Raw genomic sequence first — 42,122 nt, 5'->3', positions numbered from 1 at the left:
GCCGGACGCATCGCCGCGATCGGCAAGGCGGGCAATCCCGATATCCAGCCCGGCATCACCATCGTCATCGGCCCCGGCACCGAGATCATCGCCGGCGAAGGCAAAATTTTAACGGCCGGCGGCTTCGACACCCACATCCATTTCATCTGCCCGCAGCAGGTCGACGAGGCGCTCTATTCCGGCGTCACCTCCATGTTAGGGGGCGGCACCGGGCCGGCGGCCGGCACCAATGCCACCACCTGCACGCCTGGCCCCTGGCATCTCGGCCGCATGATCCAGGCGGCGGACGCATTCCCGGTCAATCTCGGCTTTGCCGGCAAGGGTAATGCCTCGCGCCCGGCCGCGCTGGAAGAAATGGTCAAGGCCGGCGCCTGTGCGCTCAAGCTGCACGAAGACTGGGGCACCACGCCGGCGGCGATCGACTGCTGCCTTAACGTCGCCGAGAAATACGACATCCAGGTGATGATCCATTCCGACACGCTGAACGAAAGCGGCTTCGTCGAGGACACCATCAAGGCCTTCAAGGGCCGTACCATCCACGCCTTCCACACCGAAGGGGCGGGCGGCGGTCACGCGCCCGACATCATCAAGATCGCCGGCCTGAAGAACGTGCTGCCGTCCTCGACCAATCCGACGAGGCCGTTCACCCGCAACACCATCGACGAGCATCTCGATATGCTGATGGTGTGTCACCACCTCGATCCATCGATCGCGGAGGACCTCGCCTTTGCCGAAAGCCGGATCCGCAAGGAAACGATCGCGGCCGAAGATATCCTGCATGATCTCGGGGCGCTGTCGATGATGTCATCGGACTCGCAGGCCATGGGCCGTCTGGGTGAAGTCATCATCCGCACCTGGCAGACCGCGGACAAGATGAAGAAGCAGCGCGGCCGTCTCTCGCAGGAGAAGGGCGACAACGACAATTTCCGCGTCAAGCGCTACATCGCCAAATACACCATCAACCCGGCGATCGCGCACGGCATGTCGAAGCTGGTCGGCTCGGTGGAAAAGGGCAAGCTCGCCGATCTCGTGCTGTGGTCGCCCGCCTTCTTCGGCGTCAAGCCCGATTGCGTCATCAAGGGCGGCTCGATCGTCGCGGCGCCTATGGGCGATCCCAACGCCTCGATCCCGACGCCGCAGCCGGTGCATTATCAGCCGATGTTTGGCGCCTTCGGCAAGGCGCGCACCGCCTCATCCGTGGTGTTCACCTCGAAGGCCGCGGTCGCCGCCGGCCTGCAGCGCAAGCTCGGCATCGACAAGAAGCTCTACGGGGTACAGAACACCCGCGGCCGCATTTCGAAGAAGAGCATGATCCACAACGATGCGACGCCCAGGATCGAGGTCGATCCGGAGACCTACGAGGTGCGCGCCGACGGCGAGCTTCTGACCTGCGCACCCGCGGAGGTGTTGCCATTGGCACAGAGGTATTTCCTGTTCTAGCGCAAGTTCCGGACCGAAGGGCCGCGTTAGCCCAAAGTGGCTACCGATGTTTCGAAAGGACGATGCTCTGGGGCTGGCGATCAGGGCGCGCGGATTTACGGTTTTGCGTCCGGTCGCGCTTCTGGGCTAAAGTCCTGCCGGCATTGAGCCAAGCAGAAAGTCGGGAGGATTTTTCGTGATCTACGTCGTTGCCACGCTGACCATCAAGCCTGAAACGCGCGCTGAATTCATTGCTGCTGCCAAGGCATGCATCAAGGAAACGCGCAAGGAGCCCGGCAATATTGCCTATGATTTGCACGAAAGCGTCACCGATCAGAGCAGAATGGTGTTCGTCGAGCAGTGGGAAAATGCCGAGGCATTGGTGCCGCACCGAACCGCCGAACACATGAAGGCGTTCGGTCGCGTGGCGGTGAAGTGCTTCTCGGCGCCGCCCAAGATCGAGATCATCACGCCCGAGAAGGTCGACGTTCGCTGACAGGAAAACCGAATGATCCGGGCGACGAAAGTCAAGGGACAGCACCGCTTCACCGAGGCGCCGGCCGACACCGTCGTCCTCGACTTCGACGATCGTCACCGGCGGCGTATGGTCATGCACGGCACGCGCGGGCTCGAATTCCTGCTCGATCTCGAGCATGCCGTCGCGCTCCGTGGCGGCGATGCGCTGGTGCTCCAGGACGGCAGGCTTGTCGAGGTGGTTGCGGCGCCGGAGCCGCTCACCGAGATCCGAGGCCGCGATCCGCAGCACCTGGTGCGGATCGCCTGGCACCTGGGCAACCGGCATCTGCCGACACAGATCATGCCCAAGGGGCTGCGTATCCGGCGCGATCACGTCATCGAGGCCATGGTGAAGGGCCTCGGCGCGAAGGTCATCGAGATCGAGGCGCCGTTCGATCCGGAGGGCGGCGCCTATGCCGAGAGCGAGCAAGGGCACGGGCATGAAGAACACACGCATGATCATGCACGCCATGATCATGCCGGACATGGTCACGATCATGGACACCACGATCATGATCACCGCCATCGCGACCATTCGGCGCATGATCATGGTCACGACCACCATCATGATGGCGAGCAATGCGACCACGATCACCAGCACAGCCATCCCCATGCTCATGATCACAAGTGAGCCGGCCGACATGCGGGGCGCGATGACGGAGGCCGAAACCGCGGCGCTGTACCGGTTGATGACCTGGCTGTCGCCTGCCTTTCCGGTCGGCAGCTTTTCCTACTCCAGCGGCATCGAATGGGCGGTCGAAGCGGGTGACATTGCGGACGCCGCATCTCTGAAGGATTGGCTCGACGCGATGCTGAGCGAGGGCCCGGGCTTCTGCGATGCGGTGTTTCTGTCGCAAGCGCATCGCGCGACTGAGGCGGGCGATGAGGCGACCTTGCGCGAGGTTGCCGGGCTTGCCGCCGCTTTCGTCACCTCGCGCGAGCGGCAGCTCGAGACCACCGCACAGGGACGCGCTTTCATCGAGATCGCGCGCGCTGCGTGGGATTGCGACGGCCTGGAGGAAATGATCGCGAACTGCCTCGTGCCGGTCGTCTACCCCGTCGCGGTTGGTCTCGTCAGCGCCGTCCACAGCGTGCCGCTCGGGCCAACGCTGCACGCTTTCCTGCACGGGGTGGTCTCGAACTGGATATCCGCCGGAAGTCGTCTCATTCCGCTTGGACAAACCGAAAGCCAGCGCGTGCTCGCCGCGCTCGAGCCGGTGGTTGCCAATACCGCAAGCCGAGCCCTGCGGGCGAAGCTGGACGATGTCGGCGGCGCGACTTTCCGCGCCGATCTCGCCAGCATGCGCCATGAGATGCAGTACACGCGGTTGTTCCGGTCATGACGCTGAGGTGGGCTGTGGTGGCAGTTCGTGGTCTTGCTCCAATCGCCAGCCTGGGCGGAGGGCAGCCTTGGCCTCGACGAGGTCCTGGTCGCGGTCCGCAGTGCGCCCAAGCTGGTCAGCGACATTCAGGCCGAACTCGACAAGAATGGTTTGAAGGCGGCCGATGTCATCTGCATCGCCGCCCGCCACGGCAATCAATGGAAATACCTCGGCGGCGGCCGCGCCGCCCCTTACGCGTGCGAGATCGGCAAACGCAACGTGCAGATCGACGCCGATCGGGTCTATTTCGACTCGCGTGGCAAGCTGATTGGCGATCTCGACAAGGCCGATCCAATGCGCGCGAAAACGTTCAGAGAGGATAATTTCCGCTGGACCTGGGCTCCGTGACCAGGGCCTGAGCGATCGATGAGCGCAGTATGAGAGTTGATAAGCACAGTCCGAGAGTTGGCATGAGCAAGCATTCGAACGGTCCCTTGCGAGTTGGCGTCGGCGGTCCTGTCGGATCGGGAAAAACCGCGCTGATGGATCTGCTCTGCAAGTCAATGCGGGAGCGCTACGACATCGCCGCGATCACGAACGACATCTATACCAAATGGGACGCGGAATTTCTGGTGCGCTCCGGATCGCTGACGCCCGACCGCATCGCGGGCGTGGAGACAGGCGGGTGTCCGCATACCGCAATCCGCGAGGATGCGTCGATGAATCTCGCGGCGGTGGCCGACATGCGCGCCAAATTTCCTGGCCTCGACCTGGTGCTGATCGAATCCGGCGGCGACAATCTCGCTGCGACATTTTCGCCGGAGCTTGCCGATCTGACGATCTACGTCATCGACGTTGCAGCCGGAGACAAGATCCCGTCCAAGGGAGGACCGGGCATCACCCGGTCGGACCTGCTCGTCATCAACAAGATCGATCTGGCGCCCCATGTCGGTGCATCCCTGGACAAAATGCAGATGGATGCCAAGCGGATGCGGGGGGATCGACCGTTCGTAATGACCAACCTGAAGAAGAGCGAAGGGCTCGACCGCATCATCGCCTTCATCGAGACAAAGGGGGGCCTGCGTGCAACCTCCTGACGGTAGATGGCAGGTGCGTTAACTCCTGTGGCGACTGGCCGCAGCCGGAACAAATACGCCGGATATCCATTAGCATGGATTCCGGAGGCTTGCCCCCTCGGGGCGCCCGAGCCTTCGCCGCCGACCGAAGTTGCGTACTTATGCCACCTCATCCATTATGCTCGATCGTAGGGTCTCATTCTTTCCTCGACACGCTGTCATTCGGGCCCCGTCACCATGTTTCCTATTCTTCCCAAACCTCAGACCTTCTGAGTAGCGAGTGGTTCGGCTCGGGTTCATCATTGGCTTCATCGCGCTGATCGGAGTCCTGCTCTCCGGGCTTGCAGCCTATCGCGTTCACGATCAGGAGCTGACGATTGACGGCATCGCAGTTGCCCGTGCAATCGACATTCATGCAAGCCTTGTCCAGGATCGCCTAACCGAGCGCGAACTGCTCGCCCGCGTTGCATCCGGCCTGTTTCGCGCGCCCTCAGTGATCAAGCCGAGCATGCTGGAGCCGCTGCGTTCGGCCATTTACGCCTTCAAGACGGACTTCGTCGTCGTAGGCTGGATCGCGCGGCTCAAGCCGGACGAACTGGAATCAGCGCGGGCGGCGCTGGCGAGCGGCGGATTCCCCAATCCGACCATCCGCGATTTCGAGGACAGGCCGCTCGATGCGGCCGCGCTCAACCATTCGATCGACGTGCTGATCGATCTGGAGCCGCGCAACGAGGAGACCAAGGGGCTGCCGGGGCGAAGCTATGACCAGGATCCGGTGCGCGGGCCGATGCTGGCTCGCGCCATGGCAGAGAAAAGATCGGTCGTGTCCGATCCGGTACCCCTGCTGCGCCCGAATGGGCCGACCGGTGTCATTATTGCCGCGCCCGTCATTCCGGAGGGAGCGGATTCGCCGGCGGGCTTTGTGACCTTCTCGTACCAGCTTGCGTCGCTGATGCTGACCAACGACAACATGTCGTTGTTCTCGGTGGCACTCAGGGATCCTCGTCAAGCGGGAAGTGAACTGATTGCAAACGACGAAGGCGTAGTTAGTTCGCGCATTGCAGATCCCGAAGGGCCGGCGGCTTCGGCCGCCCGGACCGTCAGCTTTGGCGGTCGGGACTGGCAACTCAGCTACTACGCCAAGACCAACGCGGTGCGGCGCGCGCGGCAGACGGCGGCGATCGTGGCTGCTATCGGACTTGCCATCACGGCGATGGTTTGCGGGCTGTTCGGCTACGTGGCTTACAACAATCTGCGGCTCAGCCGCGAGATTCAAGTCAGGATCGGCTTCGAGCGCCGTCTGACAGCCGTGATCGACGAGCTCAACCATCGGGTCAAGAATATCCTCGCCGTCATTCAGTCGATCGTGACGCGCACGCTGCGCCATGGCTCCGACATCGACGTCGCGCGCGAGCTTTTGATCGGGCGCATTCACGCCATGTCCAACGTGGTGTCGCTTCTCAGCGAGAGCCAGTGGCAAGGGGTCAAGCTGAAGGGCTTGTTCGAGGCGCGGGCGATCCCGCATGCCGAGCGAATTGCTGTGAGCGGACCGGACATCGCGGTCAGCGCGCGCGCCGCACAAAGCCTCTCGCTGTTGTTCTTCGAGCTTGCATCGCATTCCGACGAAGGGCTTTCGCTGGTCGGAAAGCATCCTCATATCGTCGTGACCTGGACGGTGAACGGCGAGGAGCCGGAGACGATCTTTCATTTCCGCTGGGAAGAGTTCAACACCAGCGAGGCGACGCGCCGCCCGGACTCCGACTTCGGCGTGATCCTGCTGGATCGCGTCGCGCCCGAGGCGCTCGGCGGCTCGTCCAAGCGCTACTTCACGGACGTGAGCTACGTCTATGAATTGACCGCCCCGATGGAGACGGTCATCGACATGACCGAGCGGGACCGGACCGAGAAGTTCTCCAAGCCAGTTCGTCCGGCCTGAGCCGGGCGACTCCGACTGACGCGGCAAGCGTCACAGCTGGCGAGGCGGCCAACTAACTGGTCGCCTCGCCGGCGTGCATGTCCGCCATCAGTGCATCAGCCGCTGCTGCCGCCGATCACCGCGCGTACCGTCTTATCGGGACCAAAATCCTCGGCACCCTCCACATAGAGCAGGGCGGCAAGCTTTGATCGCGCTCGGTTGACGCGGCTCTTGATGGTGCCGACGGCGCAGCCGCAGATCGACGCCGCGTCCTCGTACGAAAAGCCGGACGCGCCAACGAGGATCAGCGCCTCGCGCTGGTCCTGCGGCAGTTTGTCCAGCGCGGCGCGGAATTCCTCGAACTCCAGATGCGCGTTCTGTGCCGGCTGGGTCTTGAGCGTCTTGGCATAGTTGCCCTCGGCATCCTCCACCTCGCGCCGCCGTTTGCGATAGTCCGAGCGGAACAGGTTACGCAGGATCGTGAACAGCCATGCTGGCAGGTTCGAGCCCGGCTGGAAGGAGTCGATATTGGCGAGCGCCCGCAGCAGGGTTTCCTGGACCAGATCGTCGGCCCGATCGCCGTTGCCGCTGAGCGAGATGGCGAATGCACGCAAGCTGGGCACCGCCGCCAGGATGTCGTCGCGCAGGGAGTCGGTGAGAGGCATATTATTCCCTCCCGTCGTCTTCGTTGGATCCCCCCGATCCTTCCAATTGGGAAGCGGCCTGCGGCGCATCAAGTTTGCGGACAAGCTCCGCAAACCGTTCGGGCACCCCTTGGCGGACGACATCGTCGTACATCGCCCGCAACTGGTGGCCGATTCTGGATTGAATTTCAGCGCTCAGGCCGCCCTTGCCGGGGGTCGTGCTTTTGCTCGCTTGAGACTTTACATCTTTCATGACCTGTTCCACGTTTCCCCGAGAGTTAAGTCCCTGTAGCTTCAACGGTTTATCTCCAACCGGAGTCGTTCCCCTAAGAGGGGCTAATGCGAAATCCGGCTAAAAGTTCCGACCCGTCGGAACTTTTATCGCTTTCGGACGTAATCAGCCTAGCAGGGGAACCGGGCCGCCCCTTAATGACACCTCAACGAGCTTGGCCCTAAGAAAATGGAGTGGGGATGTCCCGTTCACAGCTTGTTGCTGAGCACCTGCCGCTATTGCGGCGGTACGCCCGCGCCTTGACCGGTAGCCAATCGTCCGGGGACGCCTATGTCGGAGCGATGCTGGAAGCCATGCTCCAGGACCCCTCGCTGCTAGACGAGAGCCATGGCCCTCGCGCCGGCCTATTCCGGCTGTTCACCCAAATCTGGAATTCGGTTTCGCTCAACGATGATTCCGAGGTGACGACACTGCCGATGCCGCCCGAGCGCCGGCTGTCCAACATCACCCCCTTGCCCCGGCAGGCATTCCTGCTGCTGTCGCTGGAAGGCTTCCCTGAGGAAGAGGTCGCCTACATCCTCGGCACGGACGTCGCCGAGACGCGCCGGCTTGCGGACATGGCGGGCCGGGAAATGGCGGCGGAAATTGCCACCGACGTCCTGATCATCGAAGACGAGACTTTCATCGCCATGGATCTGGAAAGTCTGGTGAGGAATCTCGGGCACAATGTGGTCGGAGTGGCGCGGACTCATGCGGATGCGGTTGCGCTCGCCAAGAACAAGCGACCGGGCCTCATCCTCGCGGACATCCAGCTCGCCGACGGTTCGTCGGGCCTGGACGCCGTCAACGAGCTTCTAAGGAGCTTCGAGGTACCGGTCGTGTTCATCACGGCCTATCCCGAGCGCTTCCTCACCGGCGAGCGGCCGGAGCCGGCCTTCCTGATCTCCAAGCCGTTCCAGCCGGCGATGGTGTCGGCCGTCGCGAGCCAGGCGCTGTTCTTCCAGCGCAATTCGCGTAACCGCCGCGCGCCGGCGGCCTGACGCCGAACTTTCACAGGTGCGTATAAGAGCGGCGCGTCGCACAGAGCGCGCCGCTTTCTTTTTTTGCGTGGCCATATCCGGCTCGTCCGCCGCTCGCTACGGATACGGGGGAGCCCCCGATCTTGTGAGGTCGATTCCCCGCGGGACAGGCTTGCACCTTTCGGCTAGTAAGCGTTGACGCTCAAGGTCGGAGCGGCGCCAGGATCGTTGGCGGGTGTGACACCTGGCCGCCTCTTCGGCTGCGGGCTGCCTCGCGGCGCAGCCCTCGAACCATCAGGAGTTTCTACATGACGGTCCCGGCCACCCTCGATAAACTGGCCATCCGTGAACTGATCGAGAACTGGGCGGTCTGGCGCGACGCCGGCGACTGGGATCGCTTCGCGACGGTCTGGCACGAAGATGGTTGGATGTCAGCCACCTGGTTTCAGGGGCCGGCGGCTGAATTCATCCGAGTCAGCCGCGAAGGCTTCACCAAGGGTGTGCGTATCCTGCATTTCCTGGGCGGCAGCAGCATCGATGTGGCCGGAGCTCGCGCCATCGCGCAGACCAAGATGACCATTTCGCAACGGGCCCTGGTGCACGACGTCGTGTGCGACGTCGTCTGCACAGGGCGCTTCTTCGATTTCCTTGAGAAGCGAGAGGGTAGATGGGGGATCGTCCGTCGGCAGCCGATCTACGAAAAGGACCGGCTCGATCCAGTGGATCCCGCGGCCGTCGTTCGGCTGGACGGAGAGCGGCTCGCGCGACTTCCGGAAGGCTATCGTCACCTGGCCTATCTGCAGGAGATGATCGGCTACAAGGTCAAGCGCGACATGCCGGGGCTGATCGGCGTCGAGGTCGAGGCGCTCTATGCTCAGGGTCGCGAGTGGCTGGGCCGCTAGTGCGCGGTCCCCCGTCGCCGGGAGGAGTCTCGCTCCAGAAAACACGAGAGGTAAGGCTCGGCTTTCGGTAAAAGAGCCCCGATTTTCTCGGGGCTCCTGCTTCAACGCTCTCACCATGTCTGGCGATTGTACCAATCGTTGATTTCCTTTTCGGCCTGATCCTTCTGATAACCATAACGCTGCTGGATCTTGCCTTCGAGCTGGTCCTGCTTGCCGTCTATGACATCAAGATCGTCGTCCGTCAGCTTGCCCCATTGCTCTTTCACCTTGCCTTTGATCTGCTTCCAGTTTCCTTCGACGCGATTCCAGTCCATCTTCATTCTCCTTGATCCTGGGGCGATGTCGATTGCGTATGCTGCTTGTCAAATAGAACGCAGACGAAAGCGTCCCTCTCCTCGTCAGAGGATGGAAAGCCTGCTTGCTCGGCAAAGTTCCAGGTTCGTGTTGGCCTCACTGCTGGGGCTATTTGCCTCCCCAGTTCGGGCCTCGGTCGAGCTTCAGGCCATGTGTTCGCTGGAACGATGTCGAGGGTCACCCATTGATTCCGACTCAGCGTTGAAGGTTGAAGGGAGGATCCTCGCCACTCACGGTTTGGAGCAGGCGGAACTGAGATGCCCCCTCGAGCGACTATGCTGGCGCGACCGTTCATGTGATTTCGATCGCGCCATTTGAGGATGACAAATGAAGCACTCCGAACATGGAATCGTGAAGGACGAAAAGGCGCAGGAACAGCCGGCGGACAGGGAGCGGGCGCAGACTGCGCATCGCAGCGATCCGAAGAATTCCGTCTCGCGCGAAGCGACCCGCGATCCCAAGCTCACCGACTCCGAAAAGACGCCAGGCTCCGGCATGGCTCCGGATGATCGTGGCGACCCGCCAACGGGGTGATCGCTACCTCTTGGTCCGGCGCCGGTCGAGCGATCCTAACCGAAGCGGCTCGTCGTCGCCGAATGTCGTCCGCCCGGACGCGAGATCTGGTGCAGTGCCGCCGCGGTCCCGTCACCGGCGTTCGCGCGCGCGATGTCGCCGAGTGCGATAATGCCTACGAGGCGCTTGTTGCGGTTGAGTACCGGCAGGCGCCTCACCTGGATGTCGCCCATGTTCCGGGTAACGTCCTCGAGGTCCTGATCCTCAAAACAGTATTTGACGTCCTCCGTCATCACGTCGCGCACGCACGTGTCGGGTCCGCGACCGAGGGCAACACCGCGCGTCGTGATGTCGCGATCGGAGATCATGCCGACGAGGCGATCATTCTCGGTCACCGGCAGAAGCCCCACGTTGAGGGTGGCCATCGCTTCGGCCGCATCCTTCAGGGTGTCTTGAGGGGTGCAAAGCTGGACTTCGGGGGTCATCGCGTCGCGCACTTTCATGATGTGCCTCATCAATCTGGTTGGACGAGAGCCCACAGAACGAGCCGGCACGCCCCGCGTTCCCGGCCAGATCAGGAAATCTGCGCGACAAGTCGAACAACGCAGGCTGCCCCCAATCAACAATCAATGCGTATTGGTCTCGTGCCACTTCTCAAGGTCGATCTTCGACTGGTCAGAGCGTTGTTCCTTTTCCGGGTTCCCTTTCCAAGGTTTGTCGGTCTGTGAATGAGAGCCCCAATCGCTTTGCGTCCTTGGATCATCCGTAGGTCGTTCCTTGCTCATCAGGCATCTCCGTAGCTGGGACGACGCAACCGGCCTGTGACAACGAGCGCCACAAGCGTCGCGCATCAGAGGTAACGAGATCGGTCCGCCAATGGTTCGAACGGCTCCAACACTATGGCGGTCCAGCAGGAGCAGGGCGCCCTTGCCGCGGAACCATTTGCTGCAACGCACACCAACAAAAATGCCGGCGGACCTGCCGGCATTCTTGCGTCGGCAGACCAGGATTCCCTCACTTGGACTGGCCGACACTTGGGGCCTTGCCTAGTTCCTGTGCCATTTCGAGGTGGTGCCTGAGCGTGGGAAGAGTCTTGCCGGCCCAGTCCTTGAGCTCTGGATCGTCGCCGCCCTTTGCATAGCGCTCGAAAAGCGATACCGCGTCTTCGTGCGCGCTGACCTGGTACGAGTTGAAATTCGAACTGAAATCTCCGCCCGTCGCGCCTTTGAGCTTGTCGAGCTTGCTCTGGTGTGAGCTGTCGAGTGCGGTGGGCAGTGCAGCCTTGACCTTGCCGCTGCTAATCATGCTCTTCAGGTCGTTGGTGGTCTTGCTGTGATCGGTCACCATCTGCTGGGCGAACGACTTTTCCTGTGCGTTGCCCTTTTGCTGTGCGAGCTTGCTCGACTCGAGCTCGAACATGTCGCTGATCGCGACTTGTTTGACAAAGTCGGCCGTGGGAGGCGCAACTCCCAGTGCCGAATTGATGCCGGTCTTCTCGCCGACGGATTGGGCGAGTGCTGAGCTTGCAAGCAGCACGCAACTCGCGGCGATGACTAAGAACTTCATGACTGGATTCCTAGCTTTTCGCCCGGCGATCGCCAGGCAACGGTTGGTGCCGATCAACGGATGGCTTTGGGTGTTCGTTCCAAACGCGTTTCGGGAGATGCCGACTACGACGTTTCGCTCAATCCGTCGGATTCCGGCCGGTTCGCTTGTTGAGCGGTCTGGCAGGCGGCCTTCGCAATCCTTCGGGCAGGAATGACTCGGATGGCGACGGCGTGGGAATTGCCCGCACATCGGCAGCGGTCTGGGCCCGCTCGTGCGGCGTCTGGTTGTCGCTGAACTGGTACTTCACGTCGACGCAGTCGACAGGGTCGTTGACGCCATTCTGGATATCGCGGAAATCGCTCATGTCGACCTACTCCGTGGCTGCTCAAACTCCCGGTCTGTTGTGGCAGAGAGATTCGAGAACGGCCGCTGTTGGGCGTTGTTCCAACAAAGGAGCCAATTGCCAATGGTCACGCCTTAGCCAACTTGCCGTTCCAGGGTGGGTTGATCTCTCGCCGGTCTCTCGGAACTCACGATCGTCTCCATGGTTTCGTGTTCGCTGAAGCCCGTGACGATCGAACCTGCTGGAGGTGATTGCTTGGACCCGCGATCGATTACCGACGCCTTGGTTCGCCGAATGCGCGCAATCTCGGGGAAGACAGAGGAAGAACTCCAGGTTCTCCGGGGTCTCCCGATCACTGTAAAGGCGTTTCGGCCTGACCAAGCCGTCGTGCGTGAAGGGGACCGTCCTACTGAATGCTGCCTGATTGCCGCCGGCTTCTGCCTGCGATCCAAAACGACTTCCAGTGGGCAGCAGCAGATCCTATCCATCCACATTCCAGGTGAGATCCCAGACCTGCAGAGCCTGTATCTGCAGGTCATGGATCACGATCTGGTCGCGCTCACGAACTGTACGCTCGGTCTGATCAGCCATGCCGTCGTGCGCCAGCTCTTTCGCCGGCAGCCGGAGATCGCCGAGATGTTCTGGCGTGACACGTTGATTGATGCGGCGATGTTTCGCGAGTGGCTCGTAAACATCGGCCAGCGCCCGGCGCCGAGTCGCCTAGCACACATTCTTGCCGAACTTCGAGATCGTCTGCGGGTCGTTGGATTGGCCGACGGCGACAGTTTCGAGATGCCGCTGACGCAGGAACGGATCGGCGAGGCCATGGGGGTCACCGCGATTCACGCCAATCGGGTGATTAAACAACTGCGTGCCGACAAAATCGTCGACGTTCACCGCGGGCAGGTGACGATTCTTGACGAAGCGAAGTTCCAGGAACTTGCCGACTTCGATGCTCGTTACCTGCATCAGTCGCCAACCCTTTGATCCGGCTGCGCCATCCGATGCCACGCTTTCACTTCCACATCCAGGAAAACGGCCGGTTCATCGAGGACGAGGAGGGGCAGGAATTTCACGATTGGGACCAGGTTCGCAGGGAGGCCGTCGCAACGGGCACCTCCATCGCCAGGGATGCCTTTGTCAATGGAACCGCACGGCAGGTCACGGTCCATGTGAACCGGGACGGGTCACCGTTCATGAAGGTTTCGATATCGCTGGACGTGGAGGATCAACCGGTGCCCTCGGCAGAGGCCTGATCATCATGTGCCGCGAGGAGCGCAAGATCGGCCGCCCAGCGAATTCCTGTTGAGCGCGAGCCACTGGAGCGCGACGATGGTTGGGCCGCTATGCAGGGCTCTTGCTTCCATCAGGCTGATGCAGTCTTCCAGTGCATGGCACTCGACCGCGATCTCTTCCCCCTCATGGCTCGCCCCCGCCCTATCAGGTACTCGGCGCGTATCAACCTGAGCCAGGAACAGCGTCATGAACTCGTCCGACAGGGCCGGCGCTGGAGCGAATCCGAACAGAGGCACAAGCCGCTGCGGATCCAATCCTATCTCTTCCCGGCATTCGCGCCGGGCCGCCTGTTCGGCAGTTTCTCCGGGGTCGATACGGCCGGCAACGATCTCGAGAGTCTCGCCATAGTCGAGGGCGAGGTGAGCGCCGAGCCTGAACTGTCGCGTGAGGACCACCTCGTTGCAAACGGGGTCGACCGCCAGAACGCCGACGACCTGTCCCGATCTCAGAACTTCGCGGTCAAACGTGATCAAGTTGCCCGAGGCATCACGTCGTGAAATCAGGAACCGTTCGAGAGTACGAAAAGCGCTTCCGATCGGTTCGGGAGCAGACAGCTTGACCGCGGGGCACTGACGATCGCCGTGGGCGATCTCTCTCGTCGGCAGGGCGGTCCCCCCGGCATCTTTGATCCGCATTTAACGGCCCCCTGAGTCCTATTATTGGCTTGTCACCGCGAGCCAGGCACGCTCGCTCTGGCCGGGGCGTCCGCGCGTTGGGCGCTTTGTTTCGGGCTCTCTTGTCGCGAGGCGAAGCGCGAAATAGGCGACCGTCGCCTCAATTCCTTTCTCGATCGGGACCTCTGGACGCCATCCCAGGATCTTTTTTGCCGCGTCGATCGTGGGCTTGCGGCGTTTTGGGTCGTCGACCGGCAGAGGTTCGAATCGCAACCTCGACTTGGATTTGGTGCGTGCAAGTACCTCGCGAGCAATTGCTTCGATCGTCATCTCCTGCGGATTGCCGAGGTTGACGGGGCCGGTGATCGAAGCAGGACTCTCCATCAGCAGGTCCAGGCCGCGGATCAGGTCATCGATGAAGCAGAAGCTACGGGTCTGCTTTCCGGAACCATAGACGGTGATCGGTTCACCCCGCAGCGCCTGCACGATGAAATTGGAAACCACGCGCCCATCATTCTCGAGCATGCGCGGGCCGTAGGTGTTGAAGATGCGGGCGACCTTGATCTCAAGGCCGTGGAGGCGGTGGTAGTCGAATATCACGGCCTCGGCCGCACGTTTTCCTTCGTCGTAACAGGCGCGGGGCCCGATAGGATTGACGTGGCCGACATACGACTCGGGCTGCGGATGGATTTCCGGGTCTCCGTAGACTTCGCTCGTCGATGCCTGCAGGAAGCGGGCGGACTTCTGCAGCGCCAGTTCCAGCGTGCTGATGGTCCCGACCACACAGGTCTTCATCGTCCCGATCGGATCCCTCTGATAGTGGCAGGGCGAAGCCGGACAGGCGAGATTGTAGATCCGGTCGATCTCGCCCTCGATGCGGAGGGGGATGCGGACATCATGCTCGATGAACTGGAAGTGCGGGTGATTGAGCAATGGACGGATGTTGCGGATCGACCCGGTATAGAGATTGTCGATACAGATTACCTCATCTCCGCGCTGCAGCAGCGAATCGCATAGATGCGAGCCGATGAAGCCGGCGCCACCCGTGACAATGGTGCGGCGTAAAGAGTGACCGAATGAGGAAGTGGACTGTCGCATGTTCATTGGAGACCCGGCCTAGAGTTCGGCAGCATGCAGAGGACGGCTCGCCGCGCGGCGTTCGGGCAACCGGCGTCTCGCCTTCGCTTCGAGGTGGTATGTTTCAAGTTGGCGTGCCCGATGGTCGGGGGTGTGGTCGCGCAAGATGCGCCTTCGGGCACGTGCGGCGATGCCTAGTCGCATTTCTTCGGGCATGTCGCGCACGATCTGGATTACCTCTTCCGGCGTTGAGACCAGCAGCATCTCGCTTCCCGGTATGAGGATGGTCTCGATGCCCGGCCATCGATCCGAGAGTATCGGCGCTCCGCGGGCGGCGGCTTCAAACAGCCGAACGCTGGGCGAAAACCCGAGCGCGCGCATATCGGCCCGGGTGATATTCAGCGTGAAGCGCTGCCTTGCGTAGAATGAGGCATGCTCCTGTGGTGGAATGTGCTCGATGCGTTCGACATTGACCGGCCAGTCGATGCCTTCGGGATACTGCGCCCCGGCCACGACGAAGTTCTCGCCCGTGAGCGCCCGCGCCGCGGCGATGAACAGGTTCTCCAGTTGCGGCTGGCGATCGCTGCTGTAGGTGCCGAGATAGCCGAGCGACCATCGCATCTCGAGCTGCTGTGGCTGATAGAGGCGGATGTCGGCACTGCAGTAAAGGGCGCGGGCGAGCGGACTGCCGTAGATGTCCTCGATCATGCCGGGCACCGGTCCTCCCGAAAAGGAGAGGTAAAGATCAAAGCGCGGAATTATTCTGGCGGAGAGATAGTCGAGCCCCTTGTCGAGCCTGGAGAGCGTGACAGGCGTATCGATATCATAGAAGGCGCAAATGCCCTGGGCGTGCGAGGTAACCCATTCGGCGATCGCAAGGCCGTCCGGCACGTAGGAGCCGATGATGACAAGATCGGCTTCGCGAATGGCGGTGCCGAACTGTTGCGGAATGTCTTGCAACGAATGGTAGAGCTTGACGGTCCAGCTCGATGGGGGCTTGAGGTCGCGATGGGCGCGATACCAGGGCGCGTCGCGCTCAAGAAAGGTCACACGATGTCCGCGTTGCGCGAGCGCCTCCAACAGCGCCCGGTAGGTCGTCGCGTGGCCGTTGCCCCAGGACGAGGTAACTGAAAGTCCGATAACGACGATGTCCAGGTTCATTCGGCAGCCTCGCTCTTGGTGCTGATGCCTTCAAGCAAATGGTCAAACTGGCGGGCTCGATGCTCATAGGTGTGGTGCGCCAGGATCCGTTTCCGCGCGCGCTCGGCGATCGCGCGGGACCGATCGGGGCGAAGCGCGTCGAGATGTTCCTCCACCTCGCGGCCATCAGCTGCCACCAGGACTTCACGATCCGGTTCGAGGAAACAATCGATACCCTGCCAGGCGTCGGTGATCAGGCAGGCGCCGGCACCGATGGCCTCAAAGACGCGGGTTGGCGGCGAGAAGCCATATTTCGCCATGCTGTCCCGGTTCACGTTCAGGGTCGCCAGGCCGGAGCAGAAGAAGGCGTTGTGTTCGCCAGTGCCGACGTGGCCGACATTGCGGACGTTGGGTGGGGTGGCCCTGGAATCCCACCCCGATCCGCCCAGCAGGAATTGCCTGTTCGGCATCCGTTCGGCAGGCGAAAGGAAAAAGTCTTCAATGCGTGCTTCGCGATCGGGCAGCCGGTTTGCGAGCAGGCTGAGATCGCAGACGAACCTGGCGTCCGGCGGCACGGGAAAATGGGTCGCCGGGTCGAGCGCGTTGTAGATGGGCACACAGTCGCGGGCACCGGCGGCGCGATAGGCGGACACAACGGGATCGCCGCCGCCGTAGGTCAGCACCAGGTCATAGTGGGGAACAGCGCGGCGCAGATGATGATCCGGCTGCCCGGCGATTGCATCCAGCGTCGCCGGCGCATCGACGTCCCAATAGATGCGAAGCGTCCTGGAAGGAAGCTCGGCGATGGCCGTTTCCAGTTCCGAATCGAAAACGCCGACACCGCTTGCCTTGATCAAAAGATCGGCCGAGCGCGCGGCCTCGGAGAGCGATCGCTGCCAGCCATCCGTCGTGGCCGGGTAGATCTGGACGCGCGCCCAGGTCGGATCGTCGATATCGCGATGTGCCTGGCGATCGAATGCGTCGGGTTCGAAGAAAGTGACCTCGTGCCCGAGCGCCGCTATCTCTTTCAGTAGCCCGCGGTAGTAGGTCGCCGCACCATTCCAGTAGGACGATACCAGGCTCGACCCGAAGAAACAGATCTTCATGGCACGGCCTCTTCCTGCAATGCCGGCGAGTGGGCCGGGCGGATACTGCGGATCATATCGACAATGTCGAGCAGCTCGATCACACGATGACGGCAGGTGTGGCGTTCCCTGACGAGGCGCAGCCCTTCCGCGGCGGTTTCAGTCGCGAGATCGCGATCGACCAGCAGCCGGTGCAGACGCGCCTTCATTTCCTTGCCGTTGTTGGCACGGAGATAGGACGTTGGCGTGAACAGACCTTCGGCATCGTCCCAAGGCGCGGACACGACCGGGATGCCGCAAGCCATTGCCTCGAACATGCGAATGGTGGGAATGCCTCGTAGCGATCGTGCATACGGACCGCGTGGGACATGTACTGTGGCGCGGGCCTCGGCGAAGGCGATGGGGGCCAAGTGCGCGGGCAACCAGCCTCCGAATTCGATGCCGGCCGCTTGGATCGAGTTCAGCGCAGCCCGCGGGTAGCGCACGCCATGGATCCTGGCCCGCAGCCGCAGTTCGGCCACCGGATCGATCAGATATTCCCGCAGTTCGGCGCTGCGCTCGTCATCCCCCCAATTGCCGATCCAGACCAGGTCGTACTGCGGGACGATGTGCTGCAGCGGCCGATAAAGCGCAACATCTGCGCCCTCGTGCCAGGTGAAGACACGGTTCGCCCAGCCGAGCCGCAGATAGATCTGGCGGAGCACCTCGCCGAAGGCGAGTACCCCGTCAAAGGCCTCAAGGTCGAACTGGGCAAGCTCATCGGGCTTAGTAACTGCCCGGTGGTGCGTGTCATGGAACAGCAAGGTGAAGGGCGCGACGTGAGCGCGACGTGCGCCGATCTGCTTGATGAGGTCGGGCGGATTCCATTCGTGCACAACGACCAGATCCGCGCCGTCGAGCGCTTCCTCCAGATCCAAAGACCCGTCATACGGCCGGATGTGCACCGACGGGAAAAGACCAGGGATGGCCCTAACGGTAAGCTCGCCGCCTTCGACACGCGCATTCTGACGGCTCCAGCCGTCGACGGGTTCGTAGACGACGACCTCGTGCCCGAGTTTGGCAAGCTCGCGCGTGACGCCGCGCAGGAAATGCGCATTGCCGTTATTCCAGCAGGATGAGAACGCGTGATAGAAGAAGACGCACTTCATGCACACGCCCCCGTTTCAAGATGGCGCCGGGTAGCAGTGCGAGTGAGTTCTCCGTACAGCCGGACATAGCCATCGACCATGCCGGTGAGCGAGTAATGCCGCGACCGCGCAAGTGCCGCGTCCTGTAGCCGGGAGCGATGCGCCTCGTTCCGGATCAGACAATTGAGCGCCGCGCTCAGGCCGGCCGCGTCCTCGGGAGAAACAAACAGCGCGGCACCGTCCCAGAGCTCGCGGAAGCTCGGGATATCCGATAGCACCAGCGCGCAGCCGGCCGCAGCTGCTTCAAGCACCGACAGCCCGAACGGCTCGTAAAGGGCGGGGCTCGTAAAGATCGCCGCGCGCCGCATGAGACCGTGCAGCTCCGCGCGCGGAAGCTCGCCGAGCAGTTCTATTCCCTCGCGGCGCTCGAGATCCGCATTTTGACCAGCGACAAGGACCGGCCAGTTCACGTCCTTGGCCGCGTGCGCGAGGACCGGCAGGTTCTTCGCCTTGTCCCACATGCGGCCGGCAGCGAGAATGAAATCCTGCTTCTGTCGTGGACGGGCGGTTGCAGGGGCTAGCCCGTTCCAGATCACTGCTCCGCGGTGGTCCGGATGATAGATTTCCTCGACCATATCGCGATAAGCGCTGCTCGCGCATACCCAGCCCCCAGCTCGGCTGAGACCGGCGGCGACAAGTTCGCTATAGCGCCGCCATCTCGATTCGGAGAGCCAGGCGTTGTCGTTGCACGCCCGGGCCCAGGAGTTCACGCAGGAATGCGCAGCGACCAGGACGGGCGCGTTCCATTCGAATGTGGCTTCGCGAAAACTGTTCAGGTGAACGATGTCGGGCCGCAATCGCCGCTCGAGCCTGTCTAGCGCGGCACGGGCCCTGGCCATGTCGGCAGCGTCCGGGTCCTGCCATTCCAGCGCAAGATCGGTTTCAACCAAATGCACCCTGCCGTGCACCATGGTCCGCTGGTCAGGTCGGGGCGAGGGACCCATCGTCACCAGGCTGACATCGGCGCCCATTTCCACCAGCGCCGCGGCAAGCGAGGTTGCATAGGTCCAGACCCCGCCGACGGCGTCCGTCGTCATCATGAGACGAAGGTTCAGCGCGGTTCTCATGGGATCCCCTGCCATTCCAGCGCACTCAGCGGCACGGGGCGTTCTTCCTGGACGTCACTGAAGCGATTGAACATCGAGAGATAGTGCTTGTGGGCGCGCTCCCAAGCGAAGTCGTCAGGTTCGCCCCAGAGCTTTCGGTAGTCGGGCGATCCCGGATAGGGATAGAGCGGCACGGGATCGTTGGCCCAGACGCCGGACTCCTGCATGCGCTTGCGCCAGCGCTGAACCACGGGATCCTCGTCCTGCGGCATCTCTATCAGATTGGCCTGGACGAATGGCACATGCCTGCGCGCCTCGACGAGGCGGTCAGCCAATTCATCGGTGGTCATCTTGCAGTTCTTCTCTAACGCGGCGCGCCCTTCAGGCGTCAGGCTCTCGACCCCCGCCTCGATCGACACGCAACCGGCGCGGCCGAGCAGTTCGAGCATGTCCGGCGTCCACAGATCGATCCGGGTCTGGACCCCGAACTTCAGCCCGCGCGAGATGAGGCCTTGCAGCAATTCGGCGTTCGGCAGGAAGATCTCGTCGATGAAATAGATGTACTCGACGTTCTGTTGTCGCAGACGGTCCACCTCCTCAAGAATCGTGGAGACCGGCCGCTTGCGATAGGCATTTCGGAAGTTGTCCTTCGCGCAGAATGTGCAGTGATAGGGGCAGCCGCGCGAGGCCTCTACCTCGGCGCCCGGCCCGGTGGGCTCAGCCTCAAAACGATGATGGTGATGATGATGCCGCCGCACCATCTCGTCCGGCCAGACTAGCGCCGGCTGTTTCCTGAAATCGCCGGCTTGAGGCCCGCCGTTGACACGGATATCGGCGCCGTGCCTGAAGGCCAGTCCTGCAAAATCGCGATCGCCGTTGGCCAGTCGCAGCAGGGACTGTTCGCATTCGCCCATCACCACGATATCGACACCGAGCTTCTTCAGCGTGGCGCGCGGCGTGGTCGAACCGTGGGGTCCCACCGCGACCAGCGTGGGAGCGAGATGGCGAAGGACACGCGTCAATTGTTGCGGGACGCGCAATTCGGGCGGCGCGCAACGCCAGAACAGATAGGTAGGCGCCGTCGTCACCACCACGAGGTCGGGATGGAACGCATGCAACTCTGCCTCGATGTCGTCCAGGGACAGCGCGAACATATGCGCATCGAGCAGCAGCGTCTGGTGTCCCGCTTCCTTGAGACAATGCTTGGAAATTCCGAGTTCGAGCGGCAAATGCGGCGAGCGGCACCCGAAATAGATGCTGCCGTCAAAATTCCAGTGCGGGTTGATCAGGGCGACGCGCGTCATGCCAGCGCCTCGCGATTGGCAGGAGTCCGGATGAAGCGGCTTTCAAGCCAGCCCTGCAGCCCGCTCAGTCCTTGTGCCAGAGATGTGGTCGGCTTCCAGCCGATTGCCGCCGAGAGTGCGCTGACATTGGTGACGTACCAGGGCTGATCGCCCGGACGCCAGTCGGAGAAAATGAATCTGACCGGGCTGTTGCCGATACGATCGATCAGTTCGATCAATTCGAGCAAGCTGACCGAATTGGTTGGCCCGCCGCCGAGATTGAAGATCTTGCCGCGCGTCCGTCCGATATTGTCGAGCACGCCAAGCCATGCGTCAACCGCATCTGCCACAGACAGTGCATCGCGTACCTGACAGCCGTCGCCATAGATAGTGATCGGTTCGCGGCGCAGCGCCGACAGGAGGAAATGGGCGATCCAACCCTGGTCTTCATTGCCGAACTGCCGCGGCCCGTAGATGCAGCTCATGCGCAGGACGGTGGTATTGAGATCGAAGATTCGGGCGTAGTCGCGCACATATTGGTCGGCGGTCCCCTTGGAGCAGCCGTAGGGACTATAGAGATCGAGCGGCATGTCTTCCGAAATTCCCCGGGTCAGTTCGACGTCGGTCGGCACGTACCGCGAGCCTTCGCGCCGAATTCGGGAAGCATCGATGAGGCGGCCGTACACCTTGTTGGTGGATGCGAACAGGACCGGAGCTGACCGATTGTGCAGACGGACGGCCTCGAGCACATTGACCGTTCCGCGCGCGTTTATCTCGAAGTCCTCAGTCGGATTATCGAGGCTGCTGGTCACGGCGACCTGGGCCGCCAGGTGCAGAACGGCGCTGGCGTCGCGTACGGCATCGATGACGGTGATCGGGTCGCGCACGTCGCCGACAGCAATGCTCACGCGATCGCCGTGCCGTGACTTCAGCCACTGGGCATTTTCGCGAACGCCGGGTCGTGCGAGATTGTCCAGCACAGTGACCGTTTCGCCGCGCCCGGCAAGCCGGTCCGCCAGGTTGCAGCCGATGAAGCCGCAGCCACCCGTGATCAGCACGGGCCTGCTATCGCCGTTTGCCGTCGTCATGCGACCAATCCCCGTCGCAACAATTCGTCCGTTGCCTGCTCGACCTGGTCATCCGCAATCTGGTCGGCCAGGTAGTTTGCGAGTTCGTCGAGGCCCTCTTCGAATCGCACGCGCGGCTCGAAGCCCAGGAGCGTTCGGCTTTTCTCCAGGTCGGCAAAGCAGTGGCGGATATCGCCGGCCCGGTATTTGCCGGTAACGGCAGGCGCGATATCGGGGCGCCCCATGACCCGGGCGAGGTCACGAGCGACCGAAATGATGGTACGGCTGGTGCCGGAGCCGACGTTGAATACCTCGTTGGCATACTCGGTCTCCAGCGCCAGCAGGCAGGCGCGCGCGACGTCGTGGACATGGACGAAGTCGCGCTTCTGCAGGCCATCCTCGAAAACGAGCGGCGATCGGCCGTTGAGAATGCGCGCGGCAAAGATCGCGAGCACGCCGGTATAGGGGTTGGACAGCGCCTGACGGGGGCCGAAGACATTGAAGAAGCGCAGTGCCACCGTCGGCATGGCGTATGCCTTGCCTGTGATCAGGCACATCCGTTCCTGAACATACTTGTTGAGCGCATAGATCGAGCTGAGCGATGGCGGCTTGCTTTCGGACGTTGGTACGGGTTGGAGCGGCCGGCCGTCTGCGTCGCAGAGCTCCCAATCGCCCCGCCTGAGCTGATCGACGGAGCGCTCATCGGGCGAGATGGCAGCGCCCTCGGCCGAGCGGCACAGCCCCTCACCGTAAACGCTCATCGATGAAGCAACCACCAGCCGTTCGACGGGATGCTTTGCCAGTGCCTGCAGCAGGACGGCGGTGCCGAGCTCGTTGGTGCGGACGTAGGGCTCGATATGGTACATGCTCTGTCCGACGCCGACGGCGGAGGCGAGGTGCAGTACCATGTCGATGCCGCGCAGGGCACGTTCGACGGCGGGTGCGTCGCTGACATCGCCAACAATGAGTTCCATATCCCCGTTCAGATACGATGGCCGCTGGCGTGCGCCGCCATGAACCTGCGGCGCCAGATTATCGAGCAGCCGGACCTCATATCCCGCGCCGAGCAACGCATCGGCGGCGTGAGAGCCTATGAAGCCGGCTCCTCCGGTAATCAGGACTCGAGCCATTCGGCACTTCTCCACGTTGAAATGATCTCGCGATCCTAAGCCGAGCGTGCGGTGTGAGACGTCTTGGTTTGGCTCTTTCGCGCGCCCGTCACTCCGGGAGGTAGAAGCGACGCAACCAATGTTCGTTCCTCACCGAGGTACGAACAAAGATTTCTCTAACCTGCATTATAACGTGGGTGAATCGCCGGGGAGCGGGATCGCTTAAAACGGCGCGCCGTGCGGCGTCGGCGGTAGCTCGAGATGCCGCGCTACCGTCGCCGCGATGTCCGCAAAACCGTGGCGTTGACCAATCCTCGCCTGCGATCCGCCAACCACCAGAATGGGAACTTGCTCGCGCGTATGGTCCGTGCCCGCCCAGGTCGGATCGCAGCCATGGTCGGCGGTGATGATGAGAAGATCATCCGCCTTCAATCGTCCGAGCAGTTCCGGCAATCGCGCGTCGAACGCCTCCAGTGCTGCAGCATAGCCGGCGACATCGCGCCGGTGGCCATGGACGGTGTCGAAATCCACGAAATTCGCAAACAGCAAACCTCCCTCGGCAAGCTGGTCGCAGCCCTCCAGGGAACGGTCGAACAGTGCGTCGTTGCCGTCACCTTTCTTGGTGGTGCCGGTCCCGCGATGCGCAAAGATGTCATCGATCTTGCCGATAGAGATAATGTCGCGGCCATGAATCGAGGCGGTATCGAGAATGGTCGGCTCCGGCGGCGGCACCGCGAAGTCACGACGGCTGGCGGTTCGCCTGAAGGTCTCAGCCGACGAGCCGATGAACGGACGGGCAATGACGCGACCGATGTTCAAGGGGTCGACAAGCCGTCGCGCGACCGCGCACATCCCATACAACCTGTCCAGACCAAACGTCTCTTCATGCGCCGCGATCTGGAAAACGCTGTCGGCCGAGGTGTAGCAGATCGGCCGTCCCGTGTTCACATGCGCCTCGCCGAGACGGGCGATGATTTCCGTCCCCGAGGCGTGGCAATTGCCGAGAATGCCGGGCAGCGCCGCCTCGTCGCAGAGCGGATCGATCAAATCACGCGAGAAGCACGGGACCGTTTTTGGGAAATAGCCCCATTCGAACGGCACTGGCACGCCGGCGATCTCCCAATGGCCTGATGGCGTATCCTTTCCCTTGGATTGCTCGATCGCGGTGCCATACCGTGCCGTCGGACGGCAGCTTCGCCTGAGTGCAGGCGGGTACCGCCCGGTGGCGAGATGGCAGGCTTCGCCAAGGCCGAGCTCGACCAGATGGGGCAAGCGAAGCGGACCTTCACGTCCGGCCCTGTCGACATCGCCTCGCGCACAGGCTTCCGCAATGTGGCCGACCGTATCCGCGCCTTCGTCGCCGTAGCGGCCTGCGTCGGGAGCCGCGCCGATGCCGACCGAGTCCAGTACCAGGATCATGGCGCGCATGTTGGCTCCCATGCTTCGTTCGTTACCGGCCGGATCGCCGTCGGGGCGGGGCAATAGCGCTGGATCATGGTCGCGCAGAAGTCGGCGAATTCCTGCGGGTCGAGCGGCGGGCTGGTGTGATGGGGCGCAAGGCCGCGATGTTCGGGCGTGAAGCAGAAGGTCACAGTGACGTCGAACTCAGCCAGCGCTTCCATCTGGCGATCGAACCAGTCGAGAGCGTTGGGGCGGAAGCTGTCGGCCCAGGACAGGCCCGTCCTGAGATGCCTCACGCCCAGGCGGCGCATCCAGCGCACCGCGTCATGGAGGCGGTGATCTTCGAAATGAAACCACTGGCACAGCCCCATCGTCCGGGCATGTCCGGAGTAGATTTCGAGCGCCGGCTTGGGTGTCCCGTCTTCGCGCAACAGGCCCATATGGAAGTGCCGATAGTAGGATGAGCCCTCCGCCTCGCGATGGCGTGTCGTCGCTTCCCAGGTCTTGGGAAGATCGTACAGGCTGTACCAGTGAATGCGAGGCGTGCGTCCCGCAAGCAGCTCGGCCGTCCGCTTGACACCCCAGGCTTGCACCTCGTCCGCGCCGAACGACGACACGCCCACCTCTGTTACCCACACCGGGTGCGAGACCACTGCCTGGATCTCGGCAAGCTTGGCCGGCCATTCCTGGATCTGCCAGAGGTTCCAGTCGAGCGGAAAGCCGTGAACCGCAACCGCATCGACATGGTCGAGCACGCCACGGTGCTTCATGTTTCCCATGAAGCGCGGGTCGATCGGCGAAATCCCGCCGAGGACGCGCGGCAGGGTCGGATGAACGGCACGAATGGCCTTGCCGGTCGCGATGGCCATTTCGGCAAATCTATCCCACTCGGGATCGATCTGGATGTCCCAGTGCGACTTGTTGTTGGGCTCGTTCCAGATCTTGGCGGCTTCAATCATCGGCCGTTGCCTCGCGATGGATAGACCGGGCCGTCGGCCTGCGGCCTGGCCGCGCGCCGGCAGAGATAGACTTCGGTCTCCGGATGCGCCGTGATCCTGAAGCCGGCGCTGCGCAGCATCGCCTCGACGCAGGCTCGGTTTGGGACCCACCAGTAGGTCGGGTCATCGGCATATTTGTGCTCGACGAAGTGAAGCTTGGGATAACCGGGGCTGTCGAACGGCTCGGTCGTCCAGAAATCGTAATTGCGCTCGATCGTATCGACCCCGCTGCCGCCGCGTTGCATCGACTGAAAGAGCAGGAGATCTCGCGCGACGTGCTCGTAGATGAGGTCCAGCGCAAGTAGTGGATGACGAAGATGATAGAAGATGCCCATGAAGATCACGAGATCGAATTTCTCGTTAAGCTCGCCGACGTCATAGGTCGACATCTTGCGAAATTCGATGTGCAGCCCGTTAACCTCGGCGGCAAATCTTGCCTGCGCGAGGTATTCTTCGTCGGTGTCGACACCAAGGACGCGATCCGCGCCGCGTCGTTTCATCTCCATGGAATAGAAGCCCGCGTTGCAGCCGATGTCGAGCACACTCATACCCTGCAGGCTGTCGGGTATGACGCTGGAGAAGCGTCGCCACTTCACGTTCGGATAATCGCCCAGAAAGTGCCGTGGCGCCGTCGGTATGCCCCTGAGATCAATATTGTGAAACCAGGGGCCGAGGGCGTCGATCCTTTGGCGGATTTCGTCCTCCGAGAGCGTGTCTGGTTTCATGAAACCCCTTCACCCACGGCGGGGGCGGGCATCTGCTGGGACTGTGACGACGATGCGACGATTGGCCTGGATCTCTGCTCTTGCCTATCGCGGTCGGCGAGCAGTGCGATCGCGGTGCGATAGCCATTGATGGTTCCGACATCGACATAGGACTCGCCGGCCTTCACGCCGATGCCACTGCCGCCGGCGAAGAGATAGCTGTTTACCAGCGTGCCGAAATACTCGTCCTGGCGGTTGCGCTCATTCCACAGCAGATGCAGGTCGCGGAACCCTGAGGCCGACATCTTGAAGGCGCCCCAGATCCAATTGGAGCGTGCATCCGGCTGCTTGACCTGGATCTCCCTGACCTGGTCCCCATCGAGGACGACCGCGTCGAAGAATTCGGGGTGCTCGACGGGAAAGAGCAGGAGCGACAGGTCCGCATCCGGCAGGGCATTGAGTGCGGTCTTGGGAAACCAGACCGTATCCGGAAGCCCGACCAGAACATCGTCGTGGTCTCCGACCACCGTAGCGGCGCGGAAGACGGCATCGCAAAGCCCGGATGCCTGGGGCTGTACCACGTAAGCGAGTTCGGCACCTTCATAGCGATCGCCGAAATACTCGAGGATGTCCGACTTGCCGGGCGAAATGACGAAGCAGATCTTGTCGGCTCCGCCAAGGATCAGCCGCTCGACGAGATATTCGGAAACCGCACATGGCCGATCGATACCGTTGTCGCAGCGGCTGCCGACCGGGAGCAGCTCCTTGGAGAAGGCCAACGGCTGGATGCGGCTGCCGCGACCGGCGGCGGGAACGATGCCCCACATGTCAGGCCTCCATCGCTGCGGGTTGACGTTCGGAACGCGAGCGGGCTCGCTCGATGAAATCTATCAGCTGCATGGCCCGCCGCTCCGAGCTGTGCTGCTCAAGCACCCGCTCGCGTGCGCGGCGTGCGATTCTGAGCAATTGGCCGTCGTCCATTTCCATGGCCGCAAGCACGTCGGGCGTGTCGCTGGCGAGGATGAGTTCTTCGCCAGGTGTGAAGAACTCGGCAAGCCCATCCCAGACGTCGCTGAGAATCGGTGCTCCGCAGGCCGCCGCCTCGAACAGCCGCCCCGACGGACACCAGCCCATCTCGGCCATCGCGCGCCGTGTCACGTTCAGCGTAAGGCGGGACGAGGCAAAGAAGGCAGGATGTTTCGACGGCGGCAGATGCCGGACGAAGTAGATATTCCTCGACCATGGGAAGTCGTGCGGATATTGCGCGCCGCCGATCAGGAACTGCAACTCCGGCCGATCACGTGCGGGCTGAATGAACAGGTTTTCCAGCGCCTGCTGGCGATCGCCGGAATAGGTGCCAAGATAGGATAGATGTGAACGGTAGTGCAGTTGCGGATCAGCCGGCCGATGCACGTCGGGATCGACGTGCCCGTAGAGCGGTTCGACATCGCGGGCGCCGAGCCGGTGCATGAATTGCGCGCGCACGCGCTCACCGCCGGTGAAACTCAAGACCAGATCGAATTCCTTCAGGCCGCGCGGTCCGACATAGGAGAGGGGTTCACCAGCCTGCAGGTTTGCCAGCGTGACCGGGGTGTCAAGGTCATAGAAGACGCGCAATGCGCGGTCCTGATCCAGCACGAGGTCGGTTGCGGCAATTCCGTCCGGACAATAGGAGGTGACAATGGCCGCATCGGCCTCCCGCAATTCGGCGCGCGCTTTCGAGCGAATATCGTCCCATGCCGAGAACAGCTCGAGCCGGCCGCCGGGCAGTTCGATCAGGTCGCGCGCGCCGGCATAGTACGAAACGTCGCGTTCGAAGAAGAGGACGCTGTGGCCGGCGCGAATGATGTGCTTGCACAAGCCGCGCCAAAGCGTAGCGTGCCCATTGCCCCAGGATGAGGAGATCGTGAGACCAAAGACGATGATCTTCACGCCGGCACCTCCTGATTGATGCGGGTCACGCCCAGGGTTCGTCCGTTGTGGACCAGCGTACTTATGCTTGCGGGCCCGATCTCCACGGCGCGGAAATCATCAAGTGGAATGCGAAGGTAGTGCAGGAGCGCAGCGCGGATAGGCTCGGCGTGGCTGACAATGACGATGGTGCCGTCTGTTGCCTCTTCCACGAGACGTTCGAGGTGGCTCACCACCCGCGTCTGCAGCGACCGCATGCTCTCCCCGTTCGGCGGACAGCTTGCCCCACGCTGCGCGTTCCACTGATTCCAGCATGGATCGTGCACCAGTTCGACGAAAGAAGCAGACGTCCAGTCGCCGAGATCGATCTCGTCCATCTCGGGGACGATCTCGACAGGCAATCCAAAGCGCTCCGCAAGAATAGTCGCCGATTGTCGCGCTCGAAGCTGGGGGCTCGATTGTACGATAGTTGGCTCGGGCGATATCAGTTCGGCGCAGAGGGCTATCTGGCGACAACCAAGCTCATCGAGCTCGACACCGGGCATACGCCCGCACAGCAGCCGGCCAAGCAAGGCATGATGACCATGGCGGACGAGATGAATGGTATTCGCCATTGCGCCGCTACGCCTTGTCATCGATGAACGCGCGTGTCCGGCGGCGCGCTTCCTCGTCGGTAAATTGCTGCGGCGGGGACTTCATGAAATAGCTCGAAGGCCCGGTCAATGCGCCGGCGATGCCGCGATCCATGGCGAGCTTGGCGCAGCGAACGGCATCGATCACCACGCCAGCCGAATTGGGCGAGTCCCAGACTTCGAGTTTCACTTCGGCCGCAAGCGGCACGCCGCCGAAGGTGGTGCCTTCCAGGCGGATGTAGGCGACCTTGCGGTCCTCGAGCCAGGGAACGTGATCGCTCGGACCGACATGGATCCTGTCCGCTCCCAGCGGTACGTCGAACTGGCTGGTCACGGCCTGCGTCTTGGATATCTTTTTGGAGCTCAGTCGGTCGCGCTCCAGCATGTTCTTGAAGTCAGCGTTGCCGCCGAAATTGAGCTGATAGGTACGGTCGAGGCGAACGCCGCGCTCGCGGAAGAGATTGGCGAGCATGCGATGAAGGATCGTGGCGCCGACCTGGCTCTTGATGTCATCGCCGATGACGGGCAGGCCGGCCTCCTCAAAGCGACGACGCCACGCCGGATCCGAGGCAATAAAGACGGGAATGCAGTTGACAAAGCCGCATCCCGCCTCGAGAGCGCGTTCCGCATACCATTCAGTCGCCTTCTGCGAGCCGACCGGCAGATAGGAAACAACAACGTCCGTCCGAGAATCCAACAAAGCGTCGGTTACATCGTCCTCGGTGCCGGGAGCGATAGGGATGTCGTCCTCGAGATAGCGTCCTATCCCGTCGAGCACCGGCCCGCGCTTTACGATGACGCCGGTCGCGGCAACTTCCGCGAACCGATGCGTGTTGTTCGGCGCGGCGTAGATCGCGTCGGCGACGTCCTGTCCCACCTTGTTGGCATTGACGTCGAAGGCGGAGGAAATCTCGATGTCGCCGATATGATAGCCGCCGACATCGGCGTTCATCAGGCCGGGCACCGGCTCGTTGGACTTGGCGTCTCGATAGTAGGTCAGCCCCTGGACAAAGGAGCTTGCGCAGTTTCCAACTCCGACGATGCCGACACGAACGCGGCGTCTGTCCTGAAGACGTGAATGCATCGATCGCCGCCCTCCAGTGATGAGTCCGAACGTAAGTACGTTCGCGAACGTGGACGGGATGCGTTCGTTCCTGTTGCAGAGGTGTCGTCCAAGGAGCGAAGCTGGTTTCCGCGGGAGAAAACGAAGAATGCTTAACGCAGGATAAGGAGTGGGCTTCAGGTCGCAGGAACGAACCATGATGTGGAAGAAGAACAAGAAGATAAAGGCGGTTCGGCGAAAGCCCCCAAGAACAATTCGTAGCGCTGGCGCGTTTGATCCGATCATTCCGGCGCTGGCTGGATGAACCTCAAAGCCGAAATGGGAACCATCGATGAGCGATAGCCAAACGACGACCGACCATAAGGTCATTCGCAAGTGGGCCGAGGAGCGGAAGGGCAGGCCGGCGACCGTGAAGGCCACCGAAGACAAGGAAGGGCACGCCGGAATCTTACGCATCGACTTCGATCCGAAAGATGACGCCCTCGATCGCATCGAATGGGACGAGTTCTTCCGGAAGTTCGACGAGTCTGATCTCGCGTTCCTGTACCAGGATCGTACCAAGGACGGCAAGGTCAGCCGGTTCCACAAGTTCGTGCGCCGGTCGGGCACTTGACGGTAGAAGCCGTCGCGCCAGGGTCCGATCCCGTAGCGGACGTAGACGGCAGTGGCTGGATCGCGGCCATCCGGGCTGGTGATTTCGAGCGGGCGTGGAAGATAGCGGATGCCGATCTTGCGCGTCTGCGCATGTCGAACCCACCCAAGCACGAAGGCCCGCGACATCTGCAGCGAATATGGCGAGGTGAGGAGATCCGCGACCAGCGCGTTCTCGTTCGCTGCTATCACGGCCTCGGCGACACCATTCAGTTCATCCGCTTTATGACCCCGCTGCGCAAGATTGCGCGGGTGGTGACGGTCTGGTGCCAGCCAGAGCTGTTATCCCTCGTGAACCGGGTCGAGGGCGTCGATCGGGCAATTCCGCTGCACGACGGAGCGCCGGAGGTCGATTTCGATGTCGATATCGAGATCATGGAAGTTCCTCACGCGATCCGCGCCGGTCTGCGTGAGGTTGAATTGAAGAACCCCTTCCTCGATGTTCCAGCAACCTGCGATGCGGCGCCGGTGTTATCGACCCCTGGCCGGCTCGCGCTTGGCATGGTCTGGGAGGTGGGAGACTGGGACAGGCGGCGGTCCATACCCCCGACGTTGTTCCGAAACCTGCTTGTTGAAGGTGCTCAGCTTTACTCCTTGCAGCGCGGTGCAGGTTCGGCTGCGGCATCGAAAATCGGCGCGATCGACATCAGCACGCCCGATATCATGAGCTTGGCTCGACGGATGCAAGGGCTGGATCTGGTACTTTCGGTGGACACGATGGTTGCACATCTCGCGGGATCCTTGGGGATCGAGACGTGGATTATGCTACATTCGGATTGCGATTGGCGGTGGCCCGCCGTGGGCGATCGGAGCATGTGGTATGCTAGCGCGCGATTGTTCCGCCAGCGGACGGCGGGAGATTGGACGCCGGTCGTGCGCGCGATTGGCTCGGCTCTCCGCGAACGGCTGCATCGGTCTGAGGCGTCTCGCGCAATCAGGCGCTGAGTTGTGCAGCAAACTGGCCGGTTTGCGGTCCATCCAGCATTGATGGGTCCCGTAAGCCAAGATAGTCGGGCCGAAATCTGGCGAGCTGAACCAGGCCTGCCCAATCGGCAACGGCGATCGTTTTCGAATGCCATTGTACCAGGCTCCTGCGCCGCAGTTCCTGAATGGTGCGGTTGGCATGGACGGCCGAAATGGCGCAGGCAGCAGCCAAATCGGACTGCGTGAAGGGCGACGCGAACGTGAAGTCCTTTGCAAGCCCGACGACACGCAGGCGCACGGTGAGTTCACAAAGAAGATGCGCCACACGAGCCAGGGCATCCCGCGTCCCGAGGTTGAAGATCCAGTTCCTCAGGCACGAGACATCCGCGAGCGCCAACAGAGACAGCGCGCGGGACAGCCGCGGCGACGAGGCATTCAACTCCCGAAAGAAAGCGTGCGGTACGAATGCCACCACGACCGGCCCGAGCGCGACGAGATCGTATTGAAGCTGCGGAGCAGGCAGGTTCTGCAAGTCGGGCATATCCCCGGGAACATGGATGGACGTGATCTGCTGCCCGCTTTCACTCTCGACCATCCAGCAGAGATAGCCCTGCAGCAGGAGACAGCACGAGGTCGGGCGCTCACCCCTTCGCGCGATCGTGTCGTGCGAAGCGAAATGGCCGATGGTAGCCGGCATCTTCGCAAGCAGGTCGAGATCTTCTGGAGATAATTCTACGATACTCGCGAGCCGGTCAGCGAACTTCGTGAATGCAAAACCACTTCGCATCGTCAAACCCGTTCAGCGCGATTCCTGCCGAGACAATGCTATCCGCCGAGGCGCTTGCGTCCTTAACCTTTGTTAAGGACGGCGGTTTTGGGGGTGGCCTGCGGCGCAGGAACATTCCCGTCGCCGGCGACGTTCCGCCAAATTGGCGCTGGAACACGTGCGCGCAGGCGGTTGGCGGCTAAGAAGCCGCTGCTCCCGTTTCAGCACGTTTGCGTGGCGATCGAGACGGCTGCAGCTCGATGCCTTGTGCGTGATCGCCACATACACGACTGGTCAGCATCACGATCGGTTCCGGCCAAGGAACCTCGCAATGGAGTGAGCTCGATACCGCAACGGCTCAACGTCAAGAGAGGATGAAGTCGGAACCGGGGTCGGTGACTTCATTGGTGGTTTCTTCGCAGGGCTTGATCTCATAGTTGTCGTCGAGGACGTTGACGCCATCGGGTCCTGCAACAACAAGGCCGGCTCGGGCGGCCGCATCCCAGGCTTCCTGCTGGGTCGGAAAGCTACGGGTGAGCCGCTCATTTCCTTCGAACAGCGCGTACGGCACAGGGCGGCTCCCGAGAGAAAAACCCCGCCAGCTATCTAAATAGCCGACGGGGCTTCGAGCGATTAGCCTGTATCGAATTTCTTCGTCCAAGCCATCAACTCGGCTGACCAACGCGACTGCCCCGATATCGTTCCAAAAAATCTCGAGGCGGAACGGATCGGACGGGCTCGAATTGTCCGGCATGGTGACGATCGACGTTCTCGACAAGCCGATCAAGCGCATCAAGAAGACCTGCGAGATGATCGGTGCGGGCGACAAGTTCAACCGAACATTGCCGGAGCTGGAGACTTTCCTGGAGGAGGAGGTCGCCAGGGGCGAGACGCGCGAGACCCGGCTCACCTACGACGGGCTTTGCTTCCTGCAGCAGGTCTTCTCACGGGAGTAGGATTTTCGGACGGCACCGGGCAGGTGCAGGTCACGTTTCGAGCGGAACACGGCCGTCGGTTCTTGCGTTGCAGGATACGCGCAACGAGGAGGCATCGAAAATGGGACTGGCTCAATACGCGATCGTGCCGATCCGGGATCAATGGGGCGTGCTGCATGACGGCGATATCAAAGGCGAGTATGCAACCAAGGAGTCGGCCTTCGAGTCCGCAGCTGCCGCCGCTTCGCTTGCGATCCGTGAAGGGCATGAGGTGCATCTGAGCGTGCCCGGCCGCGAGCCGGGCGAATCTGCACTCGGAAGTTAGCCCGGGCCCGATGTGAACGTGCTGCGCAGCAGCAAGTGAGGCCATTCCGTGATGGGCGGCTTGTTCCAAGAGCTCTTTTCGAAGATCGGTCCTCGGATAAACTTTAGTTAGCGACAGTGCGGTAGCACCGAGGCACGCTGGGGTCTCAGCAAGGAGGCTTCCGATGACGATCAGGCGAAATCGCACGCGACATGCTCTATCCTTCGACGAGCGGCTGCAGCGAGCGGCGAACGAGGCGCGCGAAGCAGCCGGAAAATTGCCGCACGGCCGTGAGCGGGATGCGCTGTTGAAGAAGGCACGGCAGAGCGAGACCGCGGCCCACATCAATGAGTGGCTGATGTCTCCCGGTCTTCAGTCCCCGAAATAGATGCGTCGGTCGCCGACAGTGAAAATCATATCGCCAATCTCTCTGACGCAGTCGACCGCTCGCTGCGGCAGCGCGGTTGATGCAAATTGCAGGTAATCCAGCGAGATACCTGCTGCCGTTCTGAAGCGGCCATCGGCTCAGGTTAGCCGTCCGAGTTTTCGGAAAGGATTGAGCTCACTGGGTTCTTCCCGCTCCTTGCAGCCGCGCTGCTCTTGCGCCCTTCCTTCTTCCTGCAGAGTTTGGTCGCCGACGATCTCGCCGACAACCTGCTTGGCGGTGCCGACGATTTTCTTCTCCACGCCTTTCGCCTTGCTCATGGCTTGCCTTTCGACTGCGGTCGCGGCCTGCATTCGGGTCGGAGTGCCAGGTCCTCTCGCCTTGCGTCGTTGACGCCGGCGTTTTCCCTCAGCGCATCGATCAGCTTCGATGCCTCTGCCTGGGTCAACCGTTGGAAGACGGTAACGTTTCATGTGCTTGCCCGCGAGTGTTTCGAGGTAAGTAGCGTGGCGCTATTCCGCCATTGCAGAGCATCGCGCCGACTCGAACAGCACGGCTCCGGTACCCGAGGGGGCAAGGCGCCGGAGCCGTGCTCCGCGCGGAAACTCCCGGCATCACACCGATAGTCGCACCGGAAGCCCTAGACTCTCGGGGCGACAGACAGTTCCTGTCTTGCGGCCAGTTCGCCGTGGCGCTCGGCGGCCTGTGTGGCATGTAAGCCGCCTCACTGCATCAGCTGCTTCAGCTTTTGCGCATCAGCCGGCGCCGCACTCTTCTGGTCGTTGTCGAAATAGACGTGGACGTCGCAGCCCTGCCGCTTCCAGGATTTGATGCGTCGCGCCCATTCTTTCAGCATCACCGGTCGATAATGGCCACGATAGCGACCGCCCGGCCCGTGCCCCCGCACATAGACGAAGTCCGCGGTGCGCCTCCACGGCGCCGGCGCGTCGTGGTGATCGGATAGGCACAGCGAGATGTTTTCCTCCGACAGCATCCGGAAGATACGCGGCTGATACCAGCTCGGATGGCGAAACTCGAAACTGTAGCGCCGCCGTTTCGAGAGCAGCTTGAAGAAGGAGGCGAGCCGATCTTCATTCGCTTCAAACTGCGGGGGCAATTGAAAGAGAATCGGCCCGGCCTTGTCGCCCAGTAGCGAGAGCCGCTGCTCCAGCAATTCGAGACTGTTGACGGAGCGGTCGGACAGTCGCTTCCAATGCGTGATGAATTTCGAGGCTTTCCAGGCGAAGATGAAGTCGTCCCCGGTCTGCTTCCGCCAACTCCTGACGGCCTCAGGTGTCGGCGTTCGATAGAATACTCCGTTGAGCTCCGTCGTATCAAACTGGCTGGCGTAATACTGAAGCTGGTGGGCGAGCCGCAGACCCTTTGGAAAGAATGGTCCGCGCCAGGAGTCGTAGTGCCACCCCGAGGTGCCGATCAGAACGCGCGCCATTTCTCCGTCACGGCTTCATGACCACCTTGATGCAGCCGTCCTCCTTGTCACGGAATTTCCTGTAGAGTTCGGGCCCGTCTTCCAGGCGGGCTCGATGGGTGATCACGAAGGAAGGGTCGATCTCGCCCGTCTCGATGCGGGCCATCAATTTCGGGAGGTAGTGTTGCACGGGAGTTTGCGCCATCCGGAAGGTCAGTCCGCGGTTGATCGCCGAACCCATCGGGATCTTGTCGAGGAGTCCGCCGTACACGCCGACGATCGAAACCACCCCGAAATTGCGGCAGCAATGGATAGCCTGCCGCAGCACGTGCGGCCGGTCCGTTCCCAGATACGTTGCGACCTTCACCCGGTCGACCACCGCATCGAAGCCGGACGATTACGCGACCGGCTCCAAGCAGGAACGCGCTCTTGATAGCCATTTGCCCGACCGGCCCGCAGCCCCAGATCGCAACGGTTTCGCCGTCTTTCAGGCCGCAGAAGTCCGCCGCCATGTAGCCAGTGGGAAAGATGTCGGAGAGGAAGAGGACCTGCTCGTCGCTCAGGCCGTCCGGCACCTTGGTCGGACCGACATCCGCAAATGGCACGCGCATATATTCGGCCTGGCCTCCGGGAAAACCGCCGAGCAAATGAGAGTAGCCGAACAGTCCCGCCGGGGAGTGGCCCCACAGTTCCTCCGCGCCCTTTCTGTTTGGATTGCTGCGCTCGCATCCCGAGTAGAAGCCCCGCTTGCAGAAGAAGCATTCGCCGCAGGAAATCGTGAACGGCACGACGACACGGTCTCCGATCTTAAGCTTCTTGTTGTCTCGACCGATCTCGACGACCTCGCCCATTGTTTCATGGCCGACGACGTCACCCGGCTCCATCGAGGGAATGAGGCCGTCATACATGTGCAGGTCCGAGCCGCAGATCGCGCACGCCGTCACTTTGATGATCGCGTCCCGTCCGTCCTCGATCTTCGGATCAGGAACCGTGTCGCAGCGGATATCGCCCTTGCCATGCCAAGCCAGCGCCTTCATCAGACGTCTCCCCGTCAATGTCGCAAGCACAAATGGTGAGACAACGAGTCGTTCCAATTCGCGGGGTTGTGAGGACTGATGGCATCGCATCGATGCTGAACCCTGTGCCCGGGCTAGGTGCCAGGCGCCTAGCGGGTATATGAAAGCGGCCCGACCTGTGGGCTAGTCGGGCCGCCTGACTCACTCTCGATGATCGCGCATCTGTCACCGCCCGCGGATGGAGCCGTCGGACGGGGGCGTGACCGTGTTTCTTGCGCCCGGGACACTCGATGCTCCCTGGCCTCCACGATTGTAGTGCTCGGGGCCGCCGCTGCCCGAGGCTCCGGCCGCGCCGCTGCCGGATGCGCCGGTGCCCGTGCCCGATGTGCCAGCACCGGATGTGCCGCCCGCTGCCGCACCGGCCGATCCGCTACCTGCGCCTGCGGCACCCCCGTCACCTCCAGGTCCTGCCCCCGCGCTGCCACCTCCGGCACCCGCGCTGCCAGCTCCCGCACCGGCACCACCAGCTCCACCACCACCAGCTCCACCACCTTGGGCGAAGGCTGAGCCGATCGAGGCGCCTGCAAGCAGGATCGCCGTAACAATTGAGAAGATCGTCTTCCGCATTATCATGCTCCTTGGCTTTCCAAGGCCTGTCAATCGAACGCGTGAGCAGACGTTCCTAAAGTCTTCGTCAGGCTCAGCATCTGAACCGCACCAGGCCACAGCTAACAAATGTTGCGGACGCTGGCGCCGAGACAATTCAACCTGCGGCAGCCGGCCATTGCGCTGCTTCCGGTCCGGCACGCATTGGGCCCCGGTGTGATCCCTCCCGGGGTCGATTGTGTAACTGGCAATCGTAGAGGGCCTTTCAATGAAGGACATGCAAACTCATCTGGAAAAGCTCCGCGCGGATGCTGCGGAATGCGCGCTGATCCGGGATCTCGCGACAGATTCGGCCAAGAGGGAGTTGTTCGCGCGACTCGCCGAACACCTCTCTGCCCTGGCGTCCGAAGTCGAACGCGCGATCACTGCTCGCGGTGCCGATGCGAAAACCTGACCACCGCCGGCACTCGCCGTTCTTCGGCGCTAGGCGCAACATCGTTGGATCGTTGGGGGGCGGCAATCTCAAAAAAAGTAGGACGCAGCTGGCATCACCACAGCCGCGCCCTACATCGCCGGTCTATGGGGCAGGGGGGAATAACCGGCTGCCGGAATGACTCCCGAGCACGAGAGTCGTTCCGCACTTCCCTTGAAATTTTTCGCACACGGTTAAGTGATCAGACGATCCACGAACCCTGCTGGTTACGGTCGCGTTGTTCCACAAATCGCTACGGGGCGAGGGACCAGCGGCCATGTCACAGATTTGCAGTGCTTTTTTGAGCGCCGCCGCCGTTTCGCTGATACTCGGCGCAGTGCAGTTCGCTTCCGGTCGCGATCTTGGCGGAGGACCGCTGATCGTGCAGGATCATCTGGCGGTCACCGTCAACCGCGCGGCGAAGGCCGACCGCATCGCCGAGCCGAGGCGGGATGCGGCCTCGACTCGGACCGTTTCGCTTCGGCATCAGGATCTTGCCGAGATTTCGGTGCTGGTCCGCGTTCCCCTGAGCCAGGCGACACGCGAGATGAAACGCGAGATCAAGCCGCCGCCCCCGCCGCTTCCGTCGAGCATGCAGAAGCGACCGCCGACGATCGCCTGCGAGCCGGTCGTGAGCGTTCTCACCGAAGTTGCCAAGCTGCTGCAGCCGGGCCGTTGCGTGACCTGATCCTGAGGTTCATTCTCCCAATGCCTATTCCGCCGGTTCGCTCGAGACGTCCCGTGACGTGCCGGCGCGGCTTGCCATCAAGCCAAGCGCCAGCCCGCCGACGGCCAGGAGCGGGATCAGCCGCTTGATGCCGATAGCGCGGACAGCCTGGAGCCCCGCGGCACGCACCATGGGATCGGTGAGGAAAGACTGCGTTGCCGACTTCGCCGCCTCAGCCGCCTGCGCCGCCTCTCTTTCCAGGCGTGTCCTGTGCGCCATGTAGAAGCCGGCGCCAATCAGCGTCACGATGAAGAACACCGCGGCCCCGGTGAGGCACGCGGCCACCAGGCCATACCGCTGGAGCACGAACACGAACGCGGCGGCGCAGAGGAAGGCGATGGTCACGAACAGAGCGATGCCGGTCGCCAGGGCCAGCGAGGTCAGCCGCATGGCGGAGCCGGTCGTCCTGCTCAGGCCGTCAATGATGCGCTGAAACATCGAACCCTCGCTGAGGCGTAGCGGGCAGGCAGGAGGCGCGCTCCATCATCGGCCCAAGGCGGACGGCGCGAGATGGTCAGCGGCGCCAGGCAATACCGATGAGAAAGCCGATGCCGAGCGCCAAGCCAACGGTCGCAAGCGGCCGCCGGGCCATCGACTCTTCCAGCCGTTCCTCGATGGAATAGGCGGCATCCTGCGCCGCGTCCATCATCTCGCCGCCGCGCTCGGACATTTCGCCCATGGCGGAATCCACCTGCGCGCGTGCCTGCGTGTAGCCGCGCTGCGCCTGCTTTCGCGCCGATTTGGCGAAGGTGTTGAGTGCGTCGTTGATCTGCTCGGTCAAGGCAGCAATGTCGCTCTTCACGGTTGCTACATCCTTCTCAAGTCGTTCCTTGGTCGCCTTGTCGGTCCAGTCTCGCGTTTCGGTCTCGCCGCTTGTCATCGACATCAGGAGCTCCCCAACTGTTCAGGTGTAACAGGGACAAACGTTCCGCTGCGGTCGAAGTTCCCGTCCAGAAACTCCCTCAGTCCGGCGGAAGCTGCGGCGAATTGTTCGGCATGAGATGCTCCTTCAGGATGAGCGCGACGATCAGGAGCGGCGAGGACAGGAACGCGCCCATCGGACCCCACAGCCAGCTCCAGAATGCCAGCGCGAGGAGCACTGCAAGCGCGTTGAGGGCGAGCCGCCGACCGATGATGGTCGGCGTGATGAAATGGCCCTCCAGGAATGCAAAAATGCTGAAAGCGAGCGGCGCGACAAGGCCGGCGGCCAAGCTCGGAAACGCGAGGATGCCGACCAGGACAAGGATCACGAACATGACGATCGGTCCGATGATCGGAATGAAATTCAGGGCCGCCGCCAGTGCGCCGAGCCCGGCCGGGTTCGGCATTCCGGCGAGGGCGCAGATGACGCCTGTCGCGATCCCGACGCCGATATTGATGACGGTGACGGTGAGGAGGTAATTGCCGAGGTGAAGCTCGATCTCGTTGACGATCCTCAAGGTTCGCAGGCGGGCGTCGTGGTTTGCGAACGTCATGATCAATGCCCGCCGGAGATCACGCCAGCTCGCGATAAACAGGATCAAGGCGACGAAGAACAGCAGGAATTCGGTGAAGGTCGGTGACAGGAACTCCAGCGTCGGCTGAACCCAGTCGAACGTCGGCATGTGGAAGGGCGGAAGCGCTTGCGGGCCGCCGACCATTGTCTGCATTTCCTTCCACAATGCCAGTGGTCGGTCGAACACCTGCAGCTTGTCCTTCAGCCGTGCGGCGAGCTCCGGGAGGCGGGTGCTCCAATCGAAGATGGGCGAGGCGATCAAGCTGACGGTGAACGCAACCCCGGTGCTCACCGCGGTCACGATCAATGCGGCTGCCAGCGATCTTGGAACGCGAAGCCGCTCCAGCAGGTTCGCCGCCGGCGACAGCATGGTGCCGACCACGAAGGCCATCACCACCGGAAGGAAGAAAGCCTTCCCGACATAGAGAACGGCGACGACGGCGATCAGGAGCAGAGAGATCAGCGCGAACGCGACTGCTTCGGTGCGCCGGATGATGGGCGGCAGTTCGGTCGTGCTTTCCGGGAGCGGTGTGCTTTCGCCTCCGTTCAACAAACGCTCACTGGGAAGGACGCGCACGATGGTGTTCTCCCCCGCGCGGTGCGCGAACGAAACTGGACTGTGACGGCAAGCGCACCGCGCGCCGACCTATCCAGCAACGAACTTTCACCGTTGGAAAAGGTTCCGTCGCGGAAACGTGAGGGAGCATACGCTTGACTGTGACGACTGCGCTGCGGAAGCCGCGGAACCGCTGCCGCCGCCCCGACGTTTGATGGATCGTTGCATCGCTCAGATGCACAGATCCAATGGGGCAGCACATGACGCGGTTATCTCGAGTTCTTCACTGGCGGTCGCATCGCGTGGCCGCCGTGTTCGCTCTTACCGGCACATTGTTGTCGGGGCCGATGGTTCTCTCCAATACGGTGCAGGCGCAGACGTTCGGTGATGCTCCGACGCGGGCTGCATTTCTTCTGCAGGAACGGGATGTATTCCTTGATGATGATGCGACGGGTTCGCCCAGGCCGTCGGATGAGAGCGTCCTGCCGGACCGGCTGCGGCGCGCGGTCGTCAATTTCGAGACCGCCGAGCCCGCGGGCACCGTCATCATCGATACCGGCCACACCACACTCTATTACGTGCTGGGCCACGGCCGCGCCATCCGCTACGGCGTCGGCGTCGGTCGCGAAGGTTTCACCTGGTCCGGCATACAGGCCATCAGCCGCAAGGCGGAATGGCCGGACTGGCATCCGCCGGCGCGGATGATCGCGCGCCAGCCTTATCTGCCGCGCTTCATCGCCGGAGGTCCCGGCAATCCGCTCGGCGCGCGAGCCTTGTATCTTGGATCGAGCGAGTACCGCATCCACGGCACCAACGATCCGACGACGATCGGGAAATTCGTCTCATCGGGATGCATCCGCATGACCAATGAAGATGTCATCGACCTTTTCAAGCGCGTCAATGTCGGCACCAAGGTCGTCGTCCTGCCCAAGAATGCGCCGCTGATGGCACGCGGAGGAGACGCCGGCCGACGGCCGTTGGCGAAGCGGCCGACCATGATAACGGCGCCTTCCGGTCGTCAGGCAGTGAGCCTCTCTACATCAGTCGTGAACTGAGCGCGCCGTGCTGACTGACGTAAGGGTCTGAGAGAGGTGATAATGCCGCGAACTTCAGCGGGAATGCGGGCGCTCGGCGCCGTGATGTTGCTGGGTACCGCGGCTTCCGCCCTGCCGTCGGCTTCCAATGCCCAGGCTCGGGACTTCTTCTCGACGCTATTCGGCGGGTTCGGAAGACCGCCGGCGCCCCCGCCGCTGCGGGCGCCGTTCTTCGATGACCTGCCGCCGTTTCGCGAAGAGGCGCCGCCTGCGCGCAGGGGCTATAGCGGCGGTCAGGCCTGGTGCGTGCGCACCTGTGACGGGCGCTACTTCCCGGTCGTGGGATCCGACAAAGAGAGCCGCGCGAATCTATGCAACAGCTTTTGTCCGGCCTCGGAAACGAAGCTGGTCTATGGCGGTGAGATCGATGATGCCTTTACCGAGAGCGGCAAGCCCTATTCCGAATTGCCGAATGCGTTTCGCTATCGCAAGGAGCTTGTGGCGGACTGCACCTGCAACGGCAAGGACCAGGTCGGCCTTGCGCCGGTCAAGATCGAGGATGATCCGACGCTACGCAATGGCGACATCGTCGCGGACCGGAGCGGGCTTGTCGTTGCCAATCGCCGCGTCGGCAGAAACGGCGTCGCACTGAATTTCTCCCCGGTTCCGGAGAAGTTGCGCGCTCGCTTCCGGCACGTGCCGGTCGTGGCCAAGGAGTAGGCCGACCTGGCAGAAACAAGGTTGGCGAGACAAGCCCTTAAATCCGGATTCGCCGCGCCCTGCAAAGAGCAGAGAGGTTGCCAAAGAGCAGAGAGGTTGCGCTCGCGACAAACCAGTTGTCATCTCCACAGATTCGTCATTGCGAGCGCAGCGAAGCAATCCAGAATGTTTCCGCTGCGGCAGTCTGGATTGCTTCGTCGCTCCGCTCCTCCCAAAGACGCTTGAGGGCACCACCTGCGCTCTTCCGATTCACCTTTCAAACAGCAGGTGCGACTTCGCATTCTCGCGGCGCGTTTGCGCCCGAGGTTTGTTGTCTCTTCGCCCTCTTTCAGAACAGAGGGCGCAGGGAAGGCCGGGTGCCGGCTGGCACCCGTGGTCCGTGCGCAAACGCACACGGGTTGGACCACAGGGCAGCCGAGAGCATCCCGGCCTTCCCTGCGCGAATGGTTTTAACGGCTTATGTCGTGATCTCCCCGGTGAGACGAGCTCTATTGCCACCGTCGCCGCGCGGATTTCTTAGCGTCTCGCACCCGGTCGGGGTGAACCGCCTCCGCGCCGCTTGACGCCAGCTTCGGGCGCCAGGACCACACGATTTGGCCGTCCGCGCACATCCTCGCCCGGCGTTCGACGGCTGGCGTGTGCTCACCCTCGAAGCCGAAGCGAAGACGCTTTCAGCGCCGTTCGTC

At 62.3% G+C, this 42,122-nt stretch carries 50 protein-coding genes and 1 pseudogene; 21 read left to right on the top strand and 30 right to left on the bottom strand.

Features of this window, described 5'->3' with window-relative positions; all coding sequences use genetic code 11:
• From ureC to HY852_RS23425, 7 genes are all read left to right on the top strand, one after another.
• On the top strand, nt 1-1,440 hold a 1,440-nt coding region (ureC, locus tag HY852_RS23455), incomplete at its 5' end, for an urease subunit alpha (protein ID WP_291607276.1).
• 175 nt (nt 1,441-1,615) lie between these two features.
• Nucleotides 1,616-1,915 (top strand): putative quinol monooxygenase, encoded by a 300-nt coding sequence (locus HY852_RS23450; RefSeq protein WP_291607275.1) that lies wholly within the window; start codon nt 1,616-1,618, stop codon nt 1,913-1,915.
• Nucleotides 1,916-1,927: 12 nt separating this feature from the next.
• Complete coding sequence (ureE, locus tag HY852_RS23445) at nt 1,928-2,566, top strand: urease accessory protein UreE (RefSeq protein ID WP_291607274.1); 639 nt, start codon at nt 1,928-1,930, stop codon at nt 2,564-2,566.
• On the top strand, nt 2,547-3,278 hold the full coding sequence (locus HY852_RS23440; protein ID WP_291607281.1) for an urease accessory protein UreF: 732 nt from the start codon (nt 2,547-2,549) through the stop codon (nt 3,276-3,278). The genes ureE and HY852_RS23440 overlap by 20 nt, the downstream gene beginning before the upstream one ends.
• A gap of 27 nt (nt 3,279-3,305) precedes the next feature.
• On the top strand, nt 3,306-3,665 hold the full coding sequence (locus HY852_RS23435; protein ID WP_291607273.1) for a hypothetical protein: 360 nt from the start codon (nt 3,306-3,308) through the stop codon (nt 3,663-3,665).
• Between the two features lie 62 nt (nt 3,666-3,727).
• Nucleotides 3,728-4,354, top strand: a complete 627-nt coding sequence (gene ureG, locus HY852_RS23430) for an urease accessory protein UreG (protein WP_291607272.1) — start codon at nt 3,728-3,730, stop codon at nt 4,352-4,354.
• Nucleotides 4,355-4,613: 259 nt separating this feature from the next.
• On the top strand, nt 4,614-6,269 hold the full coding sequence (locus tag HY852_RS23425; RefSeq protein ID WP_291607271.1) for an HWE histidine kinase domain-containing protein: 1,656 nt from the start codon (nt 4,614-4,616) through the stop codon (nt 6,267-6,269).
• 95 nt (nt 6,270-6,364) lie between these two features.
• Here HY852_RS23425 and HY852_RS23420 read toward each other — a convergent pair whose 3' ends face one another.
• Entirely contained in the window at nt 6,365-6,913 is a 549-nt protein-coding gene (locus HY852_RS23420) for a sigma-70 family RNA polymerase sigma factor (RefSeq protein ID WP_291607270.1), read from the bottom strand.
• A 1-nt stretch (nt 6,914) separates the two neighbouring features.
• Nucleotides 6,915-7,145, bottom strand: coding sequence for a NepR family anti-sigma factor (locus HY852_RS23415; protein WP_291607269.1), 231 nt, complete (start codon nt 7,143-7,145; stop codon nt 6,915-6,917).
• 218 nt (nt 7,146-7,363) lie between these two features.
• On the opposite strand from HY852_RS23415, the gene HY852_RS23410 reads away from it, so the two are divergent.
• Together HY852_RS23410 and HY852_RS23405 are read left to right on the top strand one after the other, a co-directional pair.
• A complete protein-coding gene (locus tag HY852_RS23410; protein WP_291607268.1) occupies nt 7,364-8,164 on the top strand; it encodes a response regulator in 801 nt (266 codons plus the stop codon).
• Nucleotides 8,165-8,451: 287 nt separating this feature from the next.
• On the top strand, nt 8,452-9,045 hold the full coding sequence (locus HY852_RS23405; RefSeq protein ID WP_291607267.1) for a nuclear transport factor 2 family protein: 594 nt from the start codon (nt 8,452-8,454) through the stop codon (nt 9,043-9,045).
• A gap of 110 nt (nt 9,046-9,155) precedes the next feature.
• On the opposite strand, the gene HY852_RS23400 is transcribed toward HY852_RS23405, so the two are convergent.
• Nucleotides 9,156-9,359: a CsbD family protein gene (locus HY852_RS23400; protein WP_291607266.1), complete on the bottom strand. Its 204-nt coding sequence runs from the start codon at nt 9,357-9,359 to the stop codon at nt 9,156-9,158.
• Nucleotides 9,360-9,726: 367 nt separating this feature from the next.
• Here HY852_RS23400 and HY852_RS23395 point away from each other — a divergent pair, with 367 nt between their 5' ends.
• Nucleotides 9,727-9,933, top strand: coding sequence for a hypothetical protein (locus HY852_RS23395; protein WP_291607265.1), 207 nt, complete (start codon nt 9,727-9,729; stop codon nt 9,931-9,933).
• A gap of 35 nt (nt 9,934-9,968) precedes the next feature.
• On the opposite strand, the gene HY852_RS23390 is transcribed toward HY852_RS23395, so the two are convergent.
• The 3 genes from HY852_RS23390 to HY852_RS23380 form a co-directional block, all read right to left on the bottom strand.
• A complete protein-coding gene (locus HY852_RS23390; protein WP_291607264.1) occupies nt 9,969-10,415 on the bottom strand; it encodes a CBS domain-containing protein in 447 nt (148 codons plus the stop codon).
• Between the two features lie 511 nt (nt 10,416-10,926).
• Nucleotides 10,927-11,478, bottom strand: coding sequence for a DUF4142 domain-containing protein (locus HY852_RS23385; RefSeq protein WP_291607280.1), 552 nt, complete (start codon nt 11,476-11,478; stop codon nt 10,927-10,929).
• Nucleotides 11,479-11,596: 118 nt separating this feature from the next.
• Nucleotides 11,597-11,824 carry a hypothetical protein gene (locus HY852_RS23380; protein WP_291607263.1) on the bottom strand — a complete coding sequence of 76 codons (228 nt, stop codon included), beginning with the start codon at nt 11,822-11,824 and terminating at the stop codon, nt 11,597-11,599.
• A gap of 234 nt (nt 11,825-12,058) precedes the next feature.
• Here HY852_RS23380 and HY852_RS23375 point away from each other — a divergent pair, with 234 nt between their 5' ends.
• Together HY852_RS23375 and HY852_RS23370 are read left to right on the top strand one after the other, a co-directional pair.
• Complete coding sequence (locus HY852_RS23375) at nt 12,059-12,790, top strand: Crp/Fnr family transcriptional regulator (protein ID WP_291607262.1); 732 nt, start codon at nt 12,059-12,061, stop codon at nt 12,788-12,790.
• Nucleotides 12,791-12,807: 17 nt separating this feature from the next.
• On the top strand, nt 12,808-13,059 hold the full coding sequence (locus HY852_RS23370; RefSeq protein ID WP_291607261.1) for a hypothetical protein: 252 nt from the start codon (nt 12,808-12,810) through the stop codon (nt 13,057-13,059).
• Between the two features lie 3 nt (nt 13,060-13,062).
• On the opposite strand, the gene HY852_RS23365 is transcribed toward HY852_RS23370, so the two are convergent.
• The 16 genes from HY852_RS23365 to HY852_RS23290 all read right to left on the bottom strand — a co-directional run bounded on the left by HY852_RS23365 (nt 13,063) and on the right by HY852_RS23290 (nt 29,437).
• Nucleotides 13,063-13,734: an NUDIX hydrolase gene (locus HY852_RS23365; RefSeq protein WP_291607260.1), complete on the bottom strand. Its 672-nt coding sequence runs from the start codon at nt 13,732-13,734 to the stop codon at nt 13,063-13,065.
• Nucleotides 13,735-13,755: 21 nt separating this feature from the next.
• Complete coding sequence (locus tag HY852_RS23360) at nt 13,756-14,817, bottom strand: UDP-glucuronic acid decarboxylase family protein (RefSeq protein WP_291607259.1); 1,062 nt, start codon at nt 14,815-14,817, stop codon at nt 13,756-13,758.
• 12 nt (nt 14,818-14,829) lie between these two features.
• Nucleotides 14,830-15,951, bottom strand: a complete 1,122-nt coding sequence (locus HY852_RS23355) for a glycosyltransferase (protein ID WP_291607258.1) — start codon at nt 15,949-15,951, stop codon at nt 14,830-14,832.
• Nucleotides 15,948-17,036: a glycosyltransferase gene (locus tag HY852_RS23350; protein ID WP_291607257.1), complete on the bottom strand. Its 1,089-nt coding sequence runs from the start codon at nt 17,034-17,036 to the stop codon at nt 15,948-15,950. The genes HY852_RS23355 and HY852_RS23350 overlap by 4 nt, the downstream gene beginning before the upstream one ends.
• Nucleotides 17,033-18,163, bottom strand: coding sequence for a glycosyltransferase (locus HY852_RS23345; RefSeq protein WP_291607256.1), 1,131 nt, complete (start codon nt 18,161-18,163; stop codon nt 17,033-17,035). Before HY852_RS23345 ends, HY852_RS23350 begins: the two co-directional genes overlap by 4 nt.
• The gene (locus HY852_RS23340; RefSeq protein WP_291607255.1) at nt 18,160-19,269 is read right to left on the bottom strand and encodes a glycosyltransferase family 4 protein; all 1,110 of its coding nucleotides are present in this window, start codon (nt 19,267-19,269) and stop codon (nt 18,160-18,162) included. The genes HY852_RS23345 and HY852_RS23340 overlap by 4 nt, the downstream gene beginning before the upstream one ends.
• The gene (locus HY852_RS23335) at nt 19,266-20,552 is read right to left on the bottom strand and encodes a TIGR04295 family B12-binding domain-containing radical SAM protein (protein ID WP_291607254.1); all 1,287 of its coding nucleotides are present in this window, start codon (nt 20,550-20,552) and stop codon (nt 19,266-19,268) included. Before HY852_RS23335 ends, HY852_RS23340 begins: the two co-directional genes overlap by 4 nt.
• A complete protein-coding gene (locus HY852_RS23330; protein ID WP_291607253.1) occupies nt 20,549-21,619 on the bottom strand; it encodes an NAD-dependent epimerase/dehydratase family protein in 1,071 nt (356 codons plus the stop codon). The genes HY852_RS23335 and HY852_RS23330 overlap by 4 nt, the downstream gene beginning before the upstream one ends.
• Nucleotides 21,616-22,728, bottom strand: coding sequence for an NAD-dependent epimerase/dehydratase family protein (locus HY852_RS23325; protein WP_291607252.1), 1,113 nt, complete (start codon nt 22,726-22,728; stop codon nt 21,616-21,618). The genes HY852_RS23330 and HY852_RS23325 overlap by 4 nt, the downstream gene beginning before the upstream one ends.
• Before the next feature lie 201 nt (nt 22,729-22,929).
• Entirely contained in the window at nt 22,930-24,135 is a 1,206-nt protein-coding gene (locus HY852_RS23320; RefSeq protein ID WP_291607279.1) for a phosphopentomutase, read from the bottom strand.
• Complete coding sequence (locus tag HY852_RS23315) at nt 24,123-25,067, bottom strand: glycosyl hydrolase (protein WP_291607251.1); 945 nt, start codon at nt 25,065-25,067, stop codon at nt 24,123-24,125. The genes HY852_RS23320 and HY852_RS23315 overlap by 13 nt, the downstream gene beginning before the upstream one ends.
• Nucleotides 25,064-25,831, bottom strand: a complete 768-nt coding sequence (locus HY852_RS23310; RefSeq protein ID WP_291607250.1) for a TIGR04290 family methyltransferase — start codon at nt 25,829-25,831, stop codon at nt 25,064-25,066. Before HY852_RS23310 ends, HY852_RS23315 begins: the two co-directional genes overlap by 4 nt.
• Entirely contained in the window at nt 25,828-26,637 is an 810-nt protein-coding gene (locus tag HY852_RS23305) for a nucleotidyltransferase family protein (protein WP_291607249.1), read from the bottom strand. Before HY852_RS23305 ends, HY852_RS23310 begins: the two co-directional genes overlap by 4 nt.
• Nucleotide 26,638: 1 nt before the next feature.
• Nucleotides 26,639-27,742 carry a glycosyltransferase gene (locus HY852_RS23300; RefSeq protein ID WP_291607248.1) on the bottom strand — a complete coding sequence of 368 codons (1,104 nt, stop codon included), beginning with the start codon at nt 27,740-27,742 and terminating at the stop codon, nt 26,639-26,641.
• A complete protein-coding gene (locus HY852_RS23295; RefSeq protein ID WP_291607247.1) occupies nt 27,739-28,335 on the bottom strand; it encodes a histidine phosphatase family protein in 597 nt (198 codons plus the stop codon). Before HY852_RS23295 ends, HY852_RS23300 begins: the two co-directional genes overlap by 4 nt.
• A gap of 7 nt (nt 28,336-28,342) precedes the next feature.
• Complete coding sequence (locus HY852_RS23290; protein WP_291607246.1) at nt 28,343-29,437, bottom strand: inositol-3-phosphate synthase; 1,095 nt, start codon at nt 29,435-29,437, stop codon at nt 28,343-28,345.
• A 310-nt stretch (nt 29,438-29,747) separates the two neighbouring features.
• On the opposite strand from HY852_RS23290, the gene HY852_RS23285 reads away from it, so the two are divergent.
• Nucleotides 29,748-30,029, top strand: coding sequence for a hypothetical protein (locus HY852_RS23285; protein ID WP_291607245.1), 282 nt, complete (start codon nt 29,748-29,750; stop codon nt 30,027-30,029).
• A complete protein-coding gene (locus HY852_RS23280) occupies nt 30,026-31,012 on the top strand; it encodes a hypothetical protein (RefSeq protein ID WP_291607244.1) in 987 nt (328 codons plus the stop codon). Before HY852_RS23285 ends, HY852_RS23280 begins: the two co-directional genes overlap by 4 nt.
• Here HY852_RS23280 and HY852_RS23275 read toward each other — a convergent pair.
• Both HY852_RS23275 and HY852_RS23270 read right to left on the bottom strand, forming a co-directional pair.
• On the bottom strand, nt 31,002-31,778 hold the full coding sequence (locus HY852_RS23275; RefSeq protein ID WP_291607278.1) for a Crp/Fnr family transcriptional regulator: 777 nt from the start codon (nt 31,776-31,778) through the stop codon (nt 31,002-31,004). The genes HY852_RS23280 and HY852_RS23275 overlap by 11 nt on opposite strands.
• A gap of 343 nt (nt 31,779-32,121) precedes the next feature.
• The gene (locus HY852_RS23270; RefSeq protein WP_291607243.1) at nt 32,122-32,511 is read right to left on the bottom strand and encodes a hypothetical protein; all 390 of its coding nucleotides are present in this window, start codon (nt 32,509-32,511) and stop codon (nt 32,122-32,124) included.
• On the opposite strand from HY852_RS23270, the gene HY852_RS23265 reads away from it, so the two are divergent.
• The 3 genes from HY852_RS23265 (at nt 32,510) to HY852_RS23255 (ending at nt 33,384) form a co-directional block, all read left to right on the top strand.
• Complete coding sequence (locus tag HY852_RS23265; RefSeq protein ID WP_291607242.1) at nt 32,510-32,713, top strand: hypothetical protein; 204 nt, start codon at nt 32,510-32,512, stop codon at nt 32,711-32,713. The genes HY852_RS23270 and HY852_RS23265 overlap by 2 nt on opposite strands.
• A gap of 100 nt (nt 32,714-32,813) precedes the next feature.
• The gene (locus tag HY852_RS23260; protein WP_291607241.1) at nt 32,814-33,017 is read left to right on the top strand and encodes a hypothetical protein; all 204 of its coding nucleotides are present in this window, start codon (nt 32,814-32,816) and stop codon (nt 33,015-33,017) included.
• Between the two features lie 163 nt (nt 33,018-33,180).
• Nucleotides 33,181-33,384: a hypothetical protein gene (locus tag HY852_RS23255; RefSeq protein WP_291607240.1), complete on the top strand. Its 204-nt coding sequence runs from the start codon at nt 33,181-33,183 to the stop codon at nt 33,382-33,384.
• Between the two features lie 137 nt (nt 33,385-33,521).
• Here the strand turns inward: HY852_RS23255 and HY852_RS23250 are convergent, their stop codons facing one another.
• The 3 genes and pseudogenes from HY852_RS23250 to HY852_RS23240 form a co-directional block, all read right to left on the bottom strand.
• The gene (locus tag HY852_RS23250; protein ID WP_291607239.1) at nt 33,522-33,701 is read right to left on the bottom strand and encodes a CsbD family protein; all 180 of its coding nucleotides are present in this window, start codon (nt 33,699-33,701) and stop codon (nt 33,522-33,524) included.
• A 404-nt stretch (nt 33,702-34,105) separates the two neighbouring features.
• Nucleotides 34,106-34,831 (bottom strand): DUF72 domain-containing protein, encoded by a 726-nt coding sequence (locus HY852_RS23245; protein ID WP_291607238.1) that lies wholly within the window; start codon nt 34,829-34,831, stop codon nt 34,106-34,108.
• A 7-nt stretch (nt 34,832-34,838) separates the two neighbouring features.
• Nucleotides 34,839-35,847: pseudogene (locus HY852_RS23240) on the bottom strand (zinc-dependent alcohol dehydrogenase).
• 853 nt (nt 35,848-36,700) lie between these two features.
• On the opposite strand from HY852_RS23240, the gene HY852_RS23235 reads away from it, so the two are divergent.
• Nucleotides 36,701-36,886 carry a hypothetical protein gene (locus HY852_RS23235; protein ID WP_291607237.1) on the top strand — a complete coding sequence of 62 codons (186 nt, stop codon included), beginning with the start codon at nt 36,701-36,703 and terminating at the stop codon, nt 36,884-36,886.
• Between the two features lie 295 nt (nt 36,887-37,181).
• Nucleotides 37,182-37,592 (top strand): hypothetical protein, encoded by a 411-nt coding sequence (locus HY852_RS23230; RefSeq protein WP_291607236.1) that lies wholly within the window; start codon nt 37,182-37,184, stop codon nt 37,590-37,592.
• A gap of 24 nt (nt 37,593-37,616) precedes the next feature.
• Here HY852_RS23230 and HY852_RS23225 read toward each other — a convergent pair whose 3' ends face one another.
• The 3 genes from HY852_RS23225 to HY852_RS23215 all read right to left on the bottom strand — a co-directional run bounded on the left by HY852_RS23225 (nt 37,617) and on the right by HY852_RS23215 (nt 39,703).
• Entirely contained in the window at nt 37,617-38,069 is a 453-nt protein-coding gene (locus HY852_RS23225) for a hypothetical protein (RefSeq protein ID WP_291607235.1), read from the bottom strand.
• A gap of 76 nt (nt 38,070-38,145) precedes the next feature.
• Nucleotides 38,146-38,517, bottom strand: a complete 372-nt coding sequence (locus tag HY852_RS23220) for a YqjD family protein (RefSeq protein WP_291607234.1) — start codon at nt 38,515-38,517, stop codon at nt 38,146-38,148.
• Between the two features lie 76 nt (nt 38,518-38,593).
• Nucleotides 38,594-39,703 (bottom strand): AI-2E family transporter, encoded by a 1,110-nt coding sequence (locus tag HY852_RS23215; protein ID WP_291607233.1) that lies wholly within the window; start codon nt 39,701-39,703, stop codon nt 38,594-38,596.
• A gap of 239 nt (nt 39,704-39,942) precedes the next feature.
• Between HY852_RS23215 and HY852_RS23210 the strand changes: the two genes are divergently transcribed.
• Nucleotides 39,943-40,737, top strand: a complete 795-nt coding sequence (locus HY852_RS23210; RefSeq protein ID WP_291607232.1) for a L,D-transpeptidase — start codon at nt 39,943-39,945, stop codon at nt 40,735-40,737.
• An 84-nt stretch (nt 40,738-40,821) separates the two neighbouring features.
• On the top strand, nt 40,822-41,436 hold the full coding sequence (locus HY852_RS23205; protein ID WP_291607277.1) for a DUF2865 domain-containing protein: 615 nt from the start codon (nt 40,822-40,824) through the stop codon (nt 41,434-41,436).
• The last annotated feature ends 686 nt before the right edge of the window (nt 41,437-42,122 follow it).

The sequence above is a fragment of the Bradyrhizobium sp. genome, assembly GCF_016213215.1.
GTDB lineage: Bacteria > Pseudomonadota > Alphaproteobacteria > Rhizobiales > Xanthobacteraceae > Bradyrhizobium.
The sequence above is the reverse complement of the archived record's forward strand: the minus strand, read 5'-3'. Positions and strand labels throughout refer to the sequence as shown.

Bases quoted from the DNA above. Each gene is read 5' to 3' on its own strand.
- ureE (WP_291607274.1), top strand. From the start codon at position 1,928: ATGATCCGGGCGACGAAAGTCAAGGGACAGCACCGCTTCACCGAGGCG.
- HY852_RS23440 (WP_291607281.1), top strand. From the start codon at position 2,547: ATGCTCATGATCACAAGTGAGCCGGCCGACATGCGGGGCGCGATGACG.
- ureG (WP_291607272.1), top strand. From the start codon at position 3,728: ATGAGCAAGCATTCGAACGGTCCCTTGCGAGTTGGCGTCGGCGGTCCT.
- HY852_RS23420 (WP_291607270.1), bottom strand. From the start codon at position 6,913: ATGCCTCTCACCGACTCCCTGCGCGACGACATCCTGGCGGCGGTGCCC.
- HY852_RS23415 (WP_291607269.1), bottom strand. From the start codon at position 7,145: ATGAAAGATGTAAAGTCTCAAGCGAGCAAAAGCACGACCCCCGGCAAG.
- HY852_RS23410 (WP_291607268.1), top strand. From the start codon at position 7,364: ATGTCCCGTTCACAGCTTGTTGCTGAGCACCTGCCGCTATTGCGGCGG.
- HY852_RS23405 (WP_291607267.1), top strand. From the start codon at position 8,452: ATGACGGTCCCGGCCACCCTCGATAAACTGGCCATCCGTGAACTGATC.
- HY852_RS23400 (WP_291607266.1), bottom strand. From the start codon at position 9,359: ATGGACTGGAATCGCGTCGAAGGAAACTGGAAGCAGATCAAAGGCAAG.
- HY852_RS23395 (WP_291607265.1), top strand. From the start codon at position 9,727: ATGAAGCACTCCGAACATGGAATCGTGAAGGACGAAAAGGCGCAGGAA.
- HY852_RS23390 (WP_291607264.1), bottom strand. From the start codon at position 10,415: ATGAAAGTGCGCGACGCGATGACCCCCGAAGTCCAGCTTTGCACCCCT.
- HY852_RS23385 (WP_291607280.1), bottom strand. From the start codon at position 11,478: ATGAAGTTCTTAGTCATCGCCGCGAGTTGCGTGCTGCTTGCAAGCTCA.
- HY852_RS23380 (WP_291607263.1), bottom strand. From the start codon at position 11,824: ATGAGCGATTTCCGCGATATCCAGAATGGCGTCAACGACCCTGTCGAC.
- HY852_RS23370 (WP_291607261.1), top strand. From the start codon at position 12,808: ATGCCACGCTTTCACTTCCACATCCAGGAAAACGGCCGGTTCATCGAG.
- HY852_RS23365 (WP_291607260.1), bottom strand. From the start codon at position 13,734: ATGCGGATCAAAGATGCCGGGGGGACCGCCCTGCCGACGAGAGAGATC.
- HY852_RS23360 (WP_291607259.1), bottom strand. From the start codon at position 14,817: ATGAACATGCGACAGTCCACTTCCTCATTCGGTCACTCTTTACGCCGC.
- HY852_RS23355 (WP_291607258.1), bottom strand. From the start codon at position 15,951: ATGAACCTGGACATCGTCGTTATCGGACTTTCAGTTACCTCGTCCTGG.
- HY852_RS23350 (WP_291607257.1), bottom strand. From the start codon at position 17,036: ATGAAGATCTGTTTCTTCGGGTCGAGCCTGGTATCGTCCTACTGGAAT.
- HY852_RS23345 (WP_291607256.1), bottom strand. From the start codon at position 18,163: ATGAAGTGCGTCTTCTTCTATCACGCGTTCTCATCCTGCTGGAATAAC.
- HY852_RS23340 (WP_291607255.1), bottom strand. From the start codon at position 19,269: ATGAGAACCGCGCTGAACCTTCGTCTCATGATGACGACGGACGCCGTC.
- HY852_RS23335 (WP_291607254.1), bottom strand. From the start codon at position 20,552: ATGACGCGCGTCGCCCTGATCAACCCGCACTGGAATTTTGACGGCAGC.
- HY852_RS23330 (WP_291607253.1), bottom strand. From the start codon at position 21,619: ATGACGACGGCAAACGGCGATAGCAGGCCCGTGCTGATCACGGGTGGC.
- HY852_RS23325 (WP_291607252.1), bottom strand. From the start codon at position 22,728: ATGGCTCGAGTCCTGATTACCGGAGGAGCCGGCTTCATAGGCTCTCAC.
- HY852_RS23320 (WP_291607279.1), bottom strand. From the start codon at position 24,135: ATGCGCGCCATGATCCTGGTACTGGACTCGGTCGGCATCGGCGCGGCT.
- HY852_RS23315 (WP_291607251.1), bottom strand. From the start codon at position 25,067: ATGATTGAAGCCGCCAAGATCTGGAACGAGCCCAACAACAAGTCGCAC.
- HY852_RS23310 (WP_291607250.1), bottom strand. From the start codon at position 25,831: ATGAAACCAGACACGCTCTCGGAGGACGAAATCCGCCAAAGGATCGAC.
- HY852_RS23305 (WP_291607249.1), bottom strand. From the start codon at position 26,637: ATGTGGGGCATCGTTCCCGCCGCCGGTCGCGGCAGCCGCATCCAGCCG.
- HY852_RS23295 (WP_291607247.1), bottom strand. From the start codon at position 28,335: ATGGCGAATACCATTCATCTCGTCCGCCATGGTCATCATGCCTTGCTT.
- HY852_RS23290 (WP_291607246.1), bottom strand. From the start codon at position 29,437: ATGCATTCACGTCTTCAGGACAGACGCCGCGTTCGTGTCGGCATCGTC.
- HY852_RS23285 (WP_291607245.1), top strand. From the start codon at position 29,748: ATGAGCGATAGCCAAACGACGACCGACCATAAGGTCATTCGCAAGTGG.
- HY852_RS23275 (WP_291607278.1), bottom strand. From the start codon at position 31,778: ATGCGAAGTGGTTTTGCATTCACGAAGTTCGCTGACCGGCTCGCGAGT.
- HY852_RS23265 (WP_291607242.1), top strand. From the start codon at position 32,510: ATGGTGACGATCGACGTTCTCGACAAGCCGATCAAGCGCATCAAGAAG.
- HY852_RS23270 (WP_291607243.1), bottom strand. From the start codon at position 32,511: ATGCCGGACAATTCGAGCCCGTCCGATCCGTTCCGCCTCGAGATTTTT.
- HY852_RS23260 (WP_291607241.1), top strand. From the start codon at position 32,814: ATGGGACTGGCTCAATACGCGATCGTGCCGATCCGGGATCAATGGGGC.
- HY852_RS23255 (WP_291607240.1), top strand. From the start codon at position 33,181: ATGACGATCAGGCGAAATCGCACGCGACATGCTCTATCCTTCGACGAG.
- HY852_RS23250 (WP_291607239.1), bottom strand. From the start codon at position 33,701: ATGAGCAAGGCGAAAGGCGTGGAGAAGAAAATCGTCGGCACCGCCAAG.
- HY852_RS23245 (WP_291607238.1), bottom strand. From the start codon at position 34,831: ATGGCGCGCGTTCTGATCGGCACCTCGGGGTGGCACTACGACTCCTGG.
- HY852_RS23235 (WP_291607237.1), top strand. From the start codon at position 36,701: ATGAAGGACATGCAAACTCATCTGGAAAAGCTCCGCGCGGATGCTGCG.
- HY852_RS23230 (WP_291607236.1), top strand. From the start codon at position 37,182: ATGTCACAGATTTGCAGTGCTTTTTTGAGCGCCGCCGCCGTTTCGCTG.
- HY852_RS23225 (WP_291607235.1), bottom strand. From the start codon at position 38,069: ATGTTTCAGCGCATCATTGACGGCCTGAGCAGGACGACCGGCTCCGCC.
- HY852_RS23220 (WP_291607234.1), bottom strand. From the start codon at position 38,517: ATGTCGATGACAAGCGGCGAGACCGAAACGCGAGACTGGACCGACAAG.
- HY852_RS23210 (WP_291607232.1), top strand. From the start codon at position 39,943: ATGACGCGGTTATCTCGAGTTCTTCACTGGCGGTCGCATCGCGTGGCC.
- HY852_RS23205 (WP_291607277.1), top strand. From the start codon at position 40,822: ATGTTGCTGGGTACCGCGGCTTCCGCCCTGCCGTCGGCTTCCAATGCC.